Raw genomic sequence first — 57671 nt, forward strand, 5'->3', positions numbered from 1 at the left:
ACTTCGAGTAATTTCTACCATCAATCAATGAAAATAATTTCGATCAATCAATCAGTAAAAATCCACACAAGTTGTTCTTCATAATCTCTTAATGATCTTCTTGATGACTCGTCATCATCAAGCTAGGTCGGCTATGTTACTCTAATCTAAGTTAAAGTCAACAGGTTTTGTTAATTATTTTTAAACTCACTCAAGACTTCCAGATTCTACCCCTTGGGCTAAATCCTTGTTTCTCAACAAGTTTTAATCAACATCACCGCCGATGGATGTGCATTCTACAGTATTTCACATCCCTTGCAATACCCTTTTTAAAATTAAATTATCAAGCGTTCTTTTTTTAATCAAAACATATGATTTCTATCACGCCTCCTCCAATTAAGAGAACTATTTTTATTGGCTACTTTTAGCTACAATCATCAACTTATTTCACTTATTAAATAAATTACTTGAAATGGTTAACACTAAAATAAGGGTTTATGTATTTATTTTCATCACCGCATTGATGTCAAAGCCTGTATATGCCGTTTCTACACATAATATGTTTATTATCACGCTGTCTATTTTAAGTTATGCAAAATGGAATACTCCCACGCCAGCTTTGTGCGTGATTGATAATCCAAACTATGCCCTACAATTTAATCAAGCTATTCGCTTACAAGGTTATCATTACAAAATTTCATCGATTCGTTTAAATGAATTAGATAAGTCTTCATGTAATGCCATTTTTTTATCTACCTTTTCTCCCCAGGAAGAACAGAAAATTATTCACAGTCAAAGACAGGATCCTCCCCTCTCTTTTAGTTCGACCAACCAAGCCTGTGAAATTGGAAGTTCCTTCTGTCTTTATACACGTAATAACAACACCTCATTTAAAGTGAACTTAGACAGTTTGAGTCAATCCAAAGTACGAGTAGATCCACGCGTGTTATTGCTTGCGAAAGCGACGGAGCAATAAAAATGGCTAAACGTTCTCGCATGACCTCATTGCAATCCTTATTTAAACGTTCGCAACTCGCGATGTTTGCTTTAACTTTTTCAATTTGTACGATTATTTTTATTGTCGTTTCCACCTACACCATGAATACTTACGCGAAACAAAGCTTAAATATTCTTGCTGAGGCGTTGAGTGAGCGCATACAGCCTGCAATGGTATTTAATGACCGCATAACGATTCAACAAATTTTAAATAACTACACCACACAATATTCTATTCGCTCCATTCAAGTCCTTGACCCTTCAAAACATGAGATTGCAAATAGCCGACAAGTTGCTCAATCCTTCCAAAACACTCAAAGTATTTTAGATCATTTATTTTTTCAGCAGCCCATTGAGATGGCTATTCGGCATAATCAACAGTATTACGGCTCGATCGTGGTCTATGGTAGTTCACAAAGTCTGTTAGATTTTTTCTTTAAAATTTTAATTGGTTTATGTCTGGCTATTATTTTAATTTTATTTGCGCTTCTTTGGTCTGTCCGTTCTACATACCAATATTTAATGCGCTCTATTCATCCACTGGTCTCTACTGCGCGCGAAATTAGTGAATTTAAAGCCTATCAACTGCGCCTACCTCATTCCAATATCAAAGAACTACAGCAACTGAATGAGGTATTTAATGAATTACTAGATAAGATTCAAGCATCAACCCAAAAACTACGTGCGGAAAATGACGTATTGGCTCATCAAGCATTACATGATCAGCTCACACAACTACCTAACCGTCATTATTTTTATCAAACACTCTTGGCTAGCTTTGACCAATCTCCAAAGACCACCTCTGCATTATTTTTTATTGACAATAATAACTTTAAAGAAATCAACGACCAATATGGTCATTTGGCGGGTGATGCAGTATTACAGGAAATGGCTAAACGATTGCAAAACTGCTTAAGACAAGATGATTTTATTGCACGTCTGGGTGGAGATGAGTTTGCTGTCCTCATTCGCAACGTCTCCAAGACCGAGCACCTCACCAAAATTAGTGAAAATTTATTGAAATGCTGCGAACAACCGCTTCATTTTGATCAACACCAGATTTATTTCAGCTTCTCTATCGGGATCGCTTCAACCGAGCAAGCACATAGTCCTGAGGATCTCATCACTGCCGCTGACAGTGCAATGTATAAAGCAAAAACATTGCAACAAGGCTGGCACCTCTCTCTCCGCTAGGAACTTTACAATGATAACTTTTTCTCGCCCTATTAAACTCGCACTCATTCTATTGCTCAGTAGCGTTTTAAGCGCATGTGCCAGTTGGGGGCATTTAAACTACAAGCAAGCTCGCATGCTGAAAAAAGAAGGCTTCGTATTAACTGATGAAGGCTGGAGTCTACGCTTACCCGAGCGCTTATTATTTGGTTTTGACAGTTATGAGATTAAAGCTGAGCAAACTGACGAACTCACGCGCCTTTCTACCCAATTACAAAAATACAAACTCAATAAAATTAAGATTGTCGGTCATACCGATGATATTGGTGACAGTACGTACAATCAAATTTTATCAGAAAAACGCGCGACCAGTGTATCTACAATTTTTCTTCAAACCGGCTTTCAACCCAATCATCTTCACACCATTGGACGTGGCTCTTCACAGCCTCTTGTAGAAAACACCTCTGATGAAAATCGCGCAACCAACCGTCGCGTGAATATTATTATTATCCCTTAAGACTTGAATCGCTCAACTGTATTCAAGCTATAAAATAACTTACAAACTTATCAACGCTTATAATATTTCAGGTTGTCTAGCAATTCACGAAGACAACCTTTTTTTGATTTACAAAACAAAAGACAAAATAAGGAGAGTTTCATTACCGATCTGGTTATGAGAATTTAGCAAGATATAATATCGTTTTATTAAATTTTAGACATAAAAAAACCGCTTAACGCGGCATCTTTATCTCGACCATTTTAATAAATGGTCGGAGCAGTAGGATTCGAACCTACGACCCCCTGGTCCCAAACCAGGTGCACTACCAGGCTGTGCTATGCTCCGAAATTGGGGTGAATGACGGGATTCGAACCCATCACAAATTGAATACTCTGCTTATATTAATCAATTACTTAGCCAACCATTAGGTTATTAAAAGTATAAATATGGGAATTATTTGACTCTATGTATGAAAAACAAAGGGTTTAGACTCTCGTTTTTGTGCTTTTTTGAGAATTGAGATTTTGTAGCTTAAATTGACCAAACTGACGGTTATTCATATTTAGAGTAATGGAGTAATAAATAAAAAAGTGCCCAATTAATTAGGCACTTATAAAATCATTCGATTACATTCCTAGAGTAAGTTTCAAGTAACTTTCATTACATACTTATATAGTTATTTACCTTGGTAATGTAATCAGGCAAATCTTCTGCAATTAACTTTCCATAGTGTTTGTAAATCATTGATGTATCACTGTGGCCAAGCTGCTCTGCGATCCACTCAGGCGGTACTTGTCCTGAAGTTAAGAGTTGACTTGCAAAGGTATGGCGACCTTGGTTAATTCCTCGTTTACGAACCTTAGCTTTCTTTAAGTGTTTATTCCAACGATAACGCAACTCATGATATTCAAAATGATTGGATCTCTCATGATTGATCCAGACAAAACGGACTCTTTCAGATTTCTTGGTTTTATTATCACGTTGCAGAATATCAACCGTCTTACCTCGCATGTTCCCAGTGATTGCATATTGTTTTTTTAATGCTGTGATTGCTGGTTCAAGCAGCTTTATTTTCCGCTTACGTCTGCGGTTTTTGGTTACCCGGTAAATTCCCCGGACATACGATCGTGAAATTTGAATTGTTCCTTTTTCCAAGTCGATATCTTCCCATGCAATTGGGATTTGTTCCGACATTGATAAACCTGTCCAAAATAAGCACGGCAGAAGATTCTGAATATCGAGATCTGTTTCAGTATTCAGGATCATTGCAATTTCGGTTTTGGTAAACGGATCTGGCTCTGGCGTATCGGTCTGATGGATTACGATATTTTGAAAAGGATTGTATTGAATTTGGAATTCATCTCTCCAAATGGCATGAACTTGAGAAAATCGAGTGAGAATCTCTCGAACTGTTTTGTTGTTCAATGTGTCCTTTAACTGCTCGATCCACTTTTTCAACATATTGGTATTAATGTCTTTGGGGTGCAGTTTGCCCCACTTTGGCAAAATATGATTGTTTACATGACCTTTATATGAATCGAAAGTACTTGGGGCTACCTCCTTAATGGTGATGGTTAGATACAAATTGGCATAGTAGCTAATTTGGTTCTTCTTTAGATTTTTTGAGTTTGGAAAATGCTTGGCCAAACTAAATTGATCAAGTTGGATCTCCAATTTAATGAGCTCAGCAAGTTGCTTTGCTCGCTTTTCATTTTCTGGTGTGAATGGCCAATCTAAAGTTTCACTAATTTTTGGCTCGGATGAATGTGGTTTCATCCAGATACGCATGCTTTTGCCACGTACTTCTAAACCTGCAGACATGTTTAAACCTACATTTAAGTATTTATATATTTGAAAGATATTTTAGAGGAATGCACCTCCGAACGGAGGTGCATGAGGGGTGCTCTATTAAGCTGCTCCCTGATGATTGTCATCTAATTCACAACGGCATCGACCGATACGGAAATATTCAATTGGTCCTGGTGCATCCTTTGGCGTAATTTCATAACGTGAAAGCTCATAGGTACGGACATGAGCTTTTACGGTAATGTCATCACCATCAATTTTGGTAATTTTTCCAGAATGGGCAGATTGGCTAACTGTGATATTGCCATTGCCTATGCTTTTACGTTTCTGGATCATAAAGTTGACTTCATCACCAACTTGGTAGGCTTCAAAATCTGGAAGGATTAAACCTCCGCAATTACAACGATAATTAGAATTAGATCGACTCTTTACAATTTTTTCCGCTTGAGAGGTTTCTAAGTTAGAATCATTTTGCATTTTTTGGTTCTCCAACTGATTGATGTGACACATACAGGAGTGGCCGCTTCTGTATGTGTGCTTGATTAAATTACTTATTGTTAGACTTCATTTCTTGAAGATCTTTTTTGATGAAATCTGGTAGAACATCACCAAAATCTTTCAGCACCATATCTATAATTTGATTTGGAATATCACACTTACATTTTTCATCCTCTGCTTGTTGATTGAGTTTCCCTAATGTTTCTTGATCAATTGCTTCAAGCCCTAATGCCTGATTTACATCATCTAAATAAGCCCAGCTCTTAATCATGTACGGACGTACAATCCCTGCTGGACATTTGAAAAGTTCTAACTTGCGACTATAAATAGCAGGTGAAATAATTTGTCCTGTCACCATATTAAGTACAACTTCGCGCCCTGATTCTGGGATTAAACGTACATCTGAAAAAATTGAAGTTTGAGTCATGGTTGGTTCTCCTAAAGTTGGGATTAATCCCGTTGTGATGTTGGTTTTTCAAAAATCCAACACCGTTTAGTGGTACTGCTAATTTTGCTTTGAATGGCTTTGTTGGCTTCAACAAATCGGTAATGCAGGCTATGACGCAGCGCATTTTGTAATTCACCTACATCTGGTAGTGGATAACGATAATCCGCTGCGACTTTGTATAAATGAGCGAAATTAATTGCGAATAAATCTGGTTTAGCTGAATGGTTGAGTACTGTTTCATGGGTAGGATTCTTGATTGAATCTTCCATTTCCTCGACGGTATTCCAGAAGTTTTGAACAATAATTGGATCTGACTTAAGCACTTTGTCTCGGTTTTGAGCCATTTCAAATAATTCAGAGCGAACCTTTTGCTGTACGGTTTCTGGCACTAAATCTTTTAAGACATGGATGCACAAAGCATCGAATAAAGACAACATCTGTGCGTGGTTATGAATAACTCGAGAACTTTTAATGTTGTATTTTTCGTTGTGAAGTACTTCATCGTACTTTTCCATGCCTAAACGATAGGCTTCTAGGATTGCCTTTTCTTTTTCGACACAAAGTAGAATAAATTGGCTTAGCTGTGACTGTTCATAACGTTCTAAATTACGTGAGGCATATAAGCCCTTTTTGGACATTTGTTCTTTTAAGAATTTGTACTGAACAATACGTCCCATCACAGCTTCGGTTGAAACAATTTCAGCATTTTGGCTGATGATCAACGTCCCCATAAATGGTGGTTCATAGGTTTCATTCCCGCCATTTTTTACACCTTTTGCCCCTAGTGAACCGTTGTCATATAAGGTTTTAAGTGCATTCCAGTCGAATTGCTTTACGGTACCTTTGTCCCCTTCACGATCTGACTCAAGTAAAACGACAGGTAAATTGGAAACTTGGCGGAAAGTACGTAATAAACCCGAAATTGATGATTTACTTGGATCGATACCTTCATAGTTTGAACGTCCGAATAATTTCCATAAAAAAGAAAGGAGTGTGGATTTACCTGTTCCTGGTTCACCTACTAATTCTACAAATGGAAATGATTTATGCATGCTTCGAATTTGCTGTGCAAAAAGACTTCCAAAGAATGCAGTCAATGCCACCATGCCTCGAACATCGTATGCATCGAGGAGATCCTTTACCCACGCATCAGTATAGTCACTGGCATTATTGTTAATTTCTAATGGGAATGGTGCACGTGCTTTTAGGTTAATTTTACGAGGTAATTCAAAATACTCCTCTTTGTTAATAGCAAAACGACGACCATTTTGAACTGCGATATCACATAAAACATAGGTTTGATGTTCTTTGTGATATCCCACGTAATTGATTAATTCAACACGTTTAATATCCCGAAGTTCTCGCTTAAGAAATGCGAGCAACTGCTTACTGTTCCCTTCATAAAAAACACCTGGTGCAATGTGCGTTAAGCGTTCACCAAATGCACCTGCAGATGTAATTTGAGATGACGTAAATGTGTTTTTTATGGTTTGGCCACCGCGAGGGAAATCAACTTTGAAAAAGTAAGATGCTTCGTCAATTTCCTTTTGATATTGGTAATACAAACCATACGGACGGCATTCCATCATAATTTCCACAGTTGAAGCATGCTCCAGTGCAGAATCTCTACGTTCAGCTAGTAATAAGTCTTTTTCTTCCTGTGCCCAATCCTCATTGTCATCTGGGGTATGGAGACCTTTTATATAGTCATCGTATTTATCCATGTCTAGCTTGAACCAAAACACTTGATTATTAAAATCAAATGGAAAAGATTTCATACCATTGTGCTTGTAGATAAGTATGCCTTTATCCACAGCTTTCTCTGCAACAAGCAGAGCACCGTAATATTTATAGGTTTCTAAGTCGGTAAATTTCAGGCGGTCTTGCTTATAAAGATCGTTCCAATCCTGTTTTTTTCGTCCACCTGGTGGTAGTGCAACTTCACATTCGAAGCCTGCTGCTTTTGCCAATTCGATATTTTTTAAAATACCTTTATGACCTGCTTCGTCGTTGTCAAATGCCCATACCAGTTTTGGCAGCGGTTTACCTGTTTTTTCACATTCTTGGATAAGTTCGGTTAGAAATATGATTGGATAATTATTGCTAGTTAGGGCCGAAAAACTGGTAATACCTGAAAGCCATAGTGCGATGGTGTCAAAAATACCTTCAGTAATCCAAATTTCTTTAGATTCGAAATAATTGGTATTTGGTGTGAGCCAAGCATGGCCCGTTGAAGACCAATCTTCCTTGAATGAGGTTTTAGGCAATACGTCTTGCTGATCCAAGATACGTTGCCACCAACCTTCATTCCCTTTTTCATCTGTGATTGGAAAACGGAGTGTTATGGATGTAGTTTTTTTAGGTTTATAGCGTGTAATTGATTCCTGAGCATATAGACCTTTTAACTGTTCTAATGGAAAACCACGTTCTTCTACAAGATATGCATTTACTGTTCGTAAAGGATCTTGTGGAGTTGGCTCAAATCGCTTTTCCCATTTTTCAAACAGTTCTGGAAAAAGGTCACGAACATGATTTTCGTGACCACATTCATTTTTACGTGGGCAGAAAACTACCCACGGCTCTTCGGCAAATGCCCAAGCTGATGCTTCTTTATGATTACAGTCTGGACATCTACCGCGGAGCTTATCGCCATTTGTTGAAGGTTTACGTTTAAAGCCATAAACATGTTCAAGTTTTTGTTCAACCTGTCTTTGTGTTTCTGGGAACATCATTTGATTAAACTACCTTCTTACAAATGCCGTTTACGTTTAACTTCATCTCCTGCCAAATTGAGCAATTTTTCTTGAATACGCTCTCTGGTCAGAAATTCTATTGTTTCTTCAACTGAAGTAAGCCCCAGTTGCTTTTGCACTTCTTGCACGATTTTTAGTTCTTGCTCTGAAAGTGCTATTTCGTGTTTGAGCATTCTTTCAGCTCCTAGATAGCTGCTTGTTTGCACCTTCACTTAAAAATTCGTACAAATTAAAATCATCTTCAGAATCATCTACTAAGGTATGAATAGCTTGCTTCATTGCCATTTGACGAATGAGCACACCAATTTCAATACCTAATAAATTTGAAGCTGCTGTGAGTAAGTCGGTTTCATCATTGGTTAAGTTGATGCTGAAGCGGTTATCACGAAGTTGTTTTCTAATACGACGATGTTTTAAGGACATAGTTTTAACCCTCTTGATTAATGTTTTTACCTAATAAATAGAACTTAGTAATAATGCTCGATTGGCTTTGCTGTGTTTGATTTGCCAATTTATTAATAGCGTCTGCTTCTTCTTTGGGGAGGTAGACATTGAAACGGACACGCCCGCCAGTGATCTTTTTTGATCTGGGGCGATTTTGAGGTGAAGTTTCTGTACCCATACAGTATCCTACGGCTATAGTGATGTGCTACGGGTCACTATAGCATAAATATTTGTTCTATCAATAAGTGTCGGTGAAATATATGTCCGAAAATTTAACTATGGAAATTACGCAAAGATTCTCGGAAGAGTTGGAACGTAAGAATTTGAAAGCCAAACCCCTTTCTAGGAGCATTGATGCACATGAAAATACGTTAGGTAATTATGTGCGCAACAAAGTGCCAGATCAGTGGGTCTATTTGGCTAAACTGCAGCAACAAGGTATCGATATTCGTTATGTGTTACTTGGAATTGATCCTGACTATTCTGGATTGACCAGTGAAGAAAGCGTGTTATTAAAAGCCTATAGACAATTAAGCCCTGAAGCACAAGAAGCATTATTAGGTCTTGGTAAAGTGATGGCTAAAGAAGCTGAAGTTAAATAACTTCGGGCAGGAAGAATTTATACATGTCAAAAATCAAGGTAAAACAATTATTTACGTTCTTATGTGCTGATTTAAAAAAATTAATAGAATTTAATGTACTACCTGTCGATAAAGGTAATTCTACACCTGAGTTTTCAGCCAATAAAAAGAAAGAACTCAATGAATATCTAATTAAATATATGAGCGATGCAGGAAATTACACGATAAATGATGTCGTAGAATTGATGGAATACGTGATTATTTTCTGCCATGAATTGGCTCACTGTTTAAATAATCATAGCGTATACAAACCAGAGCAAAACGATGAATTTTCTGCGATGGAAGCCCATGCAGATTTCCTTGCAGGACGTATGGCTACAGCCTTTTATACCTATGGTATTAATTTAATGAACATTATTGAAAAAGACTATAAGTATGATAAAAAAACTCAACGAGACAAAAATGCATATTGTCAATTAATGGCTAAAGCATTTAATAAACTTTATGCTGAGTATTATAAAGAAAATGAACACCCAAGATACCCACATCCCACAGAACGAGTTGGACTAAATATAGCTGGAGTTTGCTCATTCTTTTATCGATCACCTCAATTTCAAACAACTCAAGGTGAGTATGTCATGATGAACTATGTCATGACTAAAAATTTAGACTCTAATTATTTTAACGATATGGAAGAAGCAAATAATTCTGGAAAACTAGAATCTAATTTTATGAATCACGTTCTGGATGTACATCTGAAAATTCAGGGTGACAGTATGCAAATAAATGATATTGGTACAACTCAACTTCATAATATTTTTGGTACTCAATACATCAAGAATGAACAAATTCGTAGGCATCATAAAGAACATATGAAAAATGAAATTCTTCATTATGTGAATGAAAAAGGATTGGCAGATCTTATTGATGAAAAAGTTTTTGAACAATTTGAGAAAAAAGAATAAAAAAAGCCCACTTCAAAGTGGGCTTTTTTTTTCTATTCATCTATTTGGCTTTGGACCAGTTCTAATTTATGTTCTAGCTCCATGAGCTTATAAATCAGATCATTATTACTATACGTTACGTCTTTATCGTTGCCTGCTGCTTCGAGAGATTGTCTCCAAATACGGAGATTGGACAATGTTTGGTCTAAAAGTAATTCTTTATCAAGTGTTTGCATAGGATTAGCTCTATCAATTTGATTTAATTGAAATTGCCAAACACGTATCTCTTCTTGATTCCAAATGTGACTTATTACCGTAAGTTCGCCATTAAACTTAGGATATATCAAGTCATCCAAAGATTGCTTTAATACATCAATATCTAAGTCTTTGGTCTTACCATCATTTTTAGATAATTCTCGCAACAAATCATTCAACTGATCAGGACTGACTGAAAGCAGTCCTTTTGCTGTGTCATGATTAAAGGTGATTTGTGCTTTGACACAACGGTCGATCATTTCAAATAGCTTTTCACAAAGCAGTTGGCTTTTGGGATTACTGGCCTGAACGCGTGGTGCAATGGGCACGTAAGGGATAATATTTTCATTAAAAAGCATGTACTTATTCCCCAAAAAAAAGAATGGAGAACGTTAGCACTGCCATACAAATGAATGCCATGCCTTCGAAGGTATTTTTAAGAGTTTGCTGAAACTTGCGTTTTTTAAGACGTTGCTCATAGGCAACTTCGTCGATAATTGGAGTGTGTTCAATGATGTGGGCATTTTTGAGGTGTGCAGATGCACGGGCTTGAATCTGTCTTTTCATGACGAAATTCCTTTGAGTATAGGTTTAAAACCTACCGCCATTCTTTCCACGGAATGGTGGCAGACCGACAGGGGTGGAAATACCGTACTCAAAGAAACGGCCAGTCAAAGACTGCCCTGCCGATCTACCATGACAAGTCTAGCAGATGCGACTTTTTTTAAGCAAAAAAAATCCGCTTAGAGCGGTGTTTATTTGCCCTTTGAGTGTATTGATAGGTTTCCACGCCTATGCGCCGATTTTGCGGTGCTTTTTTATATTGCCGATAGTGGGGCACTATGTCAAGATTCGAAAAAATATTTTTGAGACAATTATGAGTGTTACAAATTTAGATGAAATTTTAAATATTATTGATCATAACCGACAACTAACAAAACAGATCGGGCAAGAGTTTGATGAGTACCTTATGTATGAAGGTAATATCATTGCTACGGATAATTTCAAAAAACTACTAGGATTTGATATTAATAAAAGTGACTCAATCAATCGAGAAATTCAGATAAAAATTGATCTAATATTGAATACACTTAATCAACTAATGTTTAAAAATTTAAATTCAAGCCAATTAAACCTTACTCCGAAAAATCTAGATTACTTAGAAGAAAGTGCTCTCTCTGCGAATTTAACATTAAAAGAGTATGTCGATAATTTCAAAAAATTAAAATCAACAATTATTGAAGTTGAAAATAGTAACATTCTCAATGATTCTTCATATATCTCAAAAATGAAACCCGTAATATTGGAGGAACTAAGAATCCTAGCTGATTCTCTTACATTAATAAGAACTAGAATCGAAAATAACAGTACAAGCAATAAAGAATATATCGAAAGATTTAAAGAGGAGACTTCATTAATCATTTCTGACTATGAAAATAAAATAAGAAATTTGACTGAAAAATTCGAAAACCAATTTAAAAAATTCGAATTAAATCAAAATAAAGTTATAAAAAGCAGTGAATTATTAAAAAGCAATGTAGATACAGGTTTAAAGAACTTGGGGGAACTAAATGAACGCACACAAAATATTGAATTAGAGCTTTCCAAAATTATTGGAACTGAAACTGAAAAAGTTAAAACTGATCTAAATACATCTCGAATCGTGTTAATGAGCGAAATTGAGTCCATAACTACTGAGGCAAATACTAAATTAAGTGGAATTGAGACAGCACATTCAGACTTCTTAAATATTGTAACTAAATCGGGAGCTCATGAATTAACTAAAAACTACCAAGAAAAAGCAAATGAAGAAAAGAAACAATATGAAACTTTTAGAACCTATACGGCTCGATCTATTGGAGCAGCTATTATCTTTACAATCATCATACTCACGATTCCTTTAATAGAATATTGGGGCGTTAATCCACCTGTTGATACTAATTACTATACGATTCTTGCTCGATTGACCATTTCATTAATGTTTTTTGTATTAGCACTCTATTTTTCTAAGCAAGCATCTAAACATTATGAAAGTTATCAAGAAAACCATCGTACTTTTATACAACTGGCTGCACTTGAACCATTTTTATCACGTATGTCGGCTGATGAACAAAAGGAAATTAGAAAAGGACTTATTCCTAGCTACTTTAACCAAAGTGCTGATGGCAAGTTTGCTGCTAAAGGTGATGAGGTTGATATGTCTATGATGTTTACCTTTATGGATAAACTTTCGAATTTCGCGCAAATCAAGAAAGAACAAAAGCCGGCTGAAACACCTGCAACAGAGACTAAGCCGTAAAGTCCTTACCAGTTACCTTGTAAAATAGTGAGCCACTATGCAAAATAGTGGCACTTTTTTTATAACAAATTAAAAGTATCAAATATTATTTCCCAAAAAGTCATGTCTACTTTTTAACAAATTAAAATAAGAGGCCAATTATTGTATGACTACTCAAACTTGTTATATGTGTGATGCTCCAAGTACATCTGTAGAGCATGTTCCACCCAAATGTCTTTTCCCTGACCCAAAAGACCTATCACCTGAAGAACAATCTTTAGATTTTAAAAAGCAGTTGATTACTGTTCCTGCATGTCATGAGCATAATGGAAAAAAATCAACTGATGACGAATATTTATTTTGTCTCTTAGCCATTTCATTAATATCTGGAAAAAATGGTCAACAACAAGGTATTACAAAGGTTAAGCGTATATTGGAGCGAAAGCCTGCTTTAAAAACAAAGGTTCTAGAAAAGGCCACACCAGTTATAGTTAAAGATACTGAGACAGGTCAAATTGATCGAACTATTGCATTAGAAATTGACCATAATCGAATTAATTCGTCAATGGAATCTTGTGCTAGGGCATTATTTTTCAAGGAATTTGGTCAACGTTTTATTGGAGATGTTCGTATTAGTAATCATTTTTTAATGGACTTTGATCCCCAATATAATGAAAAAGTAGATCAACTTCGTCAAATTGCTGATGAACTATTTAAGAATATTGAACCTAAAGGTGAAAATCCTACAATTTTCACTTATAAATTCCGTATTGATGAAAAAAATCCTAATAATTTACTCTTGGAAATGGTTTTCTATGAAGGTGCTCGTGCCGTTGCCATTTTTGAAGGCACACAAACCAAAGCATAAAATGATACATTAAGATCACCCCAGAAAATGCTGCAACTCCATTCCTCTTAACTTGTAAAATAGTGAGCCACTATGCACAATAGTGGCACTTTATTTTTATAACAAACTGAATAATAGGGGGAATTTGTGGCAACTCTTTTTACGTTGATATTCTTCATATCACTTTTTTCCACCATTGGCTTAGTTATTAAGCCCTCTTTGACCGCTCGCGGAAATAACCCTGCATTATCCCGTGGGAAAATTGCCCTTTTCGGCTTAACAGCCAGTATTTTGTCTTTTGCCTTAATTGGTGTATTTGCGCCTAAGGTTGAACAAAAATTGGATGTTGAACAGTTTTCTGATGAACAAGTTCAAGTTACTGAACAAGACGGCAAGATTGTAGTTTCACAAAAAGAAGCCGACCAAAAGGCTTTAGAACTACAAAAACAATTAGTTGAACGTAAAGCAGAATTAGCAAAAGAAGATCAACCACATATTAAAACCCCAACTGTTGACTACACCAAAGCTGTAGCAAAAGTTAATTTAAATGATGATGCCAAAATTATTGCAGCAGTTGGAAAACCTGTCGTTGAAAAAGAATCTGGTGCAAACCAAAACGGTGAGCCAATGACTACATATTACTTCAGTGATGATTTGCGAAATGGGTTGGAAATTAGCTTAAGCCGTGAATTTGTGGATGTGGCTTGGAAATTTAATGCTAAGGATAAAGCCAAATCTGATGCAGCTTTTAATGATGGCCAACGTATCACCAGAGCTTTATTGGGTGGAGAAATCGGAGTTGCTTTATATACAAGTATAATTAAAGGTTCGGATATAGATGCAATGTCTTTTGAGGATGGTACAGAAGTTAATCATGCACGATGTGGCGAGTATATGTGTCGTTATCAGGTGGTGAGATAAATTTATGTCTAGCAATACTAGTGAAAGAACTACTGTTATCTCAGATCAAACAAATACAGAGAATAGTCAACCCAAGACTTCAAGCTCATCAAAAGGCGAGTTAGTACTAATTGTTGTTGGCGTTATTTTTGTTGTATTACTCTGGTTGGGTTATCCTTTTCTTTTAAATTTGCTAGATAGTACTAAGCAAAATCAACCACAAATAGTCATTCCATATCAAATTGATGCCATGCTCAAGACTGAGCCTGAACAATCTGAAACCATTGATGAAGAAAAAACCAAATTTCAGAAAATTGGTGACACCTACGGTACTTATGGTGATAGCTATGGATCACTTAATACATTATTTAGCGGTTTAGCATTTACATTTTTAGTGGCTTCATTATTTTTACAGCGAAAAGAGTTACATGCACAACGATTAGAAATTGAAGATCAAAAGGATGAAATTAGGAAAAGTAATGAAATTGCAGATGAACAAAGACAAATTGCAGCAAATCAAGAAATATTGATTAGTAATCAACTTAGTGAAGGGCAAAAGCAAAATTTTTACATTCTACTATTTAAACTTTTAGATGAAAAAAACTTAAGATTCTCTAGGCTTATAATTAAGTCGAAACGACCTAATGAATATCATGACCTTATTGGTGATGCATTCATAAAAGTCTTTTCAATAAGTCTTTCCAATGGCATAAAAGATCTTGATATAACTATTAATTATGAAGAAGCACAAAAGAAAACAATTCAACAAGTCCTTAGTCATAGATATGCCATTGAAACAGCTACTCACAACACTTGTTTTGAGGATTACTCATATTTTGAATACATCGTATCTATATTAGATTTCATTCAGAAAAATTCTACTTATAATTCTGATGGCAGCATTACTAATATTTTTCTTTCATCTCTGACAATTCATGAAACTATCTGTATGGCGTATTATGCTGTGATTAAAGATAATACGTCATTAAAACAATATATCGAAATATACGGCTTACTCAGGAACATTGACTCTTTTAATATGAGTGGATTTTCGAAAAATTATTTAAAAATTTTGTATGATGAACAGGCATTTATAGCTCCCCGAAAAGCAACTTTAGATTTTCTCTTTGAATCTAATACAAGCCCAACTACATAGAATGGGTAACCACCATGATGAAAAAGGTCACATGTAGTGACCTTTTTTATTACTCATCATTTGCAGCTTTACGTTCTTTTAACTGTTGAATCGTAGGTAATTGGATAGATGGATCGGGCATTGCACTTGGTGAAAGTGTGTAAATCAACTCAATATTTCCTACACAAGAAAAGCTGCATGTTAGATTCGGACACTGCAGCCGAATTTCTTTAAGCAATGCATGCTTCTGTTCACTGGTTCTGATTTTTAGGACTGAAGTTTTGCAATGTGGACATACCATTTTTGGTCTTGAATTATTTTTATTGATTGTGTTGTAACTTATTGCCGACATGTTCACCCCCAGTTATTAAGAATATATTTTTCACCATTCTAAAATAAAAGAATAAATATTTGTTCTTTTTGTTGAATTTTAATAAGATTTCGCCTGTTTTGCTCATGTAGAAAAACTTATGCAAAATTTAAAATGTCAGTGCTGCTTTAAGCTGCTCGCCAGAATTGGAGCATTTGACACCATAGAAGTGAAATGCCCACGTTGTAAAACTTTAAATACATACCAGAGCACCCTGAGTGCCTTACCTGAACGCCCAGAGCGTCGACTCGATACAGGTAAGATCGATGACAAACACTACTACAACACCTCAATACAATCCTAAAGGTCACAGCTTTTCTGGATGGCTTGGCGGAAAATCTCAACTCGCACGTACCATTATTGAATTAATGCCTGAACATAAAACCTATGTTGAAGTGTTTGGTGGAGCTGGATGGGTACTGTTTAAAAAAGGGGAATCCCCTGTCGAAATCATTAACGACATTAATGATGATTTGATTAATTTGTACCGCATTATTAAATATCACTTTGAAGCGTTTTTAACTGAATTTGAAAATACGCTGTTCTCACGCACCATGTTCAATGAAATGCGAAAAAATGACCGCGGTTTAACTGATATTCAACGTGCTGCCAAGTTCTATTATTTGCTCCGATCTGCTTTTGGTTGCCAACTGGATGGATCGTTTTCTTATAGCCGTGATAGAAAGAGCCGACTCAAACTTGGTGAAGATCTTCGAGCACATTTAAGTTCGATTCACACCCGATTACAAAATGTTGTGATTGAGAATGCAAGTTATGATTACATTATCAAACGTGCAGATGGTCCTGAAACACTCTTTTATTTAGACCCGCCATATTGGGACTGCGAAAACGTATACGGCAAAGGGATTTGGTCAAAACAGGACTTTTATGATTTAAAGGATTACCTGGACAAAATTCAGGGCAAATTTATTCTCAGTCTGAACGATACACCTGAAGTACGAGAGCTGTTTAAGGACTATAAAATTCAGCATAAAAAGATTCGATGGTCTGTAAATAACAAGGCGGCTCATGAAGAACACAATGGCAATGAATTGATTATTACCAATTTCTAAATATGAAACCCACTTTTAGTGGGTTTTCTTTTATATTAAATGCTTACTTGAGGATAATAATTATGTTTTTTTATATAGATGAAAGTGGTCATACTGGAAACAATCTTTTTGATTCCACTCAACCATATTTATATTATGGCGTATTAGGGTCACATCTAAACTTAGATATTTTGGCTGAGCCTGAAGTCTGCAAAATGAGAAAAATTCTAGGTGTTGAAGATAGATTACACGCAGCAGAATTAGGTGAAACAAATCTCGTAAAAATTCTTCCTGACTTATATAAACTTTCAAAAGAAAGAAAAATTTCTTTCGATTTTTATCGTTTAGATAAATCAGACTACCCTGTTCTTTGCTTTTTTGATCAAGTTTTTGATCAAGGCATAAATCCAGCGATGACGTGGTCTGGTTACTGGACACCATTGAGATATGTTTTATTAGCTCATCTAGATAAATTATTTACAACAGAATTAAAGAAGATAGCTTGGTCAGCTCGTTTAGAATCTAAAGATTCAACCTGCGATGAAATGGTACAAAATATTTGTAACCAACTACTAAATAAACTTCATAAAATAGAAGATAAAAGATTAAATGTTCTATTTCATGACACACTATCTTGGGCAATCCATAATACTCGTGAATTACATTTTAATGCTAAGTCAAAACGAGACAAAAAATTCATTTCCCCTAATTTGATAGGTTTTCAATCTGCTTATCTTGGAATCGTAAATAGATCAAAAAAGGCAAAACGAAAAGTTTTTAAAGTTACGATCGATCAACAAGATCAATTTAATACAGTGCAAGATTATTTAGCAGAAATTTATAGGAGAGTAGAAGGACAAAGTTATCCTTTAGGTTTCAATATTGGTGAAATGGACTTTAGAAAGACTAAAATGCCCTTCCCATCATTTTCAAGCTCCAAGAATTCATATGGTTTAGAGCTAGTTGATCTTTATTTATGGTTATTTAAAAGATATCAGGAAGGCAAGCTAAATCATCCTTCTCTTATTCAATTTGTAAACTCTCAATTGAATAAAGCATATTTCGATGAGGTCTCAATTAAAGCTACTACTTTTCGCTTTGAAAATTGGATGAACTCCTTAGGACCTATGACTCAAGAGGACTATTTAAGAGGACAACAGCTTATAGAATTAGAAGAAAAAAGGCGTACATCATTCTTAGTTTAGAAATAATATGGCTAGGCTATATAACCTAGCCATATTTATATTAATTTATCTTAATCAGATTAAATTCACGATTGAGGGCTGTGGTAGCCGTGGCTTTGTTCTTATACAAATAGGTCAAACGCTTAGGCGTAGTTTGATCACCTTTGGTGACTTTCGGTGTATTTTTTCCGTCTTTGTAATATGCCAAGACTCCAGTGTAATTGCCTATTTCATTATCGATGAGCTGTGACAAATCATCGGCATCTGGAAGATAAATTTCAGCATTACAATCTGTAGTAAAGCCGCCACTTGCATCTAAGGTATGCACGACTTTTGTACCTAGCCAAACAATGTCATCAATCAGTGATTTAAAACCAATAAACTGCAGTGGTGCTTCTGGGATTAATTCAGGATTACCATAAGCCAATTTAAAACTAAAGGTAGCGGACTTACTTTTAATTTTGTTGTATTCAGCCTGTGCCACATGCTCTGCAGTTTGTTTATCTCGTTGGATATTACGCAGTTCACGGGTATTTTCATCGGATATACCCACTGTGACTTTTTGGCGTTTTGCATGGATCGTGTCATAGTAAAATACAGTCACTCCTGAGACTTCATCCGCACCATCAGTGTCACTAAATGTATGCGAGTCACCTTGAGCACGGGTAATAATAATATCTGGGAGTGGATTACCACTTAGGGTTTTACCTTCCCCTTTGGACATAAACAATAAAAAACCATTTTTGACGGTAGCGATCGCATCATGCTCATCTGCAATACGCGTAATGAGATTGGCATCCGATTCGTTTTGATCAAGATGAGGCAATAATATTGCTCCAAGGCGACTATTAATTTTCGCTGTTAGCCCATGATCTGTAGCAACCGTCTGAATAATGTCAGCAATGGTTTTATTGTCAAAACTGCGTTCTTTTTTCTTTTTGAATTGGGCTTTTAAATCCGCAGATTCACCACGCAAGGACAATACATCTGGTGAACCTGAATGTCTGCGCTCCTTGATGACATATTTACCTTTGTAGACAAGCCCAGAATCACTCCATCCAATCCATGCTTCGATTTCTGCCCCTTTGGGTGGAATTTGTAATAATCCATCATGATCTGATAGTTCCAGATCAATAGAGTCACATTCGATACCCCGATTGTCGGTAATGGTCATACTGATAAGGCGATCCTGAACTGTGGTACCAATGTCGGTACCATTCACCAGTAATTTATAAATCGCATGCGAATAGCTGTTTTCATTCATAGAACATTCGCCACCATATTGCCAAGCACGTTACCAACTAAAACTCCTCCCGTTTGGGTCTTGGTGAGTTTTAGCGAAAATTCGACTTTCTTTGGTAAGCCGTCCTTATAGAAATAAGTCTGGGTTTCTTTGACCTCGTCGAGTTTCCACATACCATAAATTTTTCCATTTCCTGCAATAAGAGGAAAAGACTTACCTGTATCTCCCATGACACGAAGTGCCGTAATAGAAAGCTGTTGTCCAAATTCAGGAACAATTGAGCCATCTAACGTGATTGTATCTTCCCCCTTGCCCACGTATTGATACGCAGGCATGCTTCCGAAACGGTTATTACTGGCATGATTCCAAGATGTACTACGCTGCAAGCTTTGATAGGTGGCCGTCGGAATTGAAAATACGAACATGCCGAAAATCATCATCATTTTGTATGTTCCTAACGTTGGTCCAAATAACTGCTACGTGCACGTGCTTGTTTTTGCTGATCACGTTTATTCAATACGTTTTCAATCATGTTTTGCAGTTGCTGTAGGTTTTGTCCTGGTACAGCATGGATCTGGATAGTAATCGTGTCACCTTGAACAATGACATCACCACGACTTGAAGCTGAGAGTTGTCTTACTGGGCTTATTTTAGCTAAAGCAGGTTCCACATTAATTTTTTCAGTAAATTCTGTAAGATTTGGCTGAGTATTACTTAAAACAGTTGGTTGAATGCCTAAACGCTGAATCAGTTCAGGCAATTTGAACTGCGGTAGCACAGGCTGAATATCTAAACGCTGAATCAGTTCAGGCAATTTGAACTGCGGTAGCACAGGTTGAATACCTAAATGCTGAATCAGTTCAGGCAATTTGAACTGCGGTAGGACAGGCTGAATACCTAAACGCTGAATCAGTTCTGGTAATTTGAACTGCGGTAGCACAGGATGAATACCTAAACGCTGAATCAATTCTGGTAATATGAATTGCGGTAGCACAGGATGAATACCTAAACGCTGAATCATTTCAGGCAATTTGAACTGCGGTAGTACAGGTTGAATACCTAAACGCTGAATCAGTTCTGGTAATTTGAACTGCGGTAGCACAGGTTGAATACCTAAACGCTGAATCAATTCTGGTAATTTGAACTGTGGTAGCACAGGCTGAATACCTAAACGCTGAATCAATTCTGGCAATTTGAACTGCGGTAGCACAGGCTGAATACCTAAACGCTGAATCAATTCTGGCAATTTGAACTGCGGTAGCACAGGCTGAATACCTAAACGCTGAATCAGTTCTGGTAATTTGAACTGTGGTAGCACAGGCTGAATACCTAAACGCTGAATCAATTCTGGTAATTTGAACTGTGGTAGCACAGGCTGAATACCTAAACGCTGAATCAATTCTGGCAATTTGAACTGCGGTAGCACAGGCTGAATACCTAAACGCTGAATCAGTTCTGGTAATTTGAACTGTGGTAGCACAGGCTGAATACCTAAACGCTGAATCAATTCTGGCAATTTGAACTGCGGTAGCACAGGCTGAATACCTAAACGCTGAATCAGTTCTGGTAATTTGAACTGTGGTAATACTGGAGCAATATCAAAGTTTTGTGGCATGTGAGCAAATTGCGGTTTAAGAAAATCCATGACATTTGAAAACTGAGATTTCAAGTCAGGAAAGCCTTGCTCCAAACCTACGCGAATGCCCCCCATAACATGACCACCTAAGGCAGCCATGACACGGCTTGGGGAGTGAATATCCATTTTTTTCCGCATGAAGTCTGGCATATAACTATTAATGGTCGACCAGACCCCTTTTAGTTTTTCAAAGCCTGATTGAATGCCTTCAATAAGTCCTTGAACAATATGACTACCCAAAATTTTCATTGAACCATATAAACCTGATAGGAAATTCAATACGGAATGAAAGGCGCTGCTGATATAAGGCAAAGGTGAAATGAGAGTAAAAATATTACAAAGGGTTTGCCATGCTGTAGAAACTCCTGCTTTGATACTGTTCCAAACCCCAGTGATATAGTTTTGAACAATTTGGAATCCAATACTGACAATGCTGAATACTGCATTTACTTTGGCTGCAATGGTTGAAGTGATACCTTGCCAAATTGTTGAAATAAAACCACTGACCATGCTCCAAACTGTAGTCACAAAACTAGATACATTGCTGAAGCCAGTCATAATGCTACTGATAATTGCATTTATCCTGGTCGATACGCTGATGTATACCGCATCCCAGATTTGAGCAAAGAACGCTGAAATACTGAACCAATTGGCAATAATTAAACGTGGAATCCCAATAAATGGCATGAGGAACGTTAAGAATGGATTATTGGCAAAGGTGTTATCCACGCTTCGAATAATTCCCATAATAAAGTCTATGCCTGATTGAAATGCAGTTTTTATCCCACTCCACACACCCTTAATAATGGCAGTCATACTGCCCCAGATGTTCTGAAAAAGATTGCTGATATCTGTGACTGCAGTATTAAAAATTGCTTTTACTGTTCCCCATAAATCGACAAAGAAGCCTTTGATTGGTTCCCAGTTTTTATAAATAAGAAATGCTGCAGCTGCGACTGCTGCAATGGCCAACAAAATTGGATTTGCTATAAATAAACGACCTAGCCATAGAACAGAACGTCCAAGCCCCATAAATACAGTTTTAACAACGCCGAATACTGAGGGAATTTTGCTGAATGCTTTACCTAAAACTGTACCACTTGCAGCGGTTGAAGCCATAATTAAGCGTAGGCTTAACATACTTAAAATAAGGGGAGAAAACACCACCAATGCACCGCCTATGGCAATTAAGCTACTTGCAATGACCAACAGCCCAACCCCAAGAACTTTTGCCAAGGTTGGATTTTTCTCCATCCATCCTGTGAAGGTTTGGAATGCCCCTGCTGCCAGTTCAAGTGCTTTGGTATAGACAGGCAAAATGGTTTGTCCAAAGCGTAAATACGCATCATGCAATTTGGCTTTGGCTTCGAGTTCTTTACCCGTGGTTGACCCTCTGGCTTGGGTATCCAATTGTTCAATATTGAATGCCCCTTCATTCAGCTTGGCATTCTTATGGATTTGCTCACGCTGCATGTACATTTGAGCAAATAGATTGGATGCAGTACGGTTAGAGAAGATGCTTCCGATCGCATCGACAACGTCCCCTTCCTTGGTAATACCTTTGGCATTTAAGGCAGGTACCAGAACTTGTTCCATCCATGCAAATTGATCTTTCTTAAATAACTCGGCCCCTTTAATTGCACCGATATCGAGATAAGATAAATCCCCTGTTTTATTATGTTTAACCTTACTCATGTCCCCAATTAAATCGAACTTGGCCAGGTTATTTGCAGCTCGCTGCGTGGTTCGTCCTTGGTATAAGTTTTGGTATGCGGACATCATGGATGTACCAACTCGATGACCACCCATTTCCTGCACCAGAGGTTCTAACTTGTAATAAAAGGCCTTGTTATCAAAACCTTTGGCAGCGATACCACCTGTTTTAATGACATTTAGCCATTCTTCTGGCTGAACACGTCCACCAGTTGCGGTGATGACTTGTTGAATAATATTGGCCTGTTCTTTAAATGCAGCTTCACTTTTTAAGCCATTCCGCATTTCAATGACTTTAAGCATGTCCATGAATTTCTTTTCATTTTCTGCCCCATGTTCATTGCCATACATTGCTTCGTTTGCAAACTTCATCTTAGAAAGCATAGGTGCAACAATTTTTGCATGATGCACGTCTGCAAAGGCGGTTACCCCATCGCGTACTAAAGTTAAGTTGTCGAGTGTACTGGTACCGAAAGTTTTCATGGCTTTGGCGTACTTGATCGCCTCTTCCGTGGCATCTTTACCTAAACCTAGTGATGCAATTCGATTCTGTTCGACGTCTACACGTTTGCTTTCATTGATCGGCTTTTGCATGGTGTACATTGCACCTACACCTGTAGCAACTGCACCTGCCCCATACATGGCAGCAGTACGCGCATAGCCTGAATAATTGCCGTGTGTCTTTTGCAATCGGTTTAAGGTTTCTAGTTTTTTCTTTTGATTGTCGATCGATGAATTGGCTGAATTAATTCTTCTAGAAAGTTCAACTTGATGATCTGCCAAACTCCCTGTAGAGATACCTGTCTGCTTGAGTTCATTACGCAACTGCTGCAGTTTGGTTTGATTCTGGGTATGAGCATCTTTCAGCTTCTTGGCTTCTCTGGTCGCCTTATCAAATTCCTTGGTTAACTTTTCTGATGGATTTGCATTCATTTGGAGACGTAAAGATTTGATACGCTCTTGAACGGCTTTTAAAGCATTGCCACTTTCTTCCGTGGCTTTTTTATGTTTGACGTAACCATCAATTTGCTTTTGTTGATCGTTCAGCCTTTTTAATTCGTCACGGGTATTTTTTAAAGCTTTACTGGCAGCATTACTGCTGCCAGCAATCACTTTAAGTGCAGGACTGAGTTTATCCCTGCCTCCAAAAAGGACTTCTAATCTTAATTTTTTCATTCGGCATCAGACCCATTTCGTTCAATGGCTTTTTGATGCCATTGCATCAATTCACTGAGTGTCATATAGACATAGGCTTGCGGTGGCCAGTGAAATACCACCGCAATGTTCGAGATTGCGTCGTCTACAGTTGGCGTAACGCTTCTACACGCACAGATTTCGGCTGCAAAAAAAGTACGAGCGCGCCACCAATTTGGGCAAGATCTGCAGGTTCAAGTTGATTGATTTGGGATTTCGTTAATGTTGGTGTACACACTCGAGGCAGCACAGTACAAATTGCAGTGACATCACCATTTAAAAGATCGGCAATTTTCACACCTTGTAGTGCTGTTACATTCGGTTTACGAATTTCTAATGCATTGATTTCAATGGTTCCCATCATTAATGGAGTTTCAAGATCAATGGTTTGTAAGTCTGGATTGATAGCTTCTTGGTTTTCAATTTGTTCTTGAGTTGACATGTAGGTAGTTCCTATAAAAGTGGAGTAAAAAAACCTTCTGCAGCACTGGGCTACAGAAGGGTAGGAAAATTAATGGCCAATGTTGGCGCGATGCTGTTCAAGCAGATCTACACCATTGACACGTTCAATCATGTTTGGAATATCAATGAGGATTTTTTCTACGCCATCGATAGACAGCTTGTAGTACGACCAGATGGTTTTGACTGAGGTTTCAGTGTCATCCCCTGCTTTTTGATTGCCGAAGTCGATTTCTTCATGACGACCACGCACCACAATTTCTACTGCAATCGTTTCTCCAGTGTCATCACGCTGATATGAGCCAGCAAAACGTAACATGTTGGCTGCAACGGTTGCTGCACCCCACTGTTCAAGGATGAGAGAATCAATACCACCTAATTTCCAATTGAACTCGGTGATGTCATCGCCCAGTCCTGCATCCCACTTGATGTTGCCGTTCATGCCACCGCCACGCCAGTCTTCAAGCTTACGAACCAACTTTGGAATGGTGACTTCACCTGTTTGACCGAGGTATGAAAAACCATCGTTAAACAGGTCCATCATTTTTAACTTTTTGGGTAAAGCCATGCTGTTTTATCCTTATTTTATGCAGTCATACGTGAAGCAAAATCGGCAAGATATTTATCTGTAATACGCTGACGTAGTCCTAAGTTCTCTAGTGGAGGAACTGGGGTATAGTCGTAATCCAATAAAAGCTGCCCACTTTTTAGGGTCTCTTTACTATTCGCTGAATCATCAAACCAACATTCACCATCAATGATGTAGCCTTGTGTCTTAAGGTCACGGAATTTGGCATTAATGCCTTCAGCAATGTCACGGGCTAGACTTGGATGTAGAGGCTTATCGACAGCCCACATATGGCCTTCTGCCATCGTGTCTGCAATAACATGCGAGGTGCGGGTATAGTTTTCAAAAGCAAAAAGAGGATCTGTTGAACAGGTACGTGAACCCCAGAAGCGAAAACCGTCGCGCTGTATAAGCGTGGTGATTTCATTACTATTAAGATAGCCTGCATCTGTATCCATACTTTGAAGTTGCCAAAACACATCTTTAGAAATGCCCGTCACTCCATTTACTGGAATATTGGAAAGTGTTTTATGCCAACCCACATCGTTATCGATTTTGGCACGTAAGCCAAGTGCTCGAGCAGTTGCTTCAAACGTTGTAGTTGATGATGTTGTAGTGTCCAGACCTAGAAAGTCAGGCCAGATAACCATAGTTTCCCGTGAGCCAATAGCATCACGATAGGCAACTGCTTCTTCCTTGGTTTCACAACCATATGCAGATACATAGTTAAATGCACGTAAACTTTGAGCAAGTGGTATAAGTGAAGCTGTGACTGCAGCAGTGTCGAGTCCTGGTGCGCCTAAAATACGTGGCTTGATACCAAGGTGCTGCTCTGCGGTAAGTAAGGCTTTCATCCCTGTGTACTTACCATTTACTGTGCTACCGATTACCGCTGTGGTTTGTTCCGCTTCGCTGACGGCCGTTGCAACACGTACAACAACAACAAGCGTATTAGTTTGGTCAACAATGGCTTGTAACGAACGTGCCAAAGTTCCTTTTGTCCCAGCTTTACCAATTGCAGTTTGGATGTTGGTAATTAGAACTGCTTTATCGAGAGGGAATGTTTCTGCGTCTGCATCTTCACTGGTAGCAATAAGCCCAATAACTGCAGTTGAAACTGCTTTAATTGGTCGATTGCCATCACTAAGTTCATAGACGCGTACTCCATGAAAATATAAATCTGTAGCCATAAAAAAGCCTGTGATCTGTTGTTTTGTTTTCAGATCACAGGCTTACAAATTGAACCTTTTTTGTCAGTTGTTTTGGTTTGTATGTGAGTTATATACAAATCTTTATACAGTCATAGCATAGATCCACATCTGTTCTACATCACTATTTGTCCACTCAAGTAAACTCTGCATCATCAATATACTTTCATCAGTTCTAACAAAAGTTGTGGCTGACTGCCAACCAAGCAAAACCAGTTCACGCTGATATTCATCTTGAATAGTTTGGATCCTTGCCTCTATGTCTACTGATTTATAACCAAATTCAAGAAGAGCACGAAAGAATTGATAACGCGTTAGAGGTTTAAATTGGGCTAGTCTAAGCTGTTCTTTTTCTTCCTCGGTAAGGTAGTTTTGCGGATTAAGATGACGATCAATTTCTTCTTTAGACATAGGAACTAAATCTTTTGTGATCCAATTATCTTGAGAACCATCAAGTTCAAAAGCAAATACTTCATTATTTTGAGATTTATAATATTTCATGATAATTCGCCCCAACTAAGCACTTCCATTCCATCTCCAGAAGAAACTTTATATGATGTTTGATTAGGAACGATAAAACTTAGTTGTCCTGATGAATCTGAATTAAAAGGAATATAACCGTCATTCACGCCATTTTTTTTAAAAGTAACCATTCCACCCCAAGCATAACTATAGGAAATAATCACTTGGATGGGCTTACTGGATGGATTTACATAAAAAACGTCTAGAAACCGTAAACCTATGACGTCTTTCCACGTTTGATCAATCCCTAACATCGGCAAAGCAATATCTGTACTACCATCAAAATCTACCCCCGCTATTTTTCTTGGATATTTAAGTTTTGAGGCACTTACCGCATTTTCATTTTTACCTAAATAGTTACTTTTAACCCACTCTCTAGTTGCATAAATTAATGAATCATCTAAGTACAAAGCAATCACATCGGCATTTTGAACATTAATGACGAACTTCAGCGCAATTTCCCGTGCACCACCTTCATCTGCTAAGGGCTTATAGGTTGGAGGGTAACTCGCATTGACTACCATAGTTGAGCCAGCGTAAAGCCCCAGTTCACGAATATAAAACCCCCCCATATTTGTTGGAATGATAGCTTCACAGACAATTTGATTGGTGTTGTTAGGATTGATCTCCACGACATTGAGAGCGATACGAGCTTTTTCATTCACTAATGCAGTTCGCGTTTCTAAAGGCGTAGGCACGGAGCCATTTCCATCGCCAACCGCAATATGAGAATAGTTGATTTTATTGTTGAGGGTTGCACTTGCAATCAGTGCTTTACCGTTATTGGTTAAAATACCTTTGTAGGTTGCTGCCATATTCTACTCGACATAAATTGTGACTGTTTCCGCGCCATGAGTGCCGACAGCAACTCGCGGAATACAGATGGGTTGTACATTAATAATTAAATTGGTGAGGTGCCGACTAGCAGGCTTTGCATCTTTTACAAGCCGATTCACTTCGGCATAGGTGTCTTCTGTCAGTTCCAGACCATTGAGATCTAGTTCTAAGGTGAAAGTTCCTGGTGTACCCATCGGGGTGACTTCGAACCATTCTTTGAAAATGCACTGATAGCCAAACTGTGCCAGTACTTCACGAACCGCCTGACGCGTTCCTTTAATTTGATGTTGGCGAAAGGATTTTTTAATCAGTTGACGCTGTAATGACGGTTGCCAACTGGTGTCCCATGAGTCGACTGAATACTGCCAAGCAAGAAATGATAAAAATTGATCTGGCGCATCATCGATGGAAGCCAGTGTTTTGATTGCTACAGGTAAGGCACTATTTTGTGCTGTTACTGTTGTGACATTTCGTTCAAATTGAGTGCTATTCGGGGGAAGTAATTGACTCATTCAACCCCTCCGATCGTCACTGAAATATTGGTGCAATAGGATGCTTGGGCAGGAGTTAGAACTACATCTGCAGCAGGACTGATCAATTCCACTCGATTTACACCATCAATATGTAAAGCAGCATAAATCGCTGACAAACGAATGGATCTGCCCAATCGTTTCTGTTTGGTGGCGTAGGCTGTTACATTTGAAACCGCTTGTTGCAACAACGTTGCTGCTTCTGGGTCTTTACCGATGTAGAGTTTGGCATTAATGGCATAGTTGACAATGGATGCGGACTGAACGGTGACCCGATCTCCAATAGGACGTTTATCTTCTGCGGTCACCGCATTTGCGACAATTTGAATCAGTTCTGGAGAAGCAGCTCCAGTTAAAGAGTCCGCTTGTAAAATGGTTAAAGTGACATAGGCAGGTTGGGGTGAAACCACCGAAACATCACCCACACGGCCATCGGCATCACGGGCAAATTTCTTATAAGCTGCTTCAGGACCTGCGACAGATAGAGTATCAAAAGCCAGTTGAATCCGTTCACGAAAGGCATCGTCTGATTCCATCACCGCTGCAATTGGTGGTGTTTTTGTAGTATCTGCAGGCTTAATGACTAAACGAACCACATTGAAATTTGCTCCGACTTGATCAAGATCATTTTGGGTGGCATAAGCCAGTAATAATGCACGTGCAGACGTATTTATACGGTTACGCAATACCAATTCACGATAGGCATTCTCTTGAAGAAACTTAGTCAGAGGTTCGCTCTCACGCTCTAAAGTTTCTGAAATTTGAACTTTTTGATCGTCTGGAAAAAGTTCAATTAGAGCGATTTTTCTTTCCGCATAAACAGATTCAAAGTCGAGACTTTCAATAATGTCGGGTGGTGCAAGTTGGCTAAAATCGATACTCATGCTTTTGCCCCCATATTGAGTGGAATTCTTAAATTCATGGCTTGTCCTGATGTTTTAAAGACACCTTCTATGTCAAAAACCAAACCACTCCCTGCTACGCTGTAAACATTAATTTGGCTGATGTTTATACGCTGTTCCCAAGTTGAAACTGCGGTATAAATTGCGCTGTAACATTTCAGTACCAGGACATCATTGATGGGTTGATCGAGCAGTTCGAAAATAAGTGACCCATAAGATCGACGCATGACACGACTACCAATGGGTGTAGTAATAATGTCCTGTAATGATTGCTGAATGGATTCTTGAACTGTGGCGATACTCTGACCATTGTTTTTATTAATCATGGAACGGGTACTCCTGATGTTCCACCACCTGTTTGAATGCCTGATGTTTTGTGAGACTTCAAGCTGATATTGCCTGCTTTCACATCGGCATCTGTGCTGAAATTACCTATTGAATGGCTACTACCCTGTACCAATTGGCTACCGCCAACCGTGTTATTCCCTGTCATGGCCTGACTACCATTGACCTGAACATTGCCATTGATAGTGGTATCTCCATTGATGGTGATCCCACCTAATGCTGTGAGTTCAGCCGTTCCACCTGCAGGGAGAATGACTTCTAAAGCATGGGTACTGACATCGTAAGAAATGAAACAGCCATCTGAATAAATGCGAATATTCTTATTCAAATCATTTGAAGGAGCAGGATTGGATTCGTTGTTTAAACCTGCGATTGCAATACCCATCTCAAGCACACCACATGGACTTAAAACTACAACCTCTTCACCAATACTAGGCGGATCCCAAGTTTTATCGTCCCCTGCTCTTAAATTTAGAAAACGGATATTTGCAGTCGTAATCTCGCCTAAATCGACGGTGACTGTTGTAAATGGTTGAGACGGTGTAATGGTCTTGATACGTCCTAAACGGATTAAATTTTCAAGACGTCGAGCGAGTTCTGCATTCATGATGCAATCGTTATGCAGCCCACTAATTTATGCATGTGGTTATTTTTGTATGTGAGTTATATACAAATGAATTTTATTATTTTGATAAATGATTTAAGACTTCAGATTCGATCATATCTAATTCGTCGGGTGTGAATCCTAAAAGTTCACGAGCGTCATATTTGACAGTTGGACCATCTCTTTCGACCCGATCCCGTAGACCATACTGGTGAACACGCGCAATGTTTGCCACTCGATTCATAAAGCCTATAGCAACGCCATCGGCAGTTCGTTCAATACGCATATATTTTGAAGTTTTAATGACATTGAACATTTTGTTCTTAATTTTATTTTTCTTGTCCCGAAGACGTTTTTTTCTGGGTACAAAAGCAGAGCCATCTGGATTTTGCTGTTTCGAGATCCTGGTCTTTTGAGATGCCCGAATTTTACGGGCAATACCCATCTCTAATTTATGCAACTCAGCATCACTTAACTGAATCAGCAAAGCGCCAAGATGCTCATTGAGTGCCTGCAGCTCTGCCATGTATTAAGTTCCAAAGTAGTAATTTTCAGGAGGTGCAGATAACCACTCTGCCAATGTTTCCCCAGTTTTCTGGTCAATCATTTTAAATGGTTGAGATTCTGTGGCCGTTTCGTACTGAGGTTCATCAGGGAATGTGATATCCAATGTGCCATTTTCCTGACGTTTGACAATAACTCGCTCTGTAATTGGTAAGGTCAAGGACAAATCCACCGTATTATTACTGAGAATTTCAGTTTCAAATTTGAAGGCTTCTTTGGATTTATCCAGATTAACCAATAACTCACTTTGATGGACACGTACCCATGCAAACAACGGAAGCATGACTGCATCCAATTCTCCTGCAAAACCTGTCAGGATGAAATTTAAGTCATAGACATATTCGAATGAAAGCCCATTTGCCATCGTACAACGGACATTACCTTTGTCAGTAAAAATGAGCATCCTATCAGGATCACGCTGTAATTCTTTCACTGAATTGAGTAAATGGGTGCGTAGGCTATTGGGCTTTTTCACGGTTTTGCTCCTGAAATAAAATGCAGTGATACCATCATGCGACTTGCTTCATGCCATAGATTGGCTCTAGGTGATCCCATTCTTTTTGGAACTTGGCTTGGTAACCCAATTTTTTATAGTTCGGACCGTTGTAAAGACTAAATACGGAACCCCAGTCTTCCGCGCGGAGTGCGTCCAATAGGGAAATTTTTTTTCCATTTACCGTTCCAGTTTTCCACTCAATAAATCGGATAAAAGCTTCAAGCTGTAGCGATTCACTGGTCTGCATTTGCTCGACAAAGTCTACGACTGAGTCATACCCCAATTCTTTCCAGTTTTCACCCATGATTTGGAACTGCCCCCAACTACAGGACATCAATGCTGAATCGGTATGAATATTCTGTGCCAGACGTAACCGAGTGTATTCCGCTTCATTGCCTTTGTAGCCACCAGTGACTGGATTCACGATACTTGGGCATGATTTTACTTGCAGATTGGCAAAGGCTTTGCCTTTGCATTCGGTCAGGTAAAAGTACATACGATGACGTTCAAATAGAATTTTGGCTTTACCATTTTTAAGAAAACCAACGCCACGACCTTCAACTGCACCAAACACACGAATGGCTAACTCTGAAACTTTCAGGCGTTTGGCAGCTGCAACATAATCACTGTCTTTGAGCAATTTACTAATGTCTGCACCTGCAAGTGCTGCACGGGTTTTATCCCCGACTTTGCCGTCGACCAAAAGTCCTTTGCTTTTTTGGAATTGAATGACTGCATATTCGGTACTGTCACCAAACAAACCATCTGTACTGAGTGGCTTACCTGTTTTACCTTTAAAGCCTAATTCTTTTAATTTCTTCTGAATGGTAACGACATCTTCACCACGTGCACCAAATTTAATAATCATGTTGTAGCTCTCCAAATAAGCTTGGCCACATTTCCTTTGGTTTGCCAAATGATGACTGCAAGAAGTACTGCAAAGATGGCATCCCACAATGTGACAGGATCTTTAAAAAAAAGAATATGAATGGATTGCCCTAAAAATGAGGCAATTAAAATGGCAGCTAACCATGAATAGCCACGATGGAAATTTCCACCATGACTGAAGCAAGCAATACGAAATCCGCAGAGTAAATAGGCTACGACTGCGACCCACTGGAAAATTAGTTCGATCATGGTTTTCCACCTCGGAAAATGTTCAAGATGTCTGAAAGTTTGGCGGTCTTGACCCAATCCACCACTTTGATGAGTACAAATAGGCAAAGGGTTGATGTAAGAAGTGCTGCGACCGCATCTGTTTTTAGAAATGTATGTTCAGTGATTAAAGGTGCACTGATATAACCGATGCCTGTCGCAAGCAGCATGTTGCGAATGCGCTGATAGGCATTTAAGTCTTTCTCAAATGTGGCAATAAATGCTGCCCCTAAAACTGCCCCAAGCAATGCATTACCATTAATAAATGGAAGTAATGAAACCGCACTGAGTGTTGCAATTGTTGCTGTAGTTGTTGTTGGCTCTGCCATGTTTAGTCCCATAGTTGGATGCTTTGTTTTGTTTGTTGTGGCGTTTCAATATCAGGCAGAATGACTTCCGTCCCCATCGGAATCAGTACACCGTGCTCAATGATGTTTGGATTTGCTTCGAGTACCATTTCGACCACGCCAGAGCTACGTCCATATTCACGCCAACAAATGGAGTCGATGGTGTCGTTCTGTATGGCAATGATGGTTTTGGTGGCCATGATGACTAATCCTTACAATCCAAGCTTTCAACGATTTTTATTTCACATTCATAAGTCGTGGGATTGATACCACCTGAATTTGAAATAATTCTTGATTCTGAACTTAAATGCGTTTGTGCCAGATCCAAACCAAGTTCCTGAGCAATTTTTTCAAGTGCAAGTCGCTCTAATTCTTTTTGAGAAAAACGATACCAATGCGTACGTTTATGACTTTCGACAGAAGAAATATTCATTTTCATATCAACTCCACTACGCTATGGTTTTCACCTAATAAATGTTGGATTGCCCATTGCTTGTTGCGACGATAATCATCGACGGTGCATTCGGCTTGCTCTGCTCTTTTGGTACCAGAGTTGGAACTGTCATAATTTCGATAGTTCTCATTGACCTTGGCTGCCACACCATTGGCGACTGCAGACAAATAGAGAAAATCGGTATCTGGCTGATCATTGATTTGTGATGTTGAAAGTTCTGACAAAATAGATGCTTTGGCTTTGAGTGAAACTAGCAATCGGTTGATATCGAGCACTTCTTCAATGATGGCTTGTTTGAGTCGTTCGTTTGTAACCGCACCATCGATACGGACGATTTCTCGGATGTGATCCAGAAGAATAATCGGATAAAACGGGTCACTTTTGATTTGGATTTGGCTTGGTGTGTTATTGCCATTTGCGACGAATCCCATGCTATCCCCTGCCGTTGTTGTTGTTAGTGCATGGGTGGGAACAATAGTAATTATGTGTATTACAGTGTAATGACATCCCTATTGTTCGCCCATGCGGTGCGTGGGCACTCTTATGTTGGAGAAGAATCTCCAGCATTCGTTTGGACTGGTTCAGGTGGTGTGAATTTTTTTAAAAGCGTTTCAACCGTCTTTAAGTCCTGTTTACCGCCACATTTGTCATCCAATTCAATGGCACGACTTAAATAACCTTGTGCAGATTTAGCACTTTCCAAATCTTGCTCTGATGGTTGTTCAGTGCTTTGAATGAGCTTGATATTGGCTTTACCGAGTGCAACAAAAAGTTTGGCTTTAACCTGATCTGGCATGTCCAAAACTTTTGGATCGATGTCTGGATCTTCTTCATCACTTGGTGTAACCAGTGAATCGAGTTGCTGAAGAACTGAAATATCCACTGCAGCATTGGTTTTAAGCACTTTCAAAAAGGCATTGGCAATTTCTTCAGTAACTAAAACAGCCGTTTTACGCTCAAAACGATCTGGCATAATCATGTTATGACGCAGTGCAAACTCAGCCATTTCAAGGGCTTTGCTATAGTTTTCTGTGTCAATGCACCATACCAACACCGTCATAAAAACTTCATCTTGGACACCTGTATTGGCTTCCATGATTCCATCTGCATACGGAAGGTATGTTGGCACTAAGCCCTGTTTAAGCTTAATTTTTGCTTCAGTCGATTGGATCTGGCGAAGTCGGTGGCGGTCTTGGTTGAGCTGCATCAATTGCATTTCATAAGCTGTTTGCGACTGCATAGTGCCGAACTCAGCAGCCGAAAGGGCTGCTGCTTTAGCACTATGCTTTTGAAAATGTTGTCGTGCTAAGTTCATTCAACATTACCCCGCTTGGATTTCGATTTTTTCTGCCATCGCAGCTAAACCAAGATCTTCGATGTAATAGTCTTCATTCGATGATTCATAGTTTTCGATTTGATCGCGTTTAGGGTTATCGATGACCGTACGACGACGAGATCCTTCCTGTACATAAATCGATAAGTTATCGAAAGTGGTGACCAAAATGGCATCTTCTGGGAAATATGGCACTGCATAAACAGGTAAATTGCCCATACGCTTTTGACTGATAATGATGTCTGCAGCCAACTTCTCAGAATTCGGTTGATCCTGGTTCACCAGTGGGAAATATTTGTCTGCTACAGTTTTTCGGTTGCACAGAACAACAAGGTCTGGATTGTCCTGATGAACTTCATCGATCATTTCATCGACTAAGGTCATCACCAAAGCATCTACATTTTTATAATCACCTGTTTTTCCAATGATAATTTTCCCAGTGGTTGCACCTGAAGAAAGTACACGTGCTTGATTTTCTTCACGCATTTTTTGCAACCAACCTTTGTTTACATCCTGCAATTTTGGATTAGCAACAATGTCGGTTGTGGTCGCAATTGACGTACCATTGAAACCAATCATGATACGGTCAAGGGCTTGGCGTTTATGGATTTGACCACTAAAACGAGCATAGAAATCTTTAAACTTCGCCCATTGATCCAGTTTTTGATATTTGATAGCTGTATCAAAGTCCGTTTTACGGCACATATAGAAACGCTCATCCATACCTGACGGATCTTTTGCTTGACGATCCGTATTATCCGTATTGGTACGTGAAGCAATCGGTCGAGAAATGCCAAGTCCTACGGCTGAACCTGATTGTTCTTCCACCAAAAAGACATTAATTTTCTGTAAGAATGCCGATGACAACTGGATTTTGTCTTCTAGCTTTTGCTGAACAGTTGGGGCAACTGTAAACTTTTGAGAGACTTTTTCTACACCGTTTAGTTTTGCCAATTCCTTCATGGCAGCACTGAATTTAAAACGTGTTTCTGTACGCATAAGATTTACTCTTTATAATTTTAATGAAGGATTAACATTCAACTTTTTCGGAGAATGTGTTGTTACCTGATTTCGGGCGTGGCTCTTGTTCAGGTTCACCTTCAAGTTTAGTTTTCAACTCATTGAAGTCGTTTTGCAGCTGCTCATGTGCTGTATTCAAGGTATTGAAATTACCTTCAAGTTTTGAAACGGTTTGACCCTGATTTGCGGTTTCCGTGGCAATTTCAAGAATGGCTTGTTCCTGTTCTGAAAAAGACTCCGCAGACTTCTTCTCGCCTTTTTCTTGTTTTGAGAACATTTCTTTGACTTTTTGGATCAAGCCTGCGGAATAGGATTGCTGCTCTTTGACCTCTTCAAATTCGAGAGAGACTTCTTGAGCAGCAGTAAAGAGATTTTCAGGACGCTGTTTTTTATCAGTAAATGGATTTACTTTGGCACCTGCTGCAAACTGCAACATTTCGGTTCCCAGTGATGCAGGACTGTCTGTTGCAGCAAGGCCGACTAAATACGCTTTACCTTTATTTGCAAAATTTGGATCAACTTCAATCGATGTATAAACTTTTTGTTTTTTCTGATTGAGTGCAATTAAGCTTTCCGTAGGTTCAATCTGAGCAAACAGCGCATCTTTTTCTTCACCATCGATGGTGACTTTTTCAGTTTTGAGTGCCAATACATCGCCATAAGCACCAAACACGCTATCGGGAAAAGGACTACGGATATGCTCAACATTGATACGCGCACCATAGGTGTTTGGATCATAGTTTTCAGCCATTTGGATAATCCAATCTGCCTGAATTTCTCGACCATCCGTAGTGTCCCCTGCTACAGCAATACAGAACCACTTGGATTTATATTTTTTATCTTCTTTGCCCATTTGCAAACCTATTCAGTAAATTGATTGTCGGATAAAAATCACGTTTTCGAATAGGTGCAGAATGGGCAATGTCACATGCCGTCTGCAATCCGCATTCCTTGTATATAACTCACATACAAATTAATCAGACTGCTAAAAAGACACGGTACTGCCAATGTTTGCACATTAAAGCAAACAGCCCTTGGCAATGAATGATCTATCTCCAATCGCAAATTTACATCTGATAATGGACAACAAACTTAAAGCTAAATTTCTATATTGGCTTGGGTGGAAAATTGTCGATATTGCAGAAGTACTAAATGAAAATGAGCGAACGGTTCAGGCATGGAAAACACGTGAAGATTGGGAAAAAGAGAAACCCGAAAATCGTGTTGAGAATGCTCTGTCACTTCGTTTGATGATGCTCATCCTTAAAAATAAAAAGACATCGGGTGACATTAAAGAAATTGATGTGTTGATGCGGGCGTATAAGGAATTCGCCCGTATTGAAAAGTACCGCAATGATGGTACCGAAGCGGATTTGAACCCAGAGATCCGCAAACGAAATACAGCACCACGCAAAAAAGTCCCGAATCATTTTACCGAAGAACAAATCGACGAAATGGTATTAGCGTTTGAAGAACGTTTATTTGAGTACCAATGGACATGGTACCGAGCAATGGATCAACGGTCTCGGATGATTTTAAAAAGTCGTCAAATTGGTGCAACGTATTATTTTGCTTTTGAAGCTCTGATTGATGCTTTAAAAACTGGACGAAATCAAATTTTCTTGTCTGCATCCAAAGCTCAGGCACATATTTTTAAACATTACATTAAAAAATATGCTCAGGAAGTATGTGGTGTAGAACTGACTGGAGATCCAATTTTATTATCTAATGGTGCAGAGTTACGCTTCTTAGGTACTAATTACAGAACAGCACAGGGACATCATGGGAATTTGTATTTCGATGAAATCTTCTGGACTCATGGATTTCAGGAGCTAGAAGAAGTTGCATCAGGAATGGCAACACATAAAAATTGGCGTTTAACATACTTTTCTACACCATCATCGATCACACATGAAGCTTATCCTTTTTGGACAGGAACAAGATTTAACAAAGGCAAACCAAAAGATCGGCAATTAAAAATTGATGTTTCACATGAAGCATTAAAAAATGGGCGGGTCTGTGAGGATCTAATGTGGCGACAAATCGTCACAGTTGAAGATGCCCAAGCGGGTGGTTGTGATCTCTTTGATATTGAGCGTCTTAAATTTGAAAAATCTCCTGACGCTTTCCAAAATTTATATATGTGTGAATTTGTGGACGATGGGCAGTCTATGTTCCCATTGGCTACATTGCAATCATGTATGGTGGACAGTTTGGAACTTTGGCCAGATTTCAAAATTTGGCACACACGTCCATTTGCAAATAAACCCGTTTGGGTTGGTTATGACCCAGCTTTAAGTGGTGACAATGCCGGTCTAGTCGTTCTTGCTCCTCCAGCAGTAGCTGGTGGTAAGTTCCGAGTTTTGGAACGCCATCAACTTAAGGGTAATGACTTTGCTCAACAAGCTGAACTCATCCGAAATATCACCTTACGTTACAACGTCACATATATCGGGATTGATACGACAGGTATGGGGGTTGGTGTCGCTGAGCTTGTTCGACAATTCTTCCCTGGAGTTCATGCCTTTAAGTATTCACCAGAAGTTAAGACTCAGCTCGTCTATAAAACCTTAGATGTCATCCGCAATGGACGACTTGAATATGACGCAGGCGATAAAGATTTAACGCAGTCGCTTATGAGCATCAAAAAAACGATGACTGCCAGTCAGAAGCAAATCACCTTTACTGCAGGGCGTTCAGAAGAAACTGGGCATGCGGATCTGGCTTGGGCACTTATGCATGCCATTTATAACGAACCATTGGCAGGGATTACCGAAACAAATACATCTATGGTGGAGATTTATTCATGAATCTATTTTCAAACGCAAAAAGTTTGATGAACTCAGCTTTAAGCTATTTACCGCAACCTGTACAACAAGCGATTCCTCAAAAGGCTGAAGCCTTTTCCTTTGGTGATGCTGTTCCTGTTCTAGATGGACATGATTTATCTAATTATATGGAATGTTGGTTCAATGGTCGGTGGTATGAACCTCAAGTGAGCCTTGAAGGTCTATCCAAAAGTTTTAAAGCCACGCCTTATTTGAGCAGTGGCATTATTTTCAAACGTAATTTCTTGGCGAATTTATTTGTTCCTCATCCCAAAATGAGCCGAAAGGCTTTTGAACAAATAGGTCTCGACTTTATCTGGTGCGGAAATACTTATGTTGAAGATGTTCAATCACGGTTAAGAAACACGATTGAATATAAGCCTGCTTTGGCTAAATACACTCGCGCAGGCGATTTCTCTGGACAATATTTTTATTTGAACAATAGCCATAAAGGTTATGAGGAATATGAGTTCCCACAAGATCGCATTTGCCATATTCGTGAAACGGATATCGATCAGGAAATCTATGGAACGCCAGAATACATTTCTGCACTTCAAAGTGCATGGTTGAATGAATCGGCTACGCTCTTTCGTCGCAAGTATTATAACAATGGATCTCATGCAGGATTTATTCTTTACGTGAGTGACCCTGCCTCAGATCCGAATGACATTACTGCATTACGAACTGCCTTAAAGGAAAGTAAGGGACCAGGAAACTTTAGAAATTTATTCTATTACAGTCCGAATGGACAAAAAGATGGGATTCAAGTGATCCCTACTTCAGAGATTGCTGCAAAGGATGACTTCACCAATATTAAGTCCATTACGCGAGATGACACTTTGGCTGCTCTGCGTATTCCACCGCAATTGATGGGTATCGTACCTAGTAATGCAGGTGGCTTTGGCGACATCAAATCGGCAACTGAGGTTTTCTATCACAACGAGATTATTCCTTTACAATCCCGTTTGCTTCAATTTAATGAATGGGCTGGCGATGAAGTTATTAAGTTCAATAAATATGAATTAATCCAAACAAAATAAGTAATCACCAAATAATTAAAGCCTGCATGGTCTAAATAACCATGCAGGCTTTTTTTGTATCTTCAGAAAATTAGACCAAATGAGAAGTATTCCCAACTACAACCAACACTACCCAGAGCCGCGCAGTTGCCCCACCCCACCTACGCTCTCTAAATGTGGCTGTTTTACTGCAAACTCAAGATAAAGCGAATCTGCGCGAAATGAGCGCCATTACACGGGGCTTTCACAAGAAATGCTAGAAAACTAATACTGCATTTCACTACAAAGGTACACATTTGCATATTCTTATTCTAATGGACACCAAATTTCACAAACAAATGAACAGAGAGTCGTATCTAATTTGAACACTTCAAATGGATTCTAGGTGAACATAAGTTAAATAGGAATGATTTTACAGTAAGACCGTCATTCGACGGTGCTACAGGGACTCAAGGGAAAATATTCCCTTTTCATCTTAAAAATTATTTTTTACATACAAATCTCATTACGTCATATCTAGTTGATTTGTATACAGGATCTGACCAATTCCCTTTATTTGAAAATTCTTTTAGATTATTTATGCTATTAATTCCTTCTCCTGTCGCTCTAATTTTTAGAATAGAACAGTTTATTTCCATTTTTGAGTAAATAGTTTCTGCTTTAAAAATAGCTTTATAGATAACAGTATTAATATTTCCAGACTTTTTATTGCTGATTAGAAAATATTTTCCTTGGTAATACTGCTCTGACATTGGTATTGCTTTATTTGCATACGTTGTAGTACAAAAAATAATTGCTAATGTTGAGACTAATATTTTTAACACTTTTTAAGCCCTTGAAATAAAAAATTATCTTTCAATTAATCTAAAAATATTGATTAGAATAACCAGATATTAATTCTAATCAAACTTAAATTATGAAATTTAATAGAAATCTATTTTTACCATTTTTACTAAGTATTGTATCGAGTGTTTCTTTTGCTCAGTCCTCCCAATTTAATGATCTTTTAAAGGCTGCAACTAAGGGAAATGCTGAAGCACAATTTAACCTTGGGAGGATGTATGACAAGGGACAAGGTGTTGCCCAAAATTATAATCAGGCCTTTGAATGGTTTAGTAAGTCAGCGGCTCAGGGAAATGCGAAAGCACAATTTACCTTAGCAGGAATGTACTTAAATGGAGATGGTGTCGCCCAGAGTGATGCTAAGGCATTTGAATGGTATAGCAAGTCAGCAGCTCAGGGTGATGCAGCTGCACAAAATAACTTAGCATCGATGTATTCAGATGGTCGAAGTGTCGCCCAGAGTGATGCTAAGGCATTTGAATGGTATAACAAGTCTGCGGCTCAAGGGAATTCACGAGCACAATATAGTCTTGGGGTGATGTATTACGATGGTCGAGGTGTCGCCCAGAGTGATGTTAAGGCGTTTGAATGGTTTAGTAAGTCTGCAGCTCAGGGGCATGTAATTGCGGAATATTATCTGGCAATACTGTATGACAGTGGTCGAGGTGTCGCCCAAAGTGATGTTAAGGCGTTTGAATGGTATAGCAAATCTGCAGCACAAGGGAATGCGCTAGCGCAATATGACTTAGCCGTGATGTATTACGATGGTCGAGGTGTCGCCAAGAGCGATGTTAAGGCATTTGAATGGTTCAGCAAGTCCGAAGCAAAAAGTGGAATGGCAGCAGCGCAATATGGTCTTGGAATAATGTATGACAAAGGTCGAGGTGTCGCCCAGAGTGATGTTAAGGCGTTTGAATGGTATAGCAAGTCTGCAGCACAAGGGCATGTAGATGCACAATATAACTTAGCAGTGATGTATGAAAATGGCCAGGGTGTTGCCCAGAGTGATGTTAAGGCGTTTGAATGGTATAGCAAGTCAGCAGCTCAAGGGGATGCAGGTGCACAAAATAAACTAGCAGTGATGTATGAAACTGGTAAAGGCACAAGCAAAAATACAATGTTGGCAAACGAATGGTATCTAAAAGCAGCAGATAGTGGTAATGCAATGGCCCAATTTAACATTGGTAATAATTATTTATATGGTCAAAATGGTTTGCCAAAAAATCGTACACAAGCTTTAAAGTGGTTTAAAAAAGCAGCAGATAATGGTAATGCACAAGCAAAATTAGTGCTTGCAGGATTACAGTAATTAGTAAGTCTTCCTAAAATTAACATGATGCACTTTATACGTAATTCTTTAAATTATTTATTTTAAATCGACAACTTATCGTTTTTATTGAAGCCTAGCCCACTCCAATAGGGCTTTTTATTGATTTCTCATGTTCCACAATCAATAAATAATTAAAGTTCCACGGCTTTGTGTGGTCTCATTTAATCCTAAAACAGAAAAAAATGTCCAGATGAAATAAGAATAGATGTCTAAGTAGTTCTTGATTTTGCACACATCTAAGGAAAACTAGAAAAACTGACCAAAATGACAAAAGAATATCCAAATCTACTAATTGAAGATCAGCACATTTCCATTACCTGAAAACAGAATTAAGCATACAAACATGTGCTTTTCTAGCTGATGGATGGGATATGAAGTAATAAAGTAATAACAAACCTTAAGATATTGAATTTAAATAAAATAAATCATTACTTCAAAAGGTAATTTTTTGTAATTTTCGAAGTAATATTTTTTAAGTGTTTGATTTTATTGATACTGATTTTGGCTTGATCTAACTTTTTTTCACAGCAATAAATTACTTGGATATTACTTCTAAATTACTTATGAAAACACATATAAGATATTGAAATTAATTGATTAAATTATAAATATTACTTTATTACTTAAAATTTTAGATACCCCATAACTTTTTTCTGACTTTCAGAAAACTATGGTTTTGAATATTTTTCACACGGAACTAAAAAAATTCTGGGAATGAGATGGGGATAGAAAAGTGATCTGAAGAAATGCTTACATGTAAGGTAATAAGAGGAAACTTACATTTAAATCTGTTAGCTTAAACGCTTAACTTTGGGAATTTCTTATTAAAATCAAGAATATGGTCGGAGCAGTAGGATTCGAACCTACGACCCCCTGGTCCCAAACCAGGTGCACTACCAGGCTGTGCTATGCTCCGAAATTGGGGTGAATGACGGGATTCGAACCCGCGACAACTGGAATCACAATCCAGGGCTCTACCAACTGAGCTACATCCACCACTATATAGTTCTACAATATCAAGCTACCAAATGGCGCGCCTGACAGGATTCGAACCTGTGACCATCCGCTTAGAAGGCGGATGCTCTATCCAACTGAGCTACAGGCGCATGACCGATGATACTAATATCATATGATACTTTGCCTTGAAGAATTGGTCGGAGCAGTAGGATTCGAACCTACGACCCCCTGGTCCCAAACCAGGTGCACTACCAGGCTGTGCTATGCTCCGATTCATCTCAGCTTTTACCGTATCGCACATCGTGCGGTACGGTGTGCATTCTAGGCGTGACGCCCAAGAACGTCAACACCTATATTTAAAAAAAGTTAAAAAAACACATCAACCGTATAAATATCAAGCATTTCTGATATTTTTTATACAAATTTTAACGTTTTAAACTCGCACTGAAGTTTAGCATGCGATCTAGAGGTAATTTGGCACGCTCTGCCAAAGCTGGATCAACATGAATTTCCTGATCACCTTGCTGTAATACCTGCAAAATTCCATCCAACTCATTCATCGCCATCCAAGGACAATGTGCACAAGAACGACATGTCGCTCCCTCACCTGCTGTCGGTGCTTCGACTAAAATTTTATTGGGTACCGCTTGTTGCATCTTGTAAAAAATACCGCGGTCTGTCGCCACGATTAAACGTTCATGCGGTAAGGTCTGTGCAGCTTTAATCAGTTGCGAGGTACTTCCAACAGCATCGGCGATATCAACCACAGATTCTGGCGATTCAGGATGAACCAAAACAGCCGCATCTGGATAGAGTGCTTTCATGTTGGCAATGCCACGGGCACGGAATTCTTCATGTACGATACATGCGCCATCCCAAAGCAGCATATCTGCACCCGTTTTCTTTTGAATATAGCGCCCCAAGTGCTGATCTGGTGCCCAAATGATCTTCTCACCCAAGCTATCCAAGTGCTCAATAATCTCAACGGCACAACTAGAAGTCACGACCCAATCTGCACGTGCTTTTACGGCAGCAGAAGTATTGGCATAGACCACAACAGTATGATCAGGATGCTGGTCACAGAACGCGGTGAATTCATCTACAGGGCAGCCTAAATCGAGTGAGCAGGTTGCTTCTAGCGTCGGCATGAGTACCGTTTTTTCTGGCGAGAGAATTTTTGCTGTTTCTCCCATGAATTTCACACCAGCCACAACTAAAGTTGAGGCAGGATGATCACGACCAAAGCGAGCCATTTCCAAGGAATCTGATACACAGCCGCCAGTTAATTCTGCCAATTCCTGTACTTCAGGATCGCAGTAATAATGCGCGACAAGAACAGCATCACGTTTTTTCAATTCCGCTCTGATTTGTTCAAATTTTTCCTGTTTGGCTTGCTCAGTCCAATGATTGTCTTTTGGCTCGCCTAAACGGTCTAAATGCGCCTGCACAATCGATTTTGCGTCATTGGCAATTAAATTGGTCGCATCATTCATAAAAACGTCTTCTCTATCCCAACTGCTTGTTCACAAGCGGTGCATCCATAACACGGTCAAACTTTTGCATATGCCGTTGACCAGTCATTCAAAAACCTTGATTGATAAAAAAGCCTCACATCGGAGGCTTTTCTTCACTCAAATTCCATTAAGAACGGTAATCCGCATTAATTTTGACATAGTCATAAGATAAATCACAGGTATAGACCGTGTCCTTCGCTTGACCGCGACCTAAGTCCACCCGAATGGTAATCTCTGGTTGTGCCATTACGCGTGCGCCTTCGGCTTCCGTATAATCCGCTGCTGCGCCACCATCCTTACAGATTTGTACATCATCTAACCAAACCTGAATTTTTTCAACCTCTAAATTTTTTACTCCAGCATAACCAATGGCCGCCAAAATACGTCCCCAGTTTGGATCTGAAGCAAAGAATGCCGTTTTTACTAACGGAGAGTGCGCAATACTGTAGGCGATATCACAACATTCTTGCGTATCTGCACCACCTTCAACTGCTACTGTCATGAACTTGGTTGCACCCTCTCCATCACGTACAATCAGTTGCGCTAGGCGTTTCATGACACGAACGAGGACTTCAAGCACAGTTGCATAACGAGCATCTTCTGTTGATGTAATTTCAGCACCACCTGCTTGACCCGTTGCGACAAAAATACATGAGTCGTTGGTCGAAGTATCCCCATCAATGGTAATGCGGTTAAAAGATTGATTCACAGCAATCTGTAACAATTGTTGAACCAATTCACGTGAGATTGGTGCATCCGTCGCAACATAACCCAACATGGTCGCCATATTAGGACGAATCATGCCAGCCCCTTTGGAAATACCCGTCATGGTATACACAACACCATCTAGTTCAAACTGCTCAGATGCCCCCTTAGGTGTTGTATCCGTGGTCATAATGCCAAATGCAGCATCTGTCCAAGCATCTTCCTGCAAACTATCCAACGCTGGCTGTAAACCTGCGACTAAACGTGGCAATGGCAATTGCTCACCAATCACACCTGTAGAAAAAGGGAGAACCTGTTCTGGATTAACGCCTGCCAATTTTGCCAATTGCATACAAGTTTCTTGGGCATTTTGCATTCCCAAAGTACCTGTTCCAGCATTGGCATTGCCTGTATTAATAATTAAATAACGTGGATTTCCCATAGCTAAATGAGCTTTTGACACATGTACTGGTGCTGCACAGAATGCGTTCTGTGTGAAAACACCCGCAACATTTGAACCTTCGGCAAATTCAAAAATGACCAGATCACGTCGGTTCTGATAGCGAATATATGCTTCAGCCGAACCGATTTTTACCCCTTTGACCACATGCATCTGTGGCATAGTAACGTCACCCACTGCCATTTTTAAATGTCCACTTTGTTGTTCAAGTAAGTGTCACAGCTTAGTAGAAATGCAACTAAAAATCGAGGTGTTTCAGGCAATTTCCTGCGTATTCCGCTTACACAGCTAAAAATTATTTTCACCCCAATTTAAAAGGGTATTTCGCATAATTAAATTCGACTCGAACCCATACTTATGTAAAAAAAAAAGCAGCTCGTAAGCTGCCTTTTGATGTATTGACTTAGTTTGCAGCCAACTGCGTTGAACCACCTATAAGGGTTTGTTTCGCTTGTTCTTGGCTTTCCATCGAAAGTGCTGGGTTTGTAGCAACAATACGAGTTGCCGTCGTTGTAGTTGCAGCACTCACTGCTGCGGTTTTTAAGATGATTGGGCGCTGTTGCGCATTTGGAAAAGTATATTTAATTCCTGTACGCGGGCTCATTACAGTCACATTAGTATCTTGTACGGTGGCTGATGCAGTTGTTGCACCTTGAGCAGCTTGTACTTTTTCAACCGTCGTTGTTTCAGGCGTATTCGCCATAGCCAAAGTCGGAATTGCCAAAACAGCAATGACTAAAGGTTGTAATAATTTTTTCATTATCTTTCGCTTTTCAGGTTCCAATGAGCAACTTAATACCACTTAATAATAAACACTGCAAACCTTATTCACATCTTGAAAATATTTAACTACAGTTCGCACAAAAACAAAAAACCCTTGCAGTACGTCAAAAAGATAGAAGCCATACAAGGGTTTACTTTAGTCAGTTGATAAACTTAAATTTTACCGTGACATTGTTTATATTTTAAACCTGAACCACATGGACAAGGAGAGTTACGACTAGCTGGTGCAACTACATTGTGATCTGCCACAGGGCTGAAACCTGAATGTTGCTCTGAAGTAACGAGCGAAGTCACTTCACCTGTTAATCCATCCACTTCATCATGCGAAAGATTCAATTGCATTGCTTCCGCTTGCGCTTGCTTCTGTGCTTCCATCGCAGCTAACTCTTCTGGTGTTGGCACATGTACACGAGATAAATCGGTCACCACATCCGTTTTGATCACAGCCAACATATTCACAAATAAGTTGAATGCTTCTTTCTTGTATTCTTGCTCAGGGTTCTTTTGTGCATAACCACGTAAATGAATCCCTTGGCGCAAGTAATCCATTGCCGCCAAATGATCTTTCCAATGGCGATCTAAGGCACTCAAAACAAAATGACGCTCAAGCATGGCTGCCGATTCTGGTCCCATTTGTTCACGACGTGAACGGTAGCGCGTGACAATCTCATCAGTAATGCGATCAACCAGTGCTTCTTCATCGAGACGACGCTCATTTTCCAACCAGTGATTAATCGGTAAATCGACCGCAAACTCTTCACGTAATGCACGCTCAAGACCTTCAATATCCCACTGATCGTGAATCGACTCTGGTGGAATGTAATTGGCAATCACCGCTTTCATCACTTCATGATGCATTTCTTCGACATATTCTTGCAGCGTATTTTCTGCGAGAACATCATCACGTTGTGAATAAATAATCTTACGTTGTTCGTTATTCACATCATCGTACTTCAACAGATTCTTACGAATATCAAAGTTACGTGCTTCCACTTTACGCTGGGCATTTTCAATCGAGCGCGACACCATTTTGTGTTCAATCGCTTCGTCTTCTTGCAAGCCCATGGCACGCATCATGGCAACCACACGGTCACCTGCAAAGATACGCATCAAGTCATCTTCAAGTGACAAATAGAAGCGTGATACACCAGGGTCACCTTGACGACCCGCACGACCACGCAACTGGTTATCAATACGACGTGATTCGTGGCGCTCAGAACCAATAATATGTAAACCACCTGAAGCCAAGACCATTTCGTGGTTTTGCTCCCACTCTTCTTTTAAGCGAGCTTCATCTTCAGGTGTATGATTTTCAATTTTCGCGAGTTTTGCTTTCCAGTTACCACCCAAAATAATGTCGGTACCACGACCTGCCATGTTGGTGGCAATGGTTACCGCGCGTGGTGAACCTGCTTGGGCAATAATATCGGCTTCACGTTCATGCTGTTTCGCATTCAAAACTTCATGCTGAATGCCTGCTTCTTTCAGCTTTTCAGACAAGATTTCAGACGCTTCAATAGTTGCCGTACCAATCAAAATTGGAGCAACACCTGCTTCATGCACACGTTGAATTTCTTGAATAATCGCATTGTATTTGCCATTACGATTTAAATAGATTAAATCATTTTGATCCAGACGAATCATTGGTCGATGCGTTGGAATAATGACCACATCCAAACCATAAATTTCTTTCATTTCCGCAGCTTCTGTATCTGCGGTACCGGTCATGCCTGACAATTTTTTGTATAAACGGAAATAGTTTTGGAAAGTCGTGGTTGCCAAAGTTTGGTTTTCTGGCTGAATTTCCAAGCCTTCTTTGGCTTCTACAGCTTGATGCAAACCTTCAGACCAACGGCGTCCAGGCATAGTACGACCAGTGTTCTCATCCACAATGATGACTTCACCTTCGTGGATGATGTAATGTACATTGCGTTGATACAAGAAATGCGCACGAATTGCAGCCGTCACATGGTGTACCAAATTAAGGTTTGATGCTGAATACAGGCTCTCACCTTTAGCCAACAAGCCCATTTCAATCAATTCATTTTCAACAGTTTCAAAACCAACTTCGGTCATTTCTACCGAACGTTGCTTTTCATCAATCCAGAAATGACCGCCATCTGCAACTTTTTCTTCTTTTTGCGCATGCAGTTTGGGTGGAATGGCATTGATCGCTGCATAAAGCTGAGAAGAGTCATCGCTTTGACCCGAGATAATCAACGGCGTACGCGCTTCATCAATTAAAATCGAATCGACTTCGTCAATAATGGCATAAATCAAACCACGTTGTTTTTTCTCTGCAAGCGCAAACACCATATTGTCGCGCAAGTAGTCAAAACCAAATTCATTGTTGGTCCCGTAAGTGATATCTGCACGGTAGGCATCTGCTTTTTCCATTGGATTTTGCATGGAATAAATAATCCCAATACTTAAACCCAAGAATTCAAACAGTGGGCGGTTTAACTCGGCATCACGCTGAGCCAAGTAGTCATTGACTGTAATGACATGCACGCCCTGACCACTGATCGCATTCAAATAACACGCCAGTGTACCCATGAGAGTTTTACCCTCACCCGTACGCATTTCGGCAATTTTACCTTCATGCAGAGTAATACCACCAATCAACTGCACATCATAATGACGCATACCCATGACACGTTTTGCTGCTTCACGACAGACAGCAAATGCTTCAGGCAATAATTTATCGAGGCTTTCACCTTTGTTATAACGTTGTTTGAATTCTTCGGTTTTTGCAGATAAGTCTGCATCGTTTAAGGCAGATATCGTCGGCTCGAGCGCATTAATCTTGTCTACGATTTTACGCATGCGTTTGAGTTCGCGCTCATTTTTGGTACCGAAGATTCCTCCGATCAGACTTGCCAACATGAATAGACTCTCTAAATCTTGCTTGTCAATGAATAAATTTTTTCTCAGACGTTATTATGGTGCTAGAAATTTGAAGTACAAGGGTTTTGCACAAAACCAATAAAAAAATTCTGATCACAGGTTCTAGCCACAGATCTAAGGCGAATTAATGTAACAAATTTCAGCCATGCGATATAGAGCGTTCCTCTTGAATGGCAGGATATTTTCCAACCTTGATGCAACCCTTTTATTCCTTATTGGTATAAGCAAATGCAAAAAAGCTATTTTCCAAGTCAAAGAATTGCGCGATAGTCTGACTTAAATCAAATACACAAAACAATTGAGGTAAATAAAAATGTCACTACGTTTAGGCGATATCGCACCCAATTTTGAGCAAGATTCAAGTGAGGGAAAAATTAATTTTTATGATTACTTAGGTGATAGTTGGGGCATTCTGTTTTCCCATCCAGCAGACTATACGCCTGTATGTACCACAGAGTTAGGTTATACCGCAAAACTAAAAGATGAATTTGCACAACGCGGAGTCAAAGCGATTGCGTTGTCAGTCGATGATGTCGAATCACATCATGGCTGGATTCAAGACATTAATGAAACCCAGAATACTACGGTCAATTTCCCGATTATTGCTGATAAAGATCGTAAGGTCTCCACCCTATATGACTTTATTCATCCCAATGCCAGTGAAACCTTGACAGTACGTTCTTTGGTGATTATCGACCCAAATAAGAAAGTCCGCTTAATCATTACTTATCCTGCGTCAACAGGACGTAACTTCCACGAGATTTTACGTGTCATTGATTCATTACAATTGACTGATCATCATAAAGTTGCGACCCCCGCCAACTGGACACATGGCGATGATGTGGTAATTGTACCTTCTTTACAAGATGAAGCTGAACTGAAACAACGCTTCCCGAAAGGCTATACCGCAGTAAAACCTTATTTACGCCTTACTCCACAGCCGAATCTAAAATAAAACGTAATCTTTCCAACCTGCATGATGAACCTGTCTACGGACAGGTTGCTTATGCTTCACAAAGGTCGACCAAGTTCTATTTGGTATTTTGGTCACAGTCAGTTATAAATACAGCAAACCATTTTAAGAATAACGACTGTGATTCATAACATTCATCATTTACACTGTGGCACCATGTGCCCTGTTTGCGGCCCCTTATTTGGGCAAAAAGGATTACATGCTCATGTGATCTGTCATTGCTTACTGTTAGAAACAGACCGTGGATTGGTCTTGATTGATACAGGTTTAGGTATGCAAGATCTCCTTCATACCAAAGCCCGTCTTGGGAACATGATTGCGCGGTTTGGAAAAATTGAAAACAATTTAGAACTGACAGCCATCGCACAAATACAAAAATTAGGCTTTAACCCCAAAGATGTGCAACATATTTTTGTCTCACATTTAGATTTTGACCATGCTGGTGGTATCTCTGATTTCCCTCAAGCAACGGTACATGTGCTGTCTTCCGAATACAATGCTACACAAAATTTGAACCACTACAAACGCAAAGCTCGCTATAAAGTGAAACAATTTCAACAACATCGTTACTGGAACTTTATTGAACCCATTGCCAACGACGACTGGTTCAACCTCAAACAAATTCGCAATTTTGATTTATTTGAAAATGACCTGTTGATGATTCCCCTCTTGGGACATACCGCAGGTCATAGTGGTATTGCTGTTCGTAACCAAGATCAATGGTTACTGTTCTGTGGAGATGCCTACTATTCACATTTACAACTCGATGGTCAGCATAAGCTCAGAACCTTAAATCAATTGGAGCAATTCTTTGCCGAAGATAATCAAGCACGTGTGGAAAATTTAACACGATTGCAAACACTGTCCCAAACCCATCCTGAAGTTCAACTCATCTGTGCACATGACCCTGTAGAATTGGCCCGATACCAATGAAAATTCAAACGCGTATACTTTATAGCTGCCTATGTCTCAGCACGTTAAGCTTTACTGGCTGTGTGACCACGCCAGCACTACCGCCCGAAGCTCGACCAACGCAATGGGGAACCTTGATCAATCAAGCTGATAATTTTTATCAAATCAGTACAGATGTCTTTCGTAGTGAACAACCCAATACAGAAATGGCCGCAGCACTCAAAGCTCATGATATTGATGTCGTGATTAACTTAAGATCACGACATCAAGACCCGCAAAATTTGAATGCGCAAAATTTTAAGTTGGTGCATATTCCCATTCATACTTGGGCTATTGATCGGGAAGATTTATTAGCAGCGATGCGCCAAATTCAATTGGCAAAAGCACAACAACAAAAAGTACTTATTCATTGTTACCACGGCTCAGATCGTACAGGTGCCAGCATTGCCATGTATCGAATTATCTTTGAAAAATGGAGTATTGATGATGCTTTACAAGAAATGAAATATGGGGGCTATGGTTTCCACCCCATTTGGCAAAACATCGAAAATTTATTTACCCCCGAAAATGTAAAATGGATTCAAGAGCAACTCTCGAATCCATCTTAAAGCATGACTGAAATGAACTAACGACGGTCTAAGGGTACCCAATCAATCACCCATGCGGACTTCATATTTAAGCTCGCATCAGTGGTAATCTTTTTACGGGTTACGTCTGCAACATCACGACTTTTGGCAGGCCCAACCATAATTCGAATACCTTTCGATGTTGGGCTTTGTACCACCTTATAGCCTTTCGCCTTTAACTTGGAAATGACGCTATCAGCATTGGCCGCATTGGCCGCCAGTGCCACTTGAACCATCCACTGCTTATCACCATTTTCGAGTAAGTCTCTTGCCTTTTCGGCCTCAGCTTTCTTCTTGGCATCTTCTTTGCGTTTCGCTTCGGCTTCACGCAATTTCTTTTCTTCAGCAGCTTTGGCTGCTACTTGACGCTCTTGATCTGCTTTACGCTGTGCCTCTAATTTACGTTGAGCTTCCGCTTCACGTAATTTTTTATCCTCAGCAGCTTTCGCAAGCGCCTTACGTTCTTCATCTGCCTTACGTTGAGCTTCTGCCTTTAAACGCTCTTCATTACGTTTTTTATCAGCTTCAGACGATTGTGATGCCTTCTGCTGATCTAGCTTCTTTTGTGCAGCAAGCTTTTCCTCCGCTAAGCGCTTTTGCTTGGCTTTTTCATCTTCAACCAATTCAGGCGGAATGTTATCTGAGCTTTGCTGTGCACCCGTCCGTGCTGCATTTAATGCTGCATATTCTTCGGCTGCTTTACGTGCAGCATCAGCTTCTGCCTGCTGTTGCTGTGCCAGAAACTCCGCGGCACGCGCTTCCTGCTCTGCTACGGCCTTTTCACGGGCACGGCGTTGCTCTTCAAGCAAACGCTTTTCCGTTTCAACATCAACAGTGAGGCCTTGCAATTGCACCATGCCACTGTCTTTGACATTCTGTTGCTGAGCTTGCTCGACCAATTCAGGGTGTTTGATGTTATTTTGATGTATTTCTTCTTTACCTTTCAGAAGCAAGGCTGCCAATAAAACACCACCACCTAATAAAACAACGCCACCCATCCAGCGTTGTTTGTTATTCATTGACATTCTTCCAAATACTCCCAGACTGCTTCCAAAGTATGAAATGAACCACATACCAAAATCAGCTGATTATTTTTAGATTCATCGAGGGCTGATTGGAAAGCTAATTGAACATTAGTGAAATGCTGTACTGTCTGTTGTTGTAATGCGTCATCGAGTTGGGCAATTTCCGCAGCTCGTGGCACCGTTAATGGTGCAATTTTCCACATTAAAATACTATTTTTCAATGACTCAACCACAGATTTAATATCTTTATCGGCCAACATTGAAAAAACAGCAACCACTTCTGTGTATTGTTTATTGTATTTTAGGAAATTTCGCAATTGCTTTAACAAAAAATCAACGCCATGTGGATTATGTCCCGCATCAAAAATCACGGTTTTATCCGCAATTTGACGAATTTCAAAACGTCCTGACAGTTGTGCCTGTTGAATACCCTGCGCAATTGCTTCCTGTCGAATCTCCAATCCACTCAACAAAACAGCGGCAACAGCGGTAGAAATATTTTCTAATGCCAAACGCCCGAGTGGTAATTTTAAGGTGGTTCCAGAAGATGCAAATAACCAATGCTGTCTATCTTCACTCAGTTGATAAAAATAATCGCGTTCAGCAGCAAATAGCGGTGCATGACACTCTTGTGCTTTTTTGGCAATCGCTTCTGGTAAACTTTGTAATCCACCAAAAATAACAGGAATATTAGGGCGAATAATGCCTGCCTTTTCATAGGCAATTTTTTCGATGGTATCGCCTAACCAATCGGTATGATCTAAACCAATATTGGTAATGACTGCAACATCTGGATCAATCACATTGACCACATCCAGACGGCCACCTAGCCCCACCTCAAGCACCCAGACATCACAAGCTTGTTGTTTAAAAATCAAGAAAGCGGCCAAAGTGGTCGCCTCAAAGAAAGATAAACTCAAATTGCATGCACGACGTGCTTGATCGACCTGTACAAAAGCATCAATCAGACTTTGGTCATCAACTTCCTGACCTGCAAGTTTCACACGTTCATTAAATCGATAAATATGCGGCGACTGATAAAGTCCAACCTTATAGCCTTGCGCATTTAGAATTGCTGCCAAGGTGGTTGTGGTTGAACCTTTGCCATTTGTGCCAGCAACCGTAATTACTTTCGCTTCTGGTTGCGTTACACCAAGCATTTCAGCGACGGGAACGACGCGTTCTAAACCTAAATCAATTCCCGTAACGTGAACATGGCCCCAATACGAGAGCCATGTGTCTAAATTATCTTGTACAAGTGGTGCAGTATGGTTCAAGGTAAATTCATCAATTTAGTCACAATGCGATATACAGTATCACGTAATGCATGACGATGAACGATTTGATCGACTACACCATGATCAAGCAAGTATTCAGCACGTTGGAACGGTTCTTCCAATTTCTCACGTACTGTTTGCTCAATCACACGTTTACCCGCAAAACCAATCATTGCTTTCGGCTCTGCAATATGTACATCACCCAACATGGCTAATGAAGCGGTTACACCACCATATACTGGATGCGTTAACACCACAATGTACGGTAAACCCGCTTCTTTTACACGTTGAATCGCTGCTGATGTACGTGCCATTTGCATTAAAGACAACATGCCTTCTTGCATACGTGCGCCACCTGATGCAGCAAAACAAATGAATGGCTGTTTCAATGCAATTGCACGTTCAGCCGCTTGCACAAAACGATCACCAACAACTGTACCCATTGAACCGCCCATAAAGTCGAATTCAAAAGCACATGCGGTCATTGCTACATCTTTCAATGTACCTTGCATTACGATTAAAGCTTCAGATTCACCTGTTTTCTTTTGCGCTTCAACCATACGCTCTGGGTAAGGCTTACTGTCAACAAATTTAAGTGGATCTTTGGCAACAAATTCTTGACCCAGTTCAGTTTTAACTTGGTCAAAGAACCATGTTAAACGATCACGCGCTTTCATGCGTAAATGCTCGTCACATTGTGGGCAGACATAAGCATTGAATGTCATTGCGGTGCGTGTCACCAATGCATGACATTCAGGACATTCAACCGTTGGTTCTGTAAACGTTGCTTTGAGTGCTTGTTGCTCATCGGGAACTTCAATGCCTGGAACGCCACGTTCAGTCCACGGTGTCGATGGGCTAAGAATTTTCCCTGATTTCACTTCTTGATTCATACTAACTCATCGAGCGCTGCTCGAAGCTCCTTGACTTTATTAACCGTTTCAACAACGGCTTGTTCTGGTGCCAAGCTTGCAAATTGTTTTACAAATGCACTGCCGACAATCACAGCATCCGCCACACCACCCATTGCTTTCGCAGAAGCAGCATCGCTAATACCAAAACCGACACCAACAGGAATATCTGTCTCTGCTTTAATTTTTTGGATACGTGCCGCAGCTTCAGACACATCTAAAGTTGCTGCACCTGTTACCCCTTTCAAAGATACATAATAGATAAATCCACTGGCCTGCTTCACCACATGACGAATACGTTCATCCGTAGAAGTTGGCGCAAGTAAGAAAATTTGATCCATTTCATACTTTTTCAGGACATCATCCAGAGCTTGGGCTTCTTCTGGCGGTAAATCGACCAGCAAGATGCCATCCACACCACATTCGTTGGCATAGGCTACAAATTTTTCATAGCCAATCACTTCAACAGGATTTAAATATCCCATTAACACAACAGGTGTTTCTTGGTCTTTTTGACGGAACTCTTTCACCATATTCAATGCATCTAGGGTATTGGTTCCACCAGCCAAAGCACGCTCAGCGGCTAAAGCAATGACAGGACCATCCGCCATAGGGTCTGAAAATGGTAGTCCAAGTTCAATAACATCTACGCCCGCCTCAACCATTTGATGTAACAGAGGTACTGTTACTTGTGGATGAGGATCTCCAGCCATCACATAGGAAACTAGCGCTTTACGCTGTTGAGATTTAAGTTGTCCAAAACGAGTGGCTAAACGTGACATAGGGTTGTACTTTCCTTGAATTATTTAAAACTGAGGAGTTGGTTTTGTAGAAATACAAGACAACGCATTGTAACGCTATTTTTTACACCTTGAATAGAGTTCATGCACTTCCTTTGAATTTCATACGACATCACCTGATTCAGAACAACCCGAAAGCTACATTTACTAATATTTGGCGAGTTTTCTCAATGATCAAAGATGCCTAATTTTCGCTTTTATGCAGACCGCACCAACTCTAGAAAATGACAATCCCTTTAGCAAAGTCAACGAAATTCAGCTACTCAGGTTTTACATTTTAAATTTTTAGAAATGATCAAAGCTCCATTATACTGTGCGCACTTATTCGCTGTTTCCTAACATTTATGACCTCCGACCCACAGGGTAAAGTGCAAGCCCGAGCGCTTGCACTGTTCCCCCTTATTGTTTTTCTGGCTATCTTTTTGGGTAGCGGAATTTATCATTCCCTGATTGGCACTGAATTTGCCTTTTATCAAATTAAAGCCCCAGTAGCCGCACTCCCTGCTGTAATACTGGCTGTACTCATTTATAAAGGTCACTTAAACCAAGCCATTGAGACTTTCCTCAAAGGTGCCAGCCACCCTAATCTGATTCTCATGTTTATGGTGTTTATGCTGGCTGGGGCCTTCGCGAGCACCAGCAGTGCAATTGGCAGTGTAGATGCGACCGTCCAACTTGGGCTATCGCTCATTCCTCCTGCTTTTGTTCTCCCCATGCTATTTGTCATCTCTGCCTTTATTGCAACAGCCATGGGTACTTCCATGGGCACCATTGCGGCCTGTGCCCCCATTGCTTTTGGCTTTGCCCAAGTAACCAATATTGAAACCGTGATGGCGATTGGTGCTGTGGTGAGTGGTGCGATGTTTGGTGACAATCTGTCTATGATTTCAGACACCACTATTGCAGCAACCAGCAGTCAAAAAGTGCAACTCCGCGATAAATTCCGCGTCAATATTTGGATTGCAGGACCAGCGTCTATCATTACCATTCTGGTGTTTATTTTGATGAGTAAGGATTCTCAAGCCATTCAATATCAAGACTATGATTTATGGCTGATTCTTCCTTATGTTGCCGTGTTTTTCTTGGCTTTTAGTCGCTTACACGTTTTAGCCGTTCTAACCATTGGAATCATGATTTCTGGTGTAATCGGTTTAATACAACAGAGCGGCTTTACCTTACTTAAATTGAATACCTCAATTTATGATGGCTTTGTCGGCATGTTTGAAGTGGCATTGCTCTCGATGCTATTGGGCGGGCTATCCAGCATCATGCAACGTGAAGGTGGCTTAGAATGGCTGATTCAACGGATTTATAGCCTGACGCGTCTTTTAAAAATTGGACAACAACGTGCTGGCGAGCTTGGTGTCAGCTTTCTGGTGATCTTCTCGAACTTATTTGTTGCCAATAATACTGTCGCAATTATTTTATCGGGTGATATGGCCCGTGAAGTGGCACAAGAATACGGATTAGATCCGAAACGTGTTGCCGCACTCATGGATATTTTCTCCTGCGTGGTCCAAGGTCTGATCCCCTATGGTGCACAACTACTTTTGGCATGTTCTATCGCCAAACTCTCTCCAGTCGAACTAATTGGTCATATTTACTATTGTTGGGTCTTGGCGATTTTTGCCATTTTAGCCATCGTACTACGCTACCCGAAATTGAATCAAAAGACGATCTAATCAAACTTGCTCAATTCCAGCGGTTCAATGAACCGCTTTTTTATCTCATTCACGCAGTTTGAGCTGTTGCCGTCGCCCTAAAAGCGTCTGTCCTGTTGCCGCCTTATAGGCACGTGCCAAAGCCGATTGGTCTGAATACCCCAGTGCTAAAGCCACTTCACTCAAACTCATTTTTTGCTGTAGCAAAACGTCGCAACGTTTCATTCGTTCCGTTTCAATAATTTTTTTAAATGAACTGTCAAATTCACTGAGCTGCCGCTGTAAAGTACGTACCGATAAGTGCAGTTCTTGCGCCACCCATTCCAGTTTGGGTACCTCTTGATGAAAAATCAGATATTCGGCAACAAGCGTATGTAAATGAGTCATGAGCGTGATATGCGCTGATTTTGCTGCAATCACCTCTTCAGCATGTTTAAGTAGTAAATGATTAAGCGATGGGTCGGGTTGCTGAGACTTCAGCAACAAACTTTCACGATTCAACTCTAAGGCATAACGCACTTGATGGAAAAATACATCACAGCCATAAAAACGCTGATAATGATAAATCGCACAACGTGGTGCATGCGCAAAATATAATTTTCTCAATGAGAACTGATCAAAAGAAAAAATCTGTCGAGCCAATTGCACCATTGCAGCAACGGTCATTTCATTAATCAGCACATGTTCATGCTGTGAAAATCCCCAATGAATATGAATGCTCTGATCCACTTGTGACATATGCATGGGCACCGTTTCTCGCCCATCAATCACTAAACGGTTAAAACGTAAGATAAACTGTAACGCTTCTGCCACACTGGTACTTTTCGATGCGATATAGCCCAACACGCCAAAATGTTCAGGTTGTATA

At 39.6% G+C, this 57671-nt stretch carries 61 protein-coding genes, 5 tRNA genes and 2 pseudogenes (1 of these 68 running past the window's edge); 19 read left to right on the plus strand and 49 right to left on the minus strand.

All coding sequences use genetic code 11. The annotated features are described in order from the left end of the window. Window positions 1-502: 502 nt before the first annotated feature. From DCO44_RS09820 to DCO44_RS09830, 3 genes are read left to right on the plus strand one after another with little or no spacing between them, the layout of a single operon-like run. Complete coding sequence (locus DCO44_RS09820) at window positions 503-955, plus strand: YfiR family protein (protein ID WP_116761440.1); 453 nt, start codon at window positions 503-505, stop codon at window positions 953-955. A gap of 2 nt (window positions 956-957) precedes the next feature. Further along, window positions 958-2169: a sensor domain-containing diguanylate cyclase gene (locus tag DCO44_RS09825; protein WP_116761442.1), complete on the plus strand. Its 1212-nt coding sequence runs from the start codon at window positions 958-960 to the stop codon at window positions 2167-2169. Window positions 2170-2179: 10 nt separating this feature from the next. Next, window positions 2180-2665, plus strand: a complete 486-nt coding sequence (locus DCO44_RS09830; RefSeq protein ID WP_116761444.1) for an OmpA family protein — start codon at window positions 2180-2182, stop codon at window positions 2663-2665. Window positions 2666-2915: 250 nt separating this feature from the next. Here the strand turns inward: DCO44_RS09830 and DCO44_RS09835 are convergent. The 8 genes from DCO44_RS09835 to DCO44_RS09865 all read right to left on the minus strand — a co-directional run bounded on the left by DCO44_RS09835 (window position 2916) and on the right by DCO44_RS09865 (window position 8774). Continuing rightward, a tRNA-Pro gene (locus DCO44_RS09835) sits at window positions 2916-2992 on the minus strand. A 315-nt stretch (window positions 2993-3307) separates the two neighbouring features. Beyond that, on the minus strand, window positions 3308-4468 hold the full coding sequence (locus DCO44_RS09840) for a tyrosine-type recombinase/integrase (RefSeq protein WP_116761446.1): 1161 nt from the start codon (window positions 4466-4468) through the stop codon (window positions 3308-3310). Between the two features lie 87 nt (window positions 4469-4555). Beyond that, complete coding sequence (locus tag DCO44_RS09845) at window positions 4556-4930, minus strand: hypothetical protein (RefSeq protein WP_116761448.1); 375 nt, start codon at window positions 4928-4930, stop codon at window positions 4556-4558. A 70-nt stretch (window positions 4931-5000) separates the two neighbouring features. Continuing rightward, entirely contained in the window at window positions 5001-5378 is a 378-nt protein-coding gene (locus DCO44_RS09850) for a hypothetical protein (protein WP_116761450.1), read from the minus strand. Window positions 5379-5401: 23 nt separating this feature from the next. Then, the gene (locus DCO44_RS09855) at window positions 5402-8131 is read right to left on the minus strand and encodes a toprim domain-containing protein (protein WP_116761452.1); all 2730 of its coding nucleotides are present in this window, start codon (window positions 8129-8131) and stop codon (window positions 5402-5404) included. Window positions 8132-8148: 17 nt separating this feature from the next. Beyond that, the gene (locus DCO44_RS16625) at window positions 8149-8325 is read right to left on the minus strand and encodes a hypothetical protein (protein WP_165815709.1); all 177 of its coding nucleotides are present in this window, start codon (window positions 8323-8325) and stop codon (window positions 8149-8151) included. Window positions 8326-8329: 4 nt separating this feature from the next. Next, window positions 8330-8575 carry a hypothetical protein gene (locus DCO44_RS09860; protein WP_116761454.1) on the minus strand — a complete coding sequence of 82 codons (246 nt, stop codon included), beginning with the start codon at window positions 8573-8575 and terminating at the stop codon, window positions 8330-8332. A gap of 4 nt (window positions 8576-8579) precedes the next feature. Next, window positions 8580-8774: a ribbon-helix-helix domain-containing protein gene (locus DCO44_RS09865; protein ID WP_116761456.1), complete on the minus strand. Its 195-nt coding sequence runs from the start codon at window positions 8772-8774 to the stop codon at window positions 8580-8582. A gap of 82 nt (window positions 8775-8856) precedes the next feature. Between DCO44_RS09865 and DCO44_RS09870 the strand changes: the two genes are divergently transcribed. Both DCO44_RS09870 and DCO44_RS09875 read left to right on the plus strand, forming a co-directional pair. Beyond that, on the plus strand, window positions 8857-9198 hold the full coding sequence (locus tag DCO44_RS09870; protein WP_116761458.1) for a hypothetical protein: 342 nt from the start codon (window positions 8857-8859) through the stop codon (window positions 9196-9198). Between the two features lie 23 nt (window positions 9199-9221). Beyond that, the gene (locus tag DCO44_RS09875; RefSeq protein ID WP_116761460.1) at window positions 9222-10142 is read left to right on the plus strand and encodes a hypothetical protein; all 921 of its coding nucleotides are present in this window, start codon (window positions 9222-9224) and stop codon (window positions 10140-10142) included. 32 nt (window positions 10143-10174) lie between these two features. On the opposite strand, the gene DCO44_RS09880 is transcribed toward DCO44_RS09875, so the two are convergent. After that, window positions 10175-10735, minus strand: a complete 561-nt coding sequence (locus DCO44_RS09880; protein ID WP_116761462.1) for a hypothetical protein — start codon at window positions 10733-10735, stop codon at window positions 10175-10177. Window positions 10736-10739: 4 nt separating this feature from the next. Continuing rightward, window positions 10740-10943 (minus strand): hypothetical protein, encoded by a 204-nt coding sequence (locus DCO44_RS09885; RefSeq protein WP_116761464.1) that lies wholly within the window; start codon window positions 10941-10943, stop codon window positions 10740-10742. Between the two features lie 310 nt (window positions 10944-11253). Between DCO44_RS09885 and DCO44_RS09890 the strand changes: the two genes are divergently transcribed. From DCO44_RS09890 to DCO44_RS09905, 4 genes are all read left to right on the plus strand, one after another. Continuing rightward, entirely contained in the window at window positions 11254-12675 is a 1422-nt protein-coding gene (locus DCO44_RS09890; RefSeq protein ID WP_116761466.1) for a hypothetical protein, read from the plus strand. 145 nt (window positions 12676-12820) lie between these two features. Next, on the plus strand, window positions 12821-13522 hold the full coding sequence (locus tag DCO44_RS09895; protein WP_133243157.1) for a hypothetical protein: 702 nt from the start codon (window positions 12821-12823) through the stop codon (window positions 13520-13522). Between the two features lie 126 nt (window positions 13523-13648). Further along, window positions 13649-14422: a hypothetical protein gene (locus DCO44_RS09900; protein WP_116761470.1), complete on the plus strand. Its 774-nt coding sequence runs from the start codon at window positions 13649-13651 to the stop codon at window positions 14420-14422. A 4-nt stretch (window positions 14423-14426) separates the two neighbouring features. Continuing rightward, window positions 14427-15557 (plus strand): putative phage abortive infection protein, encoded by a 1131-nt coding sequence (locus DCO44_RS09905; RefSeq protein WP_116761472.1) that lies wholly within the window; start codon window positions 14427-14429, stop codon window positions 15555-15557. Window positions 15558-15720: 163 nt separating this feature from the next. Here the strand turns inward: DCO44_RS09905 and DCO44_RS16965 are convergent. Beyond that, window positions 15721-15888 (minus strand): annotated as a pseudogene (locus DCO44_RS16965) (ogr/Delta-like zinc finger family protein); the annotation flags it as partial. Between the two features lie 118 nt (window positions 15889-16006). On the opposite strand from DCO44_RS16965, the gene DCO44_RS09915 reads away from it, so the two are divergent. The 3 genes from DCO44_RS09915 to DCO44_RS09925 all read left to right on the plus strand — a co-directional run bounded on the left by DCO44_RS09915 (window position 16007) and on the right by DCO44_RS09925 (window position 18163). After that, on the plus strand, window positions 16007-16210 hold the full coding sequence (locus tag DCO44_RS09915; protein ID WP_116761476.1) for a Com family DNA-binding transcriptional regulator: 204 nt from the start codon (window positions 16007-16009) through the stop codon (window positions 16208-16210). Beyond that, the gene (locus DCO44_RS09920) at window positions 16173-16979 is read left to right on the plus strand and encodes a DNA adenine methylase (RefSeq protein ID WP_116761479.1); all 807 of its coding nucleotides are present in this window, start codon (window positions 16173-16175) and stop codon (window positions 16977-16979) included. Before DCO44_RS09915 ends, DCO44_RS09920 begins: the two co-directional genes overlap by 38 nt. 62 nt (window positions 16980-17041) lie before the next feature. Next, window positions 17042-18163 carry a DUF3800 domain-containing protein gene (locus DCO44_RS09925; RefSeq protein WP_116761605.1) on the plus strand — a complete coding sequence of 374 codons (1122 nt, stop codon included), beginning with the start codon at window positions 17042-17044 and terminating at the stop codon, window positions 18161-18163. A gap of 40 nt (window positions 18164-18203) precedes the next feature. Here DCO44_RS09925 and DCO44_RS09930 read toward each other — a convergent pair whose 3' ends face one another. From DCO44_RS09930 to DCO44_RS10045, 24 genes and pseudogenes are all read right to left on the minus strand, one after another. After that, window positions 18204-19406: a contractile injection system protein, VgrG/Pvc8 family gene (locus DCO44_RS09930; RefSeq protein WP_116761481.1), complete on the minus strand. Its 1203-nt coding sequence runs from the start codon at window positions 19404-19406 to the stop codon at window positions 18204-18206. Continuing rightward, window positions 19403-19828 (minus strand): phage tail protein, encoded by a 426-nt coding sequence (locus tag DCO44_RS09935; RefSeq protein ID WP_116761483.1) that lies wholly within the window; start codon window positions 19826-19828, stop codon window positions 19403-19405. Before DCO44_RS09935 ends, DCO44_RS09930 begins: the two co-directional genes overlap by 4 nt. Window positions 19829-21450: 1622 nt before the next feature. Further along, window positions 21451-23910: pseudogene (locus DCO44_RS16995) on the minus strand (phage tail tape measure protein); the annotation flags it as partial. Then, on the minus strand, window positions 23907-24011 hold the full coding sequence (locus DCO44_RS16840) for a GpE family phage tail protein (protein WP_228157538.1): 105 nt from the start codon (window positions 24009-24011) through the stop codon (window positions 23907-23909). The gene DCO44_RS16840 and the pseudogene DCO44_RS16995, both read right to left, overlap by 4 nt. A 23-nt stretch (window positions 24012-24034) precedes the next feature. Beyond that, window positions 24035-24370 (minus strand): phage tail assembly protein, encoded by a 336-nt coding sequence (locus DCO44_RS09950; RefSeq protein ID WP_116761489.1) that lies wholly within the window; start codon window positions 24368-24370, stop codon window positions 24035-24037. Window positions 24371-24439: 69 nt separating this feature from the next. After that, on the minus strand, window positions 24440-24955 hold the full coding sequence (locus DCO44_RS09955; protein WP_116761491.1) for a phage major tail tube protein: 516 nt from the start codon (window positions 24953-24955) through the stop codon (window positions 24440-24442). A 17-nt stretch (window positions 24956-24972) separates the two neighbouring features. Next, a complete protein-coding gene (locus tag DCO44_RS09960) occupies window positions 24973-26145 on the minus strand; it encodes a phage tail sheath protein (protein ID WP_116761493.1) in 1173 nt (390 codons plus the stop codon). A 102-nt stretch (window positions 26146-26247) separates the two neighbouring features. Further along, complete coding sequence (locus DCO44_RS09965; protein ID WP_116761495.1) at window positions 26248-26664, minus strand: hypothetical protein; 417 nt, start codon at window positions 26662-26664, stop codon at window positions 26248-26250. Then, complete coding sequence (locus tag DCO44_RS16845; RefSeq protein WP_228157539.1) at window positions 26661-27500, minus strand: phage tail protein; 840 nt, start codon at window positions 27498-27500, stop codon at window positions 26661-26663. The genes DCO44_RS09965 and DCO44_RS16845 overlap by 4 nt, the downstream gene beginning before the upstream one ends. Window positions 27501-27503: 3 nt before the next feature. Further along, window positions 27504-28034 carry a phage tail protein I gene (locus DCO44_RS09975; protein ID WP_116761497.1) on the minus strand — a complete coding sequence of 177 codons (531 nt, stop codon included), beginning with the start codon at window positions 28032-28034 and terminating at the stop codon, window positions 27504-27506. Then, entirely contained in the window at window positions 28031-28936 is a 906-nt protein-coding gene (locus DCO44_RS09980) for a baseplate J/gp47 family protein (protein ID WP_116761499.1), read from the minus strand. The genes DCO44_RS09975 and DCO44_RS09980 overlap by 4 nt, the downstream gene beginning before the upstream one ends. Beyond that, window positions 28933-29280 carry a GPW/gp25 family protein gene (locus DCO44_RS09985; protein WP_116761501.1) on the minus strand — a complete coding sequence of 116 codons (348 nt, stop codon included), beginning with the start codon at window positions 29278-29280 and terminating at the stop codon, window positions 28933-28935. The genes DCO44_RS09980 and DCO44_RS09985 overlap by 4 nt, the downstream gene beginning before the upstream one ends. Then, window positions 29277-29906, minus strand: coding sequence for a phage baseplate assembly protein V (locus DCO44_RS09990; RefSeq protein WP_116761503.1), 630 nt, complete (start codon window positions 29904-29906; stop codon window positions 29277-29279). Before DCO44_RS09990 ends, DCO44_RS09985 begins: the two co-directional genes overlap by 4 nt. Before the next feature lie 76 nt (window positions 29907-29982). Next, the gene (locus DCO44_RS09995) at window positions 29983-30429 is read right to left on the minus strand and encodes a phage virion morphogenesis protein (protein WP_116761505.1); all 447 of its coding nucleotides are present in this window, start codon (window positions 30427-30429) and stop codon (window positions 29983-29985) included. Between the two features lie 3 nt (window positions 30430-30432). Beyond that, window positions 30433-30942, minus strand: coding sequence for a phage tail protein (locus DCO44_RS10000; protein ID WP_116761507.1), 510 nt, complete (start codon window positions 30940-30942; stop codon window positions 30433-30435). Window positions 30943-30976: 34 nt separating this feature from the next. Further along, complete coding sequence (locus tag DCO44_RS10005) at window positions 30977-31831, minus strand: N-acetylmuramidase domain-containing protein (protein WP_116761509.1); 855 nt, start codon at window positions 31829-31831, stop codon at window positions 30977-30979. Then, the gene (locus DCO44_RS10010) at window positions 31828-32100 is read right to left on the minus strand and encodes a phage holin family protein (protein WP_116761511.1); all 273 of its coding nucleotides are present in this window, start codon (window positions 32098-32100) and stop codon (window positions 31828-31830) included. Before DCO44_RS10010 ends, DCO44_RS10005 begins: the two co-directional genes overlap by 4 nt. Then, window positions 32097-32447: a putative holin gene (locus tag DCO44_RS10015; RefSeq protein WP_016168144.1), complete on the minus strand. Its 351-nt coding sequence runs from the start codon at window positions 32445-32447 to the stop codon at window positions 32097-32099. Before DCO44_RS10015 ends, DCO44_RS10010 begins: the two co-directional genes overlap by 4 nt. Before the next feature lie 2 nt (window positions 32448-32449). Further along, complete coding sequence (locus tag DCO44_RS10020) at window positions 32450-32665, minus strand: tail protein X (protein WP_116761513.1); 216 nt, start codon at window positions 32663-32665, stop codon at window positions 32450-32452. A gap of 5 nt (window positions 32666-32670) precedes the next feature. After that, a complete protein-coding gene (locus DCO44_RS10025; RefSeq protein ID WP_116761515.1) occupies window positions 32671-32904 on the minus strand; it encodes a hypothetical protein in 234 nt (77 codons plus the stop codon). After that, window positions 32901-33350, minus strand: coding sequence for a head completion/stabilization protein (locus DCO44_RS10030; protein ID WP_116761517.1), 450 nt, complete (start codon window positions 33348-33350; stop codon window positions 32901-32903). The genes DCO44_RS10025 and DCO44_RS10030 overlap by 4 nt, the downstream gene beginning before the upstream one ends. 110 nt (window positions 33351-33460) lie before the next feature. Then, on the minus strand, window positions 33461-34234 hold the full coding sequence (gene gpM, locus DCO44_RS10035; protein ID WP_116761519.1) for a phage terminase small subunit: 774 nt from the start codon (window positions 34232-34234) through the stop codon (window positions 33461-33463). A 6-nt stretch (window positions 34235-34240) separates the two neighbouring features. Further along, on the minus strand, window positions 34241-35251 hold the full coding sequence (locus DCO44_RS10040) for a phage major capsid protein, P2 family (protein WP_116761521.1): 1011 nt from the start codon (window positions 35249-35251) through the stop codon (window positions 34241-34243). A gap of 31 nt (window positions 35252-35282) precedes the next feature. Then, a complete protein-coding gene (locus tag DCO44_RS10045; protein WP_116761523.1) occupies window positions 35283-36125 on the minus strand; it encodes a GPO family capsid scaffolding protein in 843 nt (280 codons plus the stop codon). A 187-nt stretch (window positions 36126-36312) separates the two neighbouring features. Between DCO44_RS10045 and DCO44_RS10050 the strand changes: the two genes are divergently transcribed. After that, entirely contained in the window at window positions 36313-38082 is a 1770-nt protein-coding gene (locus tag DCO44_RS10050) for a terminase large subunit domain-containing protein (RefSeq protein WP_116761525.1), read from the plus strand. Further along, window positions 38079-39140, plus strand: a complete 1062-nt coding sequence (locus DCO44_RS10055) for a phage portal protein (protein WP_116761527.1) — start codon at window positions 38079-38081, stop codon at window positions 39138-39140. The genes DCO44_RS10050 and DCO44_RS10055 overlap by 4 nt, the downstream gene beginning before the upstream one ends. Before the next feature lie 461 nt (window positions 39141-39601). Here the strand turns inward: DCO44_RS10055 and DCO44_RS10060 are convergent, their stop codons facing one another. Next, window positions 39602-39943 carry a hypothetical protein gene (locus DCO44_RS10060; RefSeq protein ID WP_133243158.1) on the minus strand — a complete coding sequence of 114 codons (342 nt, stop codon included), beginning with the start codon at window positions 39941-39943 and terminating at the stop codon, window positions 39602-39604. A 92-nt stretch (window positions 39944-40035) separates the two neighbouring features. On the opposite strand from DCO44_RS10060, the gene DCO44_RS10065 reads away from it, so the two are divergent. Next, entirely contained in the window at window positions 40036-41271 is a 1236-nt protein-coding gene (locus DCO44_RS10065; protein WP_116761531.1) for a tetratricopeptide repeat protein, read from the plus strand. A gap of 860 nt (window positions 41272-42131) precedes the next feature. Here DCO44_RS10065 and DCO44_RS10070 read toward each other — a convergent pair. The 8 genes from DCO44_RS10070 to secA form a co-directional block, all read right to left on the minus strand. After that, window positions 42132-42208, minus strand: a tRNA-Pro gene (locus DCO44_RS10070). A 4-nt stretch (window positions 42209-42212) separates the two neighbouring features. Next, window positions 42213-42288, minus strand: a tRNA-His gene (locus DCO44_RS10075). A 33-nt stretch (window positions 42289-42321) separates the two neighbouring features. Next, window positions 42322-42398 (minus strand) — tRNA-Arg (locus DCO44_RS10080). A gap of 45 nt (window positions 42399-42443) precedes the next feature. Then, window positions 42444-42520 (minus strand) — tRNA-Pro (locus tag DCO44_RS10085). Window positions 42521-42674: 154 nt separating this feature from the next. After that, entirely contained in the window at window positions 42675-43742 is a 1068-nt protein-coding gene (gene nadA, locus DCO44_RS10090; RefSeq protein WP_116761533.1) for a quinolinate synthase NadA, read from the minus strand. A 148-nt stretch (window positions 43743-43890) separates the two neighbouring features. Further along, a complete protein-coding gene (argJ, locus tag DCO44_RS10095) occupies window positions 43891-45111 on the minus strand; it encodes a bifunctional glutamate N-acetyltransferase/amino-acid acetyltransferase ArgJ (RefSeq protein ID WP_116761535.1) in 1221 nt (406 codons plus the stop codon). A 220-nt stretch (window positions 45112-45331) separates the two neighbouring features. Continuing rightward, a complete protein-coding gene (locus DCO44_RS10100; RefSeq protein ID WP_116761537.1) occupies window positions 45332-45688 on the minus strand; it encodes a hypothetical protein in 357 nt (118 codons plus the stop codon). 176 nt (window positions 45689-45864) lie between these two features. Continuing rightward, window positions 45865-48597 (minus strand): preprotein translocase subunit SecA, encoded by a 2733-nt coding sequence (secA, locus tag DCO44_RS10105; protein WP_116761539.1) that lies wholly within the window; start codon window positions 48595-48597, stop codon window positions 45865-45867. 334 nt (window positions 48598-48931) lie between these two features. Here secA and DCO44_RS10110 point away from each other — a divergent pair, with 334 nt between their 5' ends. The 3 genes from DCO44_RS10110 to DCO44_RS10120 all read left to right on the plus strand — a co-directional run bounded on the left by DCO44_RS10110 (window position 48932) and on the right by DCO44_RS10120 (window position 51111). Continuing rightward, window positions 48932-49573, plus strand: a complete 642-nt coding sequence (locus DCO44_RS10110) for a peroxiredoxin (RefSeq protein ID WP_116761541.1) — start codon at window positions 48932-48934, stop codon at window positions 49571-49573. A 138-nt stretch (window positions 49574-49711) separates the two neighbouring features. Continuing rightward, entirely contained in the window at window positions 49712-50524 is an 813-nt protein-coding gene (locus tag DCO44_RS10115; RefSeq protein ID WP_116761543.1) for an MBL fold metallo-hydrolase, read from the plus strand. Then, complete coding sequence (locus DCO44_RS10120; RefSeq protein ID WP_116761546.1) at window positions 50521-51111, plus strand: dual specificity protein phosphatase family protein; 591 nt, start codon at window positions 50521-50523, stop codon at window positions 51109-51111. The genes DCO44_RS10115 and DCO44_RS10120 overlap by 4 nt, the downstream gene beginning before the upstream one ends. Before the next feature lie 17 nt (window positions 51112-51128). Here DCO44_RS10120 and DCO44_RS10125 read toward each other — a convergent pair whose 3' ends face one another. From DCO44_RS10125 to trpA, 4 genes are read right to left on the minus strand one after another with little or no spacing between them, the layout of a single operon-like run. After that, window positions 51129-52154, minus strand: a complete 1026-nt coding sequence (locus tag DCO44_RS10125) for an SPOR domain-containing protein (RefSeq protein ID WP_171304960.1) — start codon at window positions 52152-52154, stop codon at window positions 51129-51131. Next, entirely contained in the window at window positions 52145-53431 is a 1287-nt protein-coding gene (folC, locus tag DCO44_RS10130; protein WP_116761550.1) for a bifunctional tetrahydrofolate synthase/dihydrofolate synthase, read from the minus strand. The genes DCO44_RS10125 and folC overlap by 10 nt, the downstream gene beginning before the upstream one ends. Beyond that, complete coding sequence (accD, locus tag DCO44_RS10135; RefSeq protein ID WP_116761552.1) at window positions 53428-54324, minus strand: acetyl-CoA carboxylase, carboxyltransferase subunit beta; 897 nt, start codon at window positions 54322-54324, stop codon at window positions 53428-53430. Before accD ends, folC begins: the two co-directional genes overlap by 4 nt. Next, complete coding sequence (gene trpA / locus DCO44_RS10140) at window positions 54321-55124, minus strand: tryptophan synthase subunit alpha (RefSeq protein ID WP_116761554.1); 804 nt, start codon at window positions 55122-55124, stop codon at window positions 54321-54323. The genes accD and trpA overlap by 4 nt, the downstream gene beginning before the upstream one ends. Window positions 55125-55486: 362 nt before the next feature. On the opposite strand from trpA, the gene DCO44_RS10145 reads away from it, so the two are divergent. Beyond that, window positions 55487-56824: a Na+/H+ antiporter NhaC family protein gene (locus tag DCO44_RS10145; RefSeq protein WP_116761556.1), complete on the plus strand. Its 1338-nt coding sequence runs from the start codon at window positions 55487-55489 to the stop codon at window positions 56822-56824. Between the two features lie 45 nt (window positions 56825-56869). Here DCO44_RS10145 and DCO44_RS10150 read toward each other — a convergent pair whose 3' ends face one another. Continuing rightward, on the minus strand, window positions 56870-57671 hold the 3' portion of the coding sequence (locus DCO44_RS10150) for an AraC family transcriptional regulator (protein WP_116761607.1). The gene runs 233 nt beyond the window's last position; the window shows 802 of its 1035 coding nt (coding positions 234-1035); its start codon lies off the right edge, out of view — the gene reads right to left on this strand; its stop codon occupies window positions 56870-56872.

The sequence above is a fragment of the Acinetobacter sp. AM genome (assembly GCF_003105055.1).
Lineage (GTDB): Bacteria > Pseudomonadota > Gammaproteobacteria > Pseudomonadales > Moraxellaceae > Acinetobacter > Acinetobacter tibetensis.

What these genes read in the sequence shown, in the direction of transcription:
- DCO44_RS09930 (WP_116761481.1), bottom strand. Translation starts at nt 19,406, where the DNA reads ATGAATGAAAACAGCTATTCGCATGCGATTTATAAATTACTGGTGAAT.
- secA (WP_116761539.1), bottom strand. Translation starts at nt 48,597, where the DNA reads ATGTTGGCAAGTCTGATCGGAGGAATCTTCGGTACCAAAAATGAGCGC.
- DCO44_RS10145 (WP_116761556.1), top strand. Translation starts at nt 55,487, where the DNA reads ATGACCTCCGACCCACAGGGTAAAGTGCAAGCCCGAGCGCTTGCACTG.
- DCO44_RS10005 (WP_116761509.1), bottom strand. Translation starts at nt 31,831, where the DNA reads ATGATTATTAAATTTGGTGCACGTGGTGAAGATGTCGTTACCATTCAG.
- DCO44_RS09880 (WP_116761462.1), bottom strand. Translation starts at nt 10,735, where the DNA reads ATGCTTTTTAATGAAAATATTATCCCTTACGTGCCCATTGCACCACGC.
- DCO44_RS09935 (WP_116761483.1), bottom strand. Translation starts at nt 19,828, where the DNA reads ATGATGATGATTTTCGGCATGTTCGTATTTTCAATTCCGACGGCCACC.
- DCO44_RS16625 (WP_165815709.1), bottom strand. Translation starts at nt 8,325, where the DNA reads ATGCTCAAACACGAAATAGCACTTTCAGAGCAAGAACTAAAAATCGTG.
- DCO44_RS09965 (WP_116761495.1), bottom strand. Translation starts at nt 26,664, where the DNA reads ATGAAATATTATAAATCTCAAAATAATGAAGTATTTGCTTTTGAACTT.
- DCO44_RS09875 (WP_116761460.1), top strand. Translation starts at nt 9,222, where the DNA reads ATGTCAAAAATCAAGGTAAAACAATTATTTACGTTCTTATGTGCTGAT.
- DCO44_RS09850 (WP_116761450.1), bottom strand. Translation starts at nt 5,378, where the DNA reads ATGACTCAAACTTCAATTTTTTCAGATGTACGTTTAATCCCAGAATCA.
- DCO44_RS09960 (WP_116761493.1), bottom strand. Translation starts at nt 26,145, where the DNA reads ATGGCTACAGATTTATATTTTCATGGAGTACGCGTCTATGAACTTAGT.
- DCO44_RS10065 (WP_116761531.1), top strand. Translation starts at nt 40,036, where the DNA reads ATGAAATTTAATAGAAATCTATTTTTACCATTTTTACTAAGTATTGTA.
- DCO44_RS09915 (WP_116761476.1), top strand. Translation starts at nt 16,007, where the DNA reads ATGCAAAATTTAAAATGTCAGTGCTGCTTTAAGCTGCTCGCCAGAATT.
- DCO44_RS09845 (WP_116761448.1), bottom strand. Translation starts at nt 4,930, where the DNA reads ATGCAAAATGATTCTAACTTAGAAACCTCTCAAGCGGAAAAAATTGTA.
- accD (WP_116761552.1), bottom strand. Translation starts at nt 54,324, where the DNA reads ATGAATCAAGAAGTGAAATCAGGGAAAATTCTTAGCCCATCGACACCG.
- DCO44_RS09860 (WP_116761454.1), bottom strand. Translation starts at nt 8,575, where the DNA reads ATGTCCTTAAAACATCGTCGTATTAGAAAACAACTTCGTGATAACCGC.
- DCO44_RS09865 (WP_116761456.1), bottom strand. Translation starts at nt 8,774, where the DNA reads ATGGGTACAGAAACTTCACCTCAAAATCGCCCCAGATCAAAAAAGATC.
- DCO44_RS10030 (WP_116761517.1), bottom strand. Translation starts at nt 33,350, where the DNA reads ATGGGATTCGTCGCAAATGGCAATAACACACCAAGCCAAATCCAAATC.
- DCO44_RS10010 (WP_116761511.1), bottom strand. Translation starts at nt 32,100, where the DNA reads ATGATCGAACTAATTTTCCAGTGGGTCGCAGTCGTAGCCTATTTACTC.
- DCO44_RS09840 (WP_116761446.1), bottom strand. Translation starts at nt 4,468, where the DNA reads ATGTCTGCAGGTTTAGAAGTACGTGGCAAAAGCATGCGTATCTGGATG.
- nadA (WP_116761533.1), bottom strand. Translation starts at nt 43,742, where the DNA reads ATGAATGATGCGACCAATTTAATTGCCAATGACGCAAAATCGATTGTG.
- DCO44_RS09980 (WP_116761499.1), bottom strand. Translation starts at nt 28,936, where the DNA reads ATGAGTATCGATTTTAGCCAACTTGCACCACCCGACATTATTGAAAGT.
- DCO44_RS09975 (WP_116761497.1), bottom strand. Translation starts at nt 28,034, where the DNA reads ATGAGTCAATTACTTCCCCCGAATAGCACTCAATTTGAACGAAATGTC.
- trpA (WP_116761554.1), bottom strand. Translation starts at nt 55,124, where the DNA reads ATGTCACGTTTAGCCACTCGTTTTGGACAACTTAAATCTCAACAGCGT.
- DCO44_RS10120 (WP_116761546.1), top strand. Translation starts at nt 50,521, where the DNA reads ATGAAAATTCAAACGCGTATACTTTATAGCTGCCTATGTCTCAGCACG.
- DCO44_RS09830 (WP_116761444.1), top strand. Translation starts at nt 2,180, where the DNA reads ATGATAACTTTTTCTCGCCCTATTAAACTCGCACTCATTCTATTGCTC.
- DCO44_RS09890 (WP_116761466.1), top strand. Translation starts at nt 11,254, where the DNA reads ATGAGTGTTACAAATTTAGATGAAATTTTAAATATTATTGATCATAAC.
- DCO44_RS16845 (WP_228157539.1), bottom strand. Translation starts at nt 27,500, where the DNA reads ATGGCAGCAACCTACAAAGGTATTTTAACCAATAACGGTAAAGCACTG.
- DCO44_RS09855 (WP_116761452.1), bottom strand. Translation starts at nt 8,131, where the DNA reads ATGATGTTCCCAGAAACACAAAGACAGGTTGAACAAAAACTTGAACAT.
- DCO44_RS10045 (WP_116761523.1), bottom strand. Translation starts at nt 36,125, where the DNA reads ATGGGCAAAGAAGATAAAAAATATAAATCCAAGTGGTTCTGTATTGCT.
- DCO44_RS09925 (WP_116761605.1), top strand. Translation starts at nt 17,042, where the DNA reads ATGTTTTTTTATATAGATGAAAGTGGTCATACTGGAAACAATCTTTTT.
- argJ (WP_116761535.1), bottom strand. Translation starts at nt 45,111, where the DNA reads ATGGCAGTGGGTGACGTTACTATGCCACAGATGCATGTGGTCAAAGGG.
- DCO44_RS09885 (WP_116761464.1), bottom strand. Translation starts at nt 10,943, where the DNA reads ATGAAAAGACAGATTCAAGCCCGTGCATCTGCACACCTCAAAAATGCC.
- gpM (WP_116761519.1), bottom strand. Translation starts at nt 34,234, where the DNA reads ATGAACTTAGCACGACAACATTTTCAAAAGCATAGTGCTAAAGCAGCA.
- DCO44_RS09990 (WP_116761503.1), bottom strand. Translation starts at nt 29,906, where the DNA reads ATGAATGCAGAACTCGCTCGACGTCTTGAAAATTTAATCCGTTTAGGA.
- DCO44_RS10050 (WP_116761525.1), top strand. Translation starts at nt 36,313, where the DNA reads ATGAATGATCTATCTCCAATCGCAAATTTACATCTGATAATGGACAAC.
- DCO44_RS10110 (WP_116761541.1), top strand. Translation starts at nt 48,932, where the DNA reads ATGTCACTACGTTTAGGCGATATCGCACCCAATTTTGAGCAAGATTCA.
- DCO44_RS09950 (WP_116761489.1), bottom strand. Translation starts at nt 24,370, where the DNA reads ATGTCAACTCAAGAACAAATTGAAAACCAAGAAGCTATCAATCCAGAC.
- DCO44_RS10025 (WP_116761515.1), bottom strand. Translation starts at nt 32,904, where the DNA reads ATGAAAATGAATATTTCTTCTGTCGAAAGTCATAAACGTACGCATTGG.
- DCO44_RS09895 (WP_133243157.1), top strand. Translation starts at nt 12,821, where the DNA reads ATGACTACTCAAACTTGTTATATGTGTGATGCTCCAAGTACATCTGTA.
- DCO44_RS09870 (WP_116761458.1), top strand. Translation starts at nt 8,857, where the DNA reads ATGTCCGAAAATTTAACTATGGAAATTACGCAAAGATTCTCGGAAGAG.
- DCO44_RS09995 (WP_116761505.1), bottom strand. Translation starts at nt 30,429, where the DNA reads ATGGCAGAGCTGCAGGCACTCAATGAGCATCTTGGCGCTTTGCTGATT.
- DCO44_RS10100 (WP_116761537.1), bottom strand. Translation starts at nt 45,688, where the DNA reads ATGAAAAAATTATTACAACCTTTAGTCATTGCTGTTTTGGCAATTCCG.
- DCO44_RS09905 (WP_116761472.1), top strand. Translation starts at nt 14,427, where the DNA reads ATGTCTAGCAATACTAGTGAAAGAACTACTGTTATCTCAGATCAAACA.
- DCO44_RS09920 (WP_116761479.1), top strand. Translation starts at nt 16,173, where the DNA reads ATGACAAACACTACTACAACACCTCAATACAATCCTAAAGGTCACAGC.
- DCO44_RS09825 (WP_116761442.1), top strand. Translation starts at nt 958, where the DNA reads ATGGCTAAACGTTCTCGCATGACCTCATTGCAATCCTTATTTAAACGT.
- DCO44_RS09820 (WP_116761440.1), top strand. Translation starts at nt 503, where the DNA reads ATGTCAAAGCCTGTATATGCCGTTTCTACACATAATATGTTTATTATC.
- DCO44_RS09955 (WP_116761491.1), bottom strand. Translation starts at nt 24,955, where the DNA reads ATGGCTTTACCCAAAAAGTTAAAAATGATGGACCTGTTTAACGATGGT.
- DCO44_RS09985 (WP_116761501.1), bottom strand. Translation starts at nt 29,280, where the DNA reads ATGATTAATAAAAACAATGGTCAGAGTATCGCCACAGTTCAAGAATCC.
- DCO44_RS10055 (WP_116761527.1), top strand. Translation starts at nt 38,079, where the DNA reads ATGAATCTATTTTCAAACGCAAAAAGTTTGATGAACTCAGCTTTAAGC.
- DCO44_RS10015 (WP_016168144.1), bottom strand. Translation starts at nt 32,447, where the DNA reads ATGGCAGAGCCAACAACAACTACAGCAACAATTGCAACACTCAGTGCG.
- DCO44_RS10125 (WP_171304960.1), bottom strand. Translation starts at nt 52,154, where the DNA reads ATGTCAATGAATAACAAACAACGCTGGATGGGTGGCGTTGTTTTATTA.
- DCO44_RS10020 (WP_116761513.1), bottom strand. Translation starts at nt 32,665, where the DNA reads ATGGCCACCAAAACCATCATTGCCATACAGAACGACACCATCGACTCC.
- DCO44_RS10040 (WP_116761521.1), bottom strand. Translation starts at nt 35,251, where the DNA reads ATGCGTACAGAAACACGTTTTAAATTCAGTGCTGCCATGAAGGAATTG.